Raw genomic sequence first — 55,557 nt, 5'->3', positions numbered from 1 at the left:
ACAAGACGCAGCGTCGCCTGCGCGAAATGGTGGAAATCGTGAACAAGGTCGAGCCGCGATTTGGCTCCGCGCTCATGGCCTATGCCTGGTATCGGTCCGAGCCGCTGCCGGGATTTTCGGGACAGACCGCGATGCAGCTCGTTCGAGAGGGCCGCGCCAGTGAGGTCCTCGACTTCATCGACGCGGTCGATGCGGGGATTTACGCCTGACGGTTGCCGCCATCACCTATTCGGGCCGGCTCTACCGCGCCCTCAATCCGGTGTATGCCCGCCAGCCTATGTCGGGACGGGGTGCGGAGCTCTATGGAGGGCGTTTCAGCCCGAAAGGCATGCCGGCGCTCTATGCGTCGACCTCTGTCCTGACGGCTTTGCGCGAAGCCAACCAAGTTGGCGACCTGCAGCCGACGACGCTGGTCGCTTATCGTGCCGAGATCGAGGCCGTCTTCGATGCGCGCGACGCCACTGCTCTTGCAGCAATGGGTCTCGACGCGATGGCCCTCGCTGATCCGACATGGCGCGATCAGATGAGAGACTATGGCGAGGCGCATACGCAACGATTTGCCCGCGCGCTGGTCGCGCAAGGCTACAGTGGCCTGCTCGTGCCGAGCTTCGCCAAAGGCGTCGCAATCGGCGACTTCAATCTCGTTCTGTGGCGATGGGGTGAGGTTACCCCATCCAGGCTCGAGCTGATCGACGACGAGCACCGGCTCGGTTGATCAAGCCGGCCGCTGCCCGCCTTGCCGCGTAGCTGAACAGATCCTCCGATCGCGATCCGCAAGCAAACGGTCCAGAAGCTCTTTCTCGATGGCCATGCCATGTTCTCCGTTTCATCATCACGGCCTCACGCACAAGATATCTGGCAGCCCCCCGCCCGCCCGCAGCCGCGCGGGGCCCGAAGCCGGGCGAGCTATGGATGACCAAAAACAGTCTGTCGCAGTTCGGGCTCGACACTCTGCGTCAGGTGTCGAAGCCTGGATGCTTGAGGACTTCGGACTTGTCGAAGGAGAGGCTGCTTGCCCGCGCTATTCCAGCCGAGGCGGTTAACGGCGCAAGGACGATGTCGCTGAGGACCTGGTGCCGTGAGCAGGGGACTGTGGCGGCACGGGCAGGCGTTTAGATCTCGGATAGGTTTTATGGGGTATTCATTTGAAAAAAGCAGCCGGAAGTCATGTCCGAGATATGGCACTCGCTCCTCGCTAACCTTGCCCTGGTCTCCATCCTGGTGGTCGCTTGGGATCTTGTGGCTGACTTTACCGGACGCCTTCCACGGCTGATACAGTCGCTGCTTCTCGGCCTGGTCATGTGCGCCGGCTCGGTCATCTCCATGGCGACGGCTTTGTCCGTCTCAGGTTTCGTCGTCGACCTGCGGGCCGCCTTCATCGGCGCAGCCGCCTTCTTCGGCGGATGGCCGGCTATGCTAATCGCTACCGGCGGCTCGATCGCCTACCGCGTCTATCTTGGCGGGCAGGGCGCCAGCGTAGGGATCATGAGCATCCTGATCACGGCCGTCGTGGGGCTTGCTTGGCACCATGTCGTCGCAGCCCGATCGCGCACCATGCTCGATATACTTGGCCTGGGCGTGACGGTGGCGCTCGCCGGGCTGATCACCCTTGCGGTCATCCCTCAGCAGGTCCTCGCGGGCTTCGTTCAGCAGAGCACGCTTCCATCCCTCCTGTTCCGGTTTCTCGGCACCTTCATTATCGGCGTGCTGCTCGACCGGCAGCAGCGGCGGCGCGATCTCGCAATGTCGAACATGATCTACCGCGCCATGGTCAGCGAGCTGCCGGATTGCCTTAACGTGAAGGATGCCGCCGGCCGCTTCGTGGTTGCAAACCCGGCCACTGCGGAAATGATGCGTGCCGCCTCGGCCGAGGACCTGATCGGCAAAACGGATTTCGATTTCTATCCGAAGGACGTGGCCGAACGCTTCAGGCAGGATGAAATGGGCACGCTGGAGACGGGGCAGACATCGCGCATCGATCAGCCCGCGCTCTTCCCGGACGGCAGCCAGGGCTGGCTCTATACATTGAAGGCTCCCTTCCGCGACGAGACCGGCAAGATCGTCGGCGTCATCACCTACAACCGCGACATCACCGAGCAGAAGAAAAACGCCCAGCTCAAGAACGACTTCATCTCAACCGTCAGCCACGAGCTGCGCACACCGTTGACGTCGATCCGCGGCTCGCTCGGGCTAATCGCGGCGGGCGTTGCGGGCGAATTGCCTCCCAAGGCGGCCAATCTGGTCAACATCGCTCACAACAACAGCGAGAGGCTCGTTCTTCTCATCAACGACATCCTGGACATGGAGAAGATCGAATCTGGCGTCATCAGCTTCAAGATCAAGCAGATGCCCGTGCGCCCGGTTCTGGAGCAGGCCATCGCCGCAAGCTCCAATTACATGGCCGAGAGCAGGATACGCATTGTCCTGGTTGACGACGCGCCGCGCGCCGAGGCCAATATCGACCCGGATCGCCTGCATCAGGTGATGGCGAACCTCCTGTCCAATGCGATAAAGTTTTCCGAGCACGGCGGCACCGTGATGGTGAAGCTGCAGCGCCGTGAGGGCGGCATGCTGCGCATCTCGGTGATCGATCAGGGCGCCGGCATTCCGGAGGAATTCCGCAGCCGCATATTCGGTAAGTTCGAGCAGGCCGACGCGTCCAGCACCCGCAGGAAGGGCGGCACGGGTCTCGGCTTGAGCATCGTCAAAACCATCGTGGAAAAGTTGGGTGGCGCCGTTTCCTTCGAAACGCAGGAAGGCAAGGGAACGTCGTTTCACGTCGACCTTGCCGAAGCGCAGAAGCAGGAGGCGAAACCGGTCATCGTCGAGCGCCGGTCACGCAAACGCGATGGCCGGCTGCGTGTCCTGATCTGCGAGGACGAGCCGGACGTCGCCGCGGTAATCGCCGCGCTTCTCGACGCGGAAGGCTTCTCCAGCGACGTTGCCCCCGACATCGACACCGCCAAGGCTCTCCTCGGCTCCCGCGATTACGTGGCGCTGACGCTCGACATCAAGCTGGCGGGGGAATCCGGCATCAAGCTCTTCCACGACATCAGGGCCTCGCAGGTCAATTCCGACATTTCCGTCATCGTCATCTCCGCTGTCGCCGACGAGGCCAGGCGTTCGCTGAACGGCAAAGCGGTCGGCATCATCGACTGGCTGGAGAAGCCGGTTGATCCGAAGCGCCTCCACGCCGCCATGGGCAAGATCGTCGGCCGCAGGGTGGAACCGAAGCCGACGATCCTGCATGTCGAGGACGACGAGGGTGTGCTTGCGGTGATGTCGGAAGGGCTGGGCTCGGGTGTCTCGATCACCTCGGCGAAAACGCTGAAGGATGCGCAGCAGGCGATCGCCAGCCATCGCTTCGATCTGGTCATCCTCGACATCGCGCTCCCGGACGGATCGGGACTGGATCTGCTTGCCACTCTGCCGCTCGAAACAGCGGTCATCGTGTTTTCGGCGGCGGAGCTGGACGACAAGCTGGGCGATCGGGTCCAGGCGATCATGACCAAGACCAAGGCGTCCGAGATCGACGTTGCAAGACTGGTCAGGAACATGCTGGTTTCGACCCTCAACGGTGCGGGAGCCATTACGCAAGTCAAGGAGTGACCCTCATGCCGGCAAAGATCCTTTATGTGGATGATGAGGACGACATCCGCGAAATAGCCCAGATGTCGCTTGAGCTGGAGCCCGAGTTCGAGGTGCGGTCCTGCGCTTCGGGCGCCGAGGCGCTGGTCGAGGCGGCAGCATGGCAGCCCGACCTCATCCTTCTCGACGTGATGATGCCGGACATGGACGGGCCGGAGACGCTGAAGCGCCTGGCTGCATCGCAGCCGACGGCACCGATACCTGTGGTGTTCATCACGGCGCGCACCCAATCGCATGAGGTCGAACGCTATCTCGCCATGGGAGCGGCGAGCGTCATCGCCAAGCCTTTCGACCCGCTGGCGCTTGCCGGTGACGTGAAGAAGCTGCTTGCGTTGCGCGCCGGGGGCCCGGCGGTCTAGCCGGGTGGGCGCCACCGAGGCGACAAGCCTGTCGGCAAGCCCCGGCCCGGTGTTTACGCCTCCTATACGCTGCGCCGATATTCATCTACTGATTGCATCGAAATGCGGCCGTCGCGAATCGGTCTTATCTATGATTTGCGACGGTTTTGTCTGCATGGAATGCATTGGCGGATGCAGGTCCATGGGTGATCACTCCGGGGGGCGACGGAACCGGAGCAGGACTGGTGGATGGAGCGAAGGCAAGAGTTCTGATCTGCGATGACGACCCCTTGCTGCTTGAGCTGATGGAGTTCAGGCTGAGGGCGAAGGGATACGAGGTCGTCAAGGCGGTCGATGGGGCGGAAGCGCTCGAGAAGGTGCGGCAGGACGCCCCCGACGTCGTCGTGCTCGACGCGATGATGCCCAAGGCCGACGGCCTTGAAGTGCTGGCGCGCATCAAGGGGGACCCGGCTTTGTCCGACACGCCAGTCGTCATGCTGACGGCCCGCAAGGGCCAAAAGGACATTGTCTCGGCCCTGGACAAGGGCGCCGACGACTATCTGGTGAAGCCATTCATTCCCGAAGAGCTTTTGGCCCGGCTGGCGCGTCTCATCGCGCGCAAGAGCGGGAAGCGCTGATGCGGCGCCGCCGGCGCTTGAGCTTCGCCGCATGCCTGGTATTGGCCGTTGCCGGCGCCCCGGCCGCGGTCCTGGCGCAGACGGTCGACGAGCTCTACGCCTCGGCGGTGAAGGCGAGGCAAGCGCAACATTTCGATGAGGCCGCTGACCTGCTCAAGCGCGCGCTGGCGCTCAAGCCAGACAATGCCGACGCGCTGGTCCAGCTTGGCTTCGCCGAGCTCGGCCGCAACGACCTTCCGGCGGCGCGCGATGCTTTTTCCAAGGCGCTTTCGCAGGCCCCGAACTACCGGGACGCCTCCTTCGGCATGGCTGAGGTCGAATTCCGCTCCGGCAACCTGGACGCCGCCCTGCCGCTGGCTGAAACCGTCGCCAAGGCCGATCCGGCCAATGCCGATGCCGCAAAGCTGGTCGAGAACATCCGTAAGGCGAAACAATCCGCTGCCGGCAAGCCGAAACCGGCCGCCTCTACCCAGGCGGCGGGGAAGATGTCGCATCGCCGGCCCAACCCCATCCCGGGCCTCATGGAAGAGGGCAGGCGCCTGCGCCAGGCGGGCAAGCTCCCTGAGGCGGAGAAAGTCTATCGCGGCGCCCTCAAGCTGGCGCCCAAGGACACCGACATCCTAGTCGCGCTTGGCCTCGTTCTGGGCTCCAGCCAGCGTTTCGACGAGGCGGACCATTTCTTCGACCGCGCGCTGGCCCTAAAGCCCGGCCTTCTCGATGCCAGGCTGGGCAAGGTGCGCCTGGCGATCTGGCAAGGCGACACGCCGCGCGCGCGAGCTCTGGTCGACGGCGTTCTGGCGACCACGCCGGCCAATGTGGAGGCGCTTGGCCTCGACGGCAGAATCGCCTTGCTTGAGGCCAACTACACGCGGGCCGGGCAGTCGTTCCGGCGTGTGCTGGCGCTAGAGCCGCAGAACGTCGAGGCGCTGGTCGGGATCGGCGATCTGCGCCGCGCCGAGGGCGACGACGACGCCGCGCGCCAGGCCTATCATCAGGCACTCGCCATCGACCCGGGCTCTGCCGATGTCGAGCAAAGGCTGGCCGTGCCGCCGCCGCGCAAATGGCGGCTCGATGTCGGCAGCGAGGTCAGCGATCTCACCAATGGTCTGGGCAATTGGACCGACAGCTCCGCCGGTCTTGCCTACCGGCTGTCGCCTCGCACAACGCTTTCCGGCCACACCCGGCTGGCGACGCGTTTCGGCCGCGCCGACGTCCAGATCGAGGGCCGCATCGACCAGGCTTTCACGCCGGCCTTCTCCGCTTATGTGCTCGCCGCAGTGACGCCGAATGCCGATTTCCTGGCACGCCATTCGGCCGGAGCCGGCGCGTCTTGGCAGGTCGTGGCGCCGGCAAAGGCATTCGGCCCGCTCTCGCTGAACATCGATGCCCGCTACGACAATTTCGCCGATGCGAGCGTCACCAGCATCCAGCCCTGGATCCAGGGCTACATTCTCGACGGCCGCCTGGGGCTCTCGGCCCGCTGGGTGCATGCCGAGGACGATATCGGCACGCGGGCGGACGGCTATGTGCTTCGCGCCGACTTTGCGGCGACGCCTCGCTTCAACGTCTTCGCCGGCTATGCCGACGCTCCCGAGATCGACGACGGCGCGCTGGTGCCGACGCGCACCGTCTTCGGCGGTATTTCCTTCGATGTCAGCGATCCGCTGACGCTGCGCGCCAGCATCGCGCATGAACAACGCCCGGCCTTCGACCGCAACCTATTCGGCCTCGGGCTGGCGGCGCGGTTTTGACCATGTGGTATGTCTGGGACCTGTCGATACTGCTCAGCGGGATGTCCCTGGTGATCATGCTGCTGCTGATCGCGCGCCGTGTGCTGCAGGAGCGCAGGGAGAGGGCGGCGGCCGATCAGCGGCGCCAAGTGCTGACGGCGCTGATCGCCTTCACCGAAAACCGCGATCGCGAGGCGTTGAAGGCAACGGTGCTTGGCGTGCCGGCCGGCGTGGCGATCGACGCCGGCTTCGAGTTCATTTCGCTGCTGCGCGGCGAGGAGAGGGATGATGTGCTGGTCGCCTTCAATGAATGTGGCCTGCCGGCCCGTGTTGGCAGGCTGCTCCAGAAAGGCAATGTCGCCGAACGCATACACGCGGCCGAGATGCTGGCAGCGCTGGGATCGCAGGATGCGTCGGCAAGGCTGCTTTCGGCGCTTGCGCAGGACCGTTCACGCGAAGTCAGGATAGCGGCGGCCATCGCGCTCTGCGATCTGGGCAGCCTGCCCCTGCTCGGCACCGCGCTGGATTTCATCGGCGTGGCGGGGCAGCGCTCGCGCCGCCTGATCGAGCTGTTCCGGCGCTTTCCGCGTTCGCGCTTCAATGAGCTTGCGGTCCACGCATCGCGCGCGGACGCCCTGCCCTTCATCAGGGCGGCCGCGATCGACGCGCTTGCCCAGGCGGGCGGCTTCGGCTTCGCCGACTTCTTCGCTGGGCTGACCGGCGACGCCGCGCCCGAAGTTGCCGCCGCCGCGCTGCGGGCGCTGGGCCTGACTGGTCATGCCCAGGCACCGGCCATCCTGAAGCGCGCCATGGCCAGCGACGACTGGGACGTGCGCGCAGCCGCCGCCGAATCCGCGGGGCGCCTCGGCCTGCCTGGCCTTGCCGCGCCGCTCTCCGGGCTCTTGGATGACGAGGTCTGGACCGTGCGTTATGCCGCCGCTAACGCGTTGCGCTCCTTCGGCCAGCCGGGAGAGCTGCTGCTGCGCGAGATTGCTTCCGCTGAGGTTTCGCGCAGCCAGCGCACCGCCTCGCTTATTCTTGCCGAGGGGCCGGTCCCATGATCGCCGACTGGAGCCATGACGTCGTTCTGGCCGCTACCGTCCTGTCCTGGTTCATCATCGGGGCGGGGCTGGCGCAGACGACGATCTATCTCCTGCAACTCGTCTTCGCCGCCTATGCGCTGTCGAAGCGCCCGCCGGTGGCGCGCTCGGCGTTGCTGTGGCAGCGCTATGGCGACGTCGCGCCGCCAATCGCGCTGCTGGTGCCGGCCTACAACGAGGCGCTGAACGTGGTCGAGAGCGTCCATTCGATGCTCGCGCTCGAATATCCCAATTTCGAGGTGGTCGTCATCAATGACGGCTCGAAGGACGACACGCTGCAGCGCCTGATCGATGCCTTCAAGCTGGTGAAGTTCCAAAGGCCTTACGAGGAGGCGCTCGCCCACCAGCCGATCCGCGGCCTCTATTCCTCGCCGATGACCGAACGGCTGTTCGTGGTCGACAAGGAAAATGGCGGCAAGGCGGACGCCCAGAACGCTGGCATCAATGTCTGCCGCGCGCCGCTTTTCTGCGTCATCGACGGCGACTCCATCCTGGAGCCCGACGCGCTAATGCGCGCTGCCCAGCCTTTCATCGACGACCCCGAGCGCACCATTGCCGTGGGCGGCACGATCCGCATCGCCAATGGTTCGAAGATCGAGGCGGGCAGGGTGCGCGAGGTCCACCTCCCGCGACGCCTGCTCCCTTTGTTTCAGGTGGTCGAATATCTGCGCGCCTTCCTTATGGCGCGACTGGCCTGGAGCAGCATCAACACGCTGATGCTGGTGTCCGGCGCCTTCGGTATGTTCCGCCGCGCGGAAGTGGTCGCGGTGGGCGGCTTCACCAAGGGCTCGATGGGCGAGGACCTCGACCTCGTCATCAAGCTTCACCGCTATATGCGTGACAAAAAAAGCAAATACCGCATCCAGTTCATTCCCGAGCCGGTGTGCTGGACCGAGGCCCCGGAAACGCTGAACGTGCTCGCCCGCCAGCGCTCGCGTTGGCAGCGCGGCGCGCTCGAATGCTTCTTCCGTTACCGCTCGATGCTCTTCAACCCGCGCTACGGCCGCGTTGGGTTCCTCGGCTTCGGCCACATCTTCGTCGTCGACGTACTGGGACCGGTAGCGGAGGTGCTGGGCTATGTCCTGATCCCGGCCTTCTGGCTGCTCGGCATCCTTTCGGCGGAATATCTTCTCGCCTTCACCGCGCTCATCTTCACCTATGGTGTCTGCGTCAGCGTCTGCTCGCTGATCCTCGAAGAGGCCGAACTACAACGCTTTCCCCGCGCCAGGGACCTCGCCGTGCTGACGGCCGCCGCCGTGGTCGAGAATTTCGGCTACCGGCAGCTCAACAATTTCTGGCGTGTGAAAGGCTGGTGGCAATATCTGCGCGGCAACCAGGGCTGGGGCGAGATGACCAGAACGGGTCTCGGCGCCGCCAAGAAATAGGTCCCGGCGGCTTCAGGCCAAAGCCGTGTCACGCCAGCGTCAGCTCGATCTCGGCGATCAAGCCATCCAGCGCCGCGCGTACGCTTGCTCCATCCGCCTGCTCGACGAGCAGCGTCTCCAGCGTGGAGGCGCGTGCGCTGATATGCGCAAAGCCGAAGGTGCCCGCGGCTCCGGCGAGCGAGTGGGCGAGCCGGATGAGCGCATCGTTGCCGGGGAGGGGAGCGGCCTGATGCGCAATGGCCTTCAGCTCGGCGAGCTGATCGGTACAGCGGGCGAGGAAACGTTGACGCAACGGGGCGAAGGGATCCATTGCGATGGGCGGCGCTCCGGCTAAAGATCAAGGTTTACGATCTAAACACACTTATCCCGAAAAACGACAGTTAGTTTTCGGCTCAAGCCGGTCGTTCGCGTCCTGGGAAAGGATGCGTTCATCGATTCTCTTGTTGAATAGAATGGGGACGCCGCTCGCATGGAAAACTAGTGCTTTCCGGTCGCTAGGTTTGCCAGGCCATACGAGAGAATACGAATGAAAGGGTGAGCGAAGCAGCAGCTAGCGTATCGATCTTGTATCGACAGCGATGCCCGCTACGACCAAGAAAACCGCTATCTACCGGATGGTTATTACGTAGTTTGCAGAAATTAATTCAAGAGGCGGATCCGAGACTCGGAGATCGCATTTCTCCTCTCCGGAAAGTCTTGTCCTTACTGGCTCAGGCGCGCGTTGAGGTTTGTTCATTGGCCCGCATGGGCCGTGCCTGGGTTTCGCTTTCGATCTCCTGCTTCGAGCCGCCGCGCAGCGCCACGTAGATTGCCGGGATGACCAGCACCGTCAGCAGCGTCGACGAGGCGAGACCGAACAGCAAGGAAATCGCCAGCCCCTGGAAGATCGGGTCGGTCAGGATCACCGCCGCGCCGATCATCGCCGCCAGCGCGGTAAGCAGGATTGGCTTGAATCGGATCGCTCCGGCCTTGAGGAGCACGCCGATCAGCGGTTGATCTGTTCCACCGGCGTGCCGGATGAAATCGACCAGCAGGATCGAGTTGCGCACGATGATGCCGGCTAGCGCAATGAAGCCGATCATCGAAGTGGCTGTAAAGGGCGCACTGAAGGCCCAGTGGCCGAGCATGATGCCGATCAGCGTCAACGGGATCGGGGTCAGGATCACCAAGGGCAGCTTGAAGGAACCGAACTGCGCAACGACCAGGATATAGATGCCGAGGATCGCCACCATGAAGGCGGCGCCCATGTCGCGAAATGTCACCCAGGTCACCTCCCACTCGCCGTCCCACAGGAGCGTCGGCTTCGATTCGTCGTCCGGCTGGCCATGCAACGCGATCACCGGCTTCGGCAGCATCCCCCAATCCGCTTTGGCGATGGCGTCGTCCACGGCCAGCATGCCATAGACGGGCGCCTCGAAAGCGCCGGCAAGCTCGCCCATCACCATCTCGGCGGGACGGCCGTTGTGCCGGAAGATCGGGTATGAGGCGGGTTCGCTCGTCAGGCGCACCACGTCGCCGAGCTCGACCACGTCGCTTGTACCCGGCAAGGCGTTGGCCGCCACCGGCGTCGCCAGCGCGCGCTGATCGACCACTCCATTGCCTTTCGACAGAGCGATGCGGATTGGGATCGGATAGCGCCCGCCGCCGCGGTGCGAATAGCCGACCGTGGTGCCGCCGAAGAGATAGTTCAGCGTGTCGTAAACGTCTGACTGCTCGACCTTGTAATATTCGAGATTGTCCTGGTCGATCGACAGCCTTTGCCTTTGCGGCTGGTTGTGGAAACTGTCGTCGACGTCGACGATGAACGGGACGCTCGAGAATGTCTCGCGCACCTTGGCCGCCACGGCGCGGCGGGTTTCGGCGTCCGGGCCGTAGATTTCAGCCAGCAGTGTGCCTAGCACCGGTGGCCCGGGCGGCGGCTCGACCACCTTGATGACCGTGCCCGCCGGAAGCGCCAGGCCCTTCAGGCGCTTGCGTATGTCGAGTGCGACGGCATGGCTGGCGCGGCTGCGCTCGCCCTTTCCGCTCAGGTTGACAGCCACGTCGCCTTGTTCCGGGCCGGAGCGGAGAGAGTAGTGGCGCACCAGGCCGTTGAAGTTGAAGGGCGCGCCGGTGCCGGCATAAGTCTGGAACGAGACGACCTCGGGCATCCCCGCCAGGCGGTCGACCACCGCCTGAAGAACGCGGTTGGTGTCCTCGACGGACGAGCCCTTGGGCAGGTCCGCGATGACCTGCAGCTCGGTCTTGTTGTCGAAGGGAAGCAATTTCACCGTCACCTGTCCGGTGTAGATCAGCGCCATGGACGACAGTGTCGCGACGCCGACGACCAACAGGAATAGCCAGGCGCGCAGACGCGACGCAAGGATCGGCCGCGCGACCGCCACATAGGCGCGGCCGAGCAACCCTATATGTCCGCCACCATGGCCGGTCTGCCCCTCCGCCGCCGCATGCCGGCGGCCAAGCTTCATCATCAGCCAGGGCGTCAGCATGACCGCGACGAAGAAGGAGAACAGCATCGCGGCCGAGGCATTGGCCGGTATCGGGCTCATATAGGGCCCCATCATGCCCGACACGAAAAGCATCGGCAAAAGGGCGGCGACGACGGTCAGCGTGGCGACGATGGTCGGGTTGCCAACCTCGGCGACAGCGTCAATCGCGGCGGAGCTGCGCGAGCGCCCGTCCTCCATGGCCCAATGGCGGGCAATGTTCTCGATCACGACAATGGCGTCGTCGACCAGGATGCCGATCGAGAAGATGAGCGCGAACAGGCTGACGCGGTTGAGCGTATAGCCCATGATGCGGGAGGCAAAGAGCGTGAGCAGGATCGTCGTCGGGATGACGACGGCGACCACCAGCGCCTCGCGGCAGCCGATGGCGACTGCGACCAGCACGACGATCGAGATCGTCGCCAGGCCGAGATGGAAGAGAAGTTCGTTCGCCTTTTCGTTCGCCGTCTCGCCATAGTCGCGGGTGACCGTCATCGCGACATCCTTGGGGAAGATCTGTCCGCGCGCCTGCTCGAGGCGCTTGACGATGGTGTCAGCGATGACGACGGCATTGGTGCCGGGTCGCTTGGCGATGGCAAGCGAGACGGCCGGTGCGCGCTCCAGGCCATTGCCGGTCTTGGCAATGTTCATGACGCGGTTTTCGGCGGGCGCCGTCGCCAGCAGGATGCTCGCCACGTCGCGCACATAAACCGGCCGCCCGTCACGGGCGCTCAGCAGCAGATTGCCGATTTCGGAGAGCCCCTGCAGCGTCTGGCCGGCGACCAGCACCTGCTGCTTGCCCTGTTCGCGCACCGCGCCGAGCTGGAAGGAGCGGTTGGCGCCAGCGATCTTGGCCATCAGCTGCTGCAGCGTGATCCCGTAAAGCGAGAGTTTTTCCGGATCGGGCTCGACCTGGATTTCCTCCGGCTGCTCGCCGACGATGTAGGTGAGGCCGATATCGGGGAGCTTTGCCACTTCGACCTGAAGCTCGCGCGCCAGCCGGGTCAGGTCGGCCGCGGAATAGCGGCTCGCGGCCTCCGTCGCCGGCGTCAGCGTCACCACCACGATGGCGACGTCGTCGATGCCCCGCCCGATGATCAGCGGCTCCGGAATCCCCACCGGGATGCGGTCCATGTTGGCCCGCACCTTGTCATGTACGCGCAACACCGCCGCGTCCGAACTTGTGCCCACATTGAAGCGGGCCGTGACCAGCGCGCCGTCATCCGCGGTCTGTGAATAGACATGCTCGACGCCATCGATGCTCTTGATGATGGTCTCCAAGGGTTCGGTGACCAGCTTGACGGCATCTTCGGCCTTGAGACCATTGGCCTGAACGTGAATGTCCACCATCGGCACGGAGATCTGCGGCTCCTCCTCGCGCGGCAGCGTCACCAGCGCCACCAGCCCGAGCGCCAGCGCTGCCAGCAGCAAGAGCGGCGTCAGCGGCGAGCCGATGAAGGAGCGGGTAAGCCCGCCGGCAATGCCAAGTTTCATGGCAGGACGACCTTGTCGCCGTCCGCGAGGCCGGTCAGCACCTCGATGCGCGCCTGGCCGGCGTCATCGAACCGTTCGCCGAGCACCACGGCCACGTCGAGCGGGCCGTTTGCCGTCTCGACCGTGACGTAGTCTACGCCATGAATGGTGTGCACCGCCTGGGGCGGAACGCCGAGCACGGCGCGCTTGCCGACCGGAATGGAAACCAGCGTGCGCTCGTTGACGAAATAGGTGCCGATACCGGCGACCTCGACATCGGCGATCACCCGCCCATTCTCGATCTGCGGGTAGACCTTGGCTATGCGGCCGGTACGGGCTTTGACGAAGCCGGCATTCGACGCCGTGCCGCGCTCGCCGATATCGACAGCGGCGCCTTCCACGATCTCGGCGGCGTGGCGTTCCGGCAGCGACAGGCGTAGATAATATTGGCCGGAAGCGACGCGTGCGACCGGTTCGCCGGCCATGATCACCGAGCCGGCGGTAACCGGAACAGTCAGCACCCGTCCGATGGCGGGCGCCAGCGTCTGTCCCTCCGAGGCGCTCTGTTCGATGACCGCCTTGTCCGCGACCGCCGCCGCGAGCTGGTTGGTCGTGACATCGAGCTGCAGCCGCGCAGCGTCGACCCGGCTCTGCGCGGCCACCCCCTTGGTCAGTAGGTCCTGCGCGCGCTGCATCTCGATGCGGGCATTGTCAAGCTGCGACGCGAGCGCCGCGATCTTGGCGTCGGCGGCGTGAAGCTGCAGCGAAATCTTGTCGTCGACCACCGTGGCGATCAGGTCGCCTTGGCTCACCTCTTGGCCTTCGGCGACGCGGATCTCGCTAATGGTGCCGGAAATGCGGGCGCGCGCGGGCACCACGGTACGGCTTTCGACCTGGCCATAGACGGCCTTCATCTCGGTGACGGTGGTGGCCTTCACCGTGAATTCGGCAGCCCTCGCATCCGGTATCGCAGGCCATGCGGTGCCGATTAGAAGAATGGTGGCGAGGACCGATCTCGTGGTTCGCATTGCGCTGGTCCCGGTCGGTTGAAATTGTCCAGGAGGCGTGGCAAACCTTCCCGGTTCTTGATGTTTTCTGGGAGCGTGCTGCTACTTGAACGCGACACCTGCTTTGCAGCCCAGTTTCTTGAACGCGATCGCCGCGGGGCAGAAGCCGGTGATGGAGGCCTGGACCATGTTCAGTCCGGCGAAGGCGGTCAGCAGGAACCAGTAGTGCGAATGGTAGATGCCGAGCGCCAACGAGATCAGCACGAGGAACCCCGCAAACATCAGCACGGCCTTGTCGATGGTCATTTTCATGTTCTCCTGAGGTGCGAGCCGCCTATTCGGCCGGCTCAATGTGGATTGCCTTGAGTTTCTTGATGCCCAGCATGTCGAGCGCCAGCCCTTCGTAGAAGGTCTCGCTCTTTCCCTGCCGGACCTTGTGGAGGAAGTATTTCTCGAAGCCGACCTTGGCCGCGTGGACCCATTTGCCCTGCGATGACCAGTTGACGTTGCGCGGCGGGATTTGGGGTTGCGCCACGAAGGCGATGCCCTCGTCACCGAAGTCGGCGAGACAGACGGCGTTCCATGTGGCGACGGCCCTGGGCTCCTCGCCGCGTAGCAATGCGGCAACGTTCTCGGCCGCCGCCGTCACCATGGATTCAATCATGAAGCCGGTCTTTGGAACGCCGACCGGCAGCGGAGTCTTGCCCACTGGCGGAATGGCGACGCAGACGCCGATCGCGAAGATGTTCGGATGGGACTGGTTGCGCTGGTGCTTGTCGATGGTCACGAAGCCGCGCGGATTGACAAGCCCCTCGACGCCCATCACCGCCGGAACGCCGCGGAAGGCCGGCAGCATCACGGAGAAGGCGAAAGGCAGGGCGTGTTCGGCTTTGGCCGTGCCGTCGTCATTGACTTCCTCGACATGCATCACATCGGCTTCGACCGAAGTCACCTTGGCGTTGGTTATCCACTTGATGTGGCGCTCGCGCATGGCGCTCTCGAGCAGGCCTTTGGTGTCGCCGACCCCGTCGAGTCCGAGATGGCCGATATAGGGCTCCGGCGTTACGAAGGTCATGGGCACCTGATCGCGCACCTTGGCCTTGCGCAGCGCGGTATCGAGAATGAAGGCGAATTCGTAGGCCGAGCCGTAGCAAGAGGCACCTTGTACGGCGCCTATGATGACCGGCCCGGGCGTTCGGACCAGTTCGTCAAACCGTGCCCGCGTGGCGACGGCATGGTCGATATGACAGACGGACTGTGTATGGCCGTCAGGCCCAAGCCCCCGCACCTCGTCGAAGGCAAGATCGGGGCCGGTCGCGATGATCAGATAGTCGTAGTCGACGAAGGAGCCGTCATTGAGCTCGATCCGGTTTTCCTTCGGATGCACCTTTTTCGCGCCTTCGGGACGCAGGGTGATACCGCGCCGCTTGAAGGTATCCGCCAGATCCACAGTGACGTCGTCACGCTCCCGCCACCCGACGGCCACCCACGGATTGGAAGGCACAAAGGAATATGACGTGCCCAGCGTGACGACCGTCAGCCGGTCGTAGGCAGACAGCTTGTCGCGCATCTCATAGGCCATGATCGTTCCGCCAAGGCCTGCTCCGAGAACAACGATATGGGACACGATACGTCCTCCAGTTTGCATACGATCATGCGCCCGGAGCACGCGGTCGCCTTGATCAGGCTCAAATTCCCAAACAGGGCGGCTCCGATGTAAGGTGGCGGCGCCACGGCCCGTGGCCTTGCAGATAACATTCAAAGATTTTAAATTCAAGAATATGAATGTAAGAGATATGATCCCGGCCTCGGACAAAGCAGCGGAACTGCTCCGGAGCCTGTCCCACCCGCAGCGTCTGCTCGTGCTGTGCGCGCTCGGCAACGAGGAGCGCTCCGTCGGCGAGTTGCGCGAATTGCTCGACATCGACCAGGTGCCGATGTCGCAACAACTCATGCGGCTAAGGGCTGATGGGTTGGTTGAAGCCCGTCGGGAAGGGACAACGGTCTACTATCGGATCACGCGGCCGGAGGTGCTCACGGTGATCGAGGCGCTGCATTCCGCCTTCTGCCCGAATTAGCTCAGCGGTTGAACGCCTTCTCTATGAAGGACCCAGTCAAAGCGCAGTCGATTTTGATTGCGGTCAATGCTGTGCACCTTGTTCCGGTGTTACCTGCTGACGATAGCAACATAGTCGTGGACGCCTGCCCGGCTGATCCGATGTCGGAGAGATTATATGATCCTGAACAACGACACCCTCGTCGCGATAACCGATGGCGAGAACCTGCGGCTGTTCCAGAGCAAGGGCCACCAACCGCATATCGATCTAGTTGAAATCGAGGATCCTATCCTTGAAATCGCTCACGCCGGATCCGGCGGCAGGCACCGCAGTTCAACCGCGAACCCGGACGAGTCGCGCTTGCGTGAAGATGATTTTGCGGGATCGGTCGCGGCCTATCTCAATGAAAAGGCGCATCAAAAAGACTGCGCGCATATCCTGGTCATCGCCGATCCGCGCACGCTTGGCGAACTGAGAAGACATTATCAGCCGCCGTTGAACGCCAAACTCGTGGGCGAAATTGCCAAGGACTTCATCAAGCATTCCATGATGTCGATCAAAAGCGCCATACAAACCGCCTGACCGGCCGACGGCCTCGATCGACTCGATTGCGTTGATGAGCCGTCGGTTTCGTTCGAGCGGTCGCGGCGGTGATCTGATCGCAACCTTTGGGCAGTGGCGGCGAGCGCCCGCAGTCTTCGAGGCGTGCACGCCGCGGCTTTGTCGCCGGGCGTGCTTTGTGCCGTCTTACTGGACTTTGATGGTGGCCCACATGCCGTTCATAAAATGATCTGGGATGTTGCAGAACACCGCGTAGAAGCCCGGCTTGAGGTCGAGAGAAAGTGAACCCGAATTGCCTGGATCGAGTTCTGAAACTTCGCCCAGATGGCCCGCCGCATCCTCATCGACACGATTCTCATTCGAAACATATGGAAGCGTCGTCTTTTTGGGATCCGCCACGGGCACAACGATCATTTCGTGGACCGTGGCCTTCGAGGTGTTGGTCACATTGAAGGTCACCTTGCCAGCCGGCACCACGTTCTTGTCGAGCTGAACCTTCATTGTCGCCATGCTCATATTGGCGGGCATGCCCATCCCCATCTTAGCATCCGGGTTCATATCGCCATTCTTGTCCCACAATTTGACGTTGACCGTTGAATCCGCGAATGCTGGCGCTGCAACTGCCAGCGCGGTCAATGCCAGTCCAATTCTCAAAAACTGCATAGGGTTCTCCTGACCGCCATCCGGCGACCTCGGTTGGCGGGCTGCTTGAAACAGGATCGGTCGCGAGCGGTGACTAGCAATCACAGCCTGACAGGACGCTGACGGTTGCGCCGCGTTTGAGCGCGGTGCTAGAAACTTGAACCTTAGGACAATTGATCTGACGCAAAACGTCCGACGCGGCCTCGGCCTAGCATTCAGCGAAATAGTTGGATGAGACGGCGATGCTGCAGACAAACACGCAGTTCAACCCCCGGGCAGTTGGACCAGGAGGGCGCAGCTTTCTACCCTTCTTATCGGCCAACAAATGGGTTGTCGCCGTGGTCTTGGCGGCGGCACTCGTCTCGGCAGGGCTCCTTGCCCGTTGGCTTATCGGCCCGGCGGTTGTCGTGTATCCGGTCGTGCACGGCGACCTGGTGAAAACCGTGGTCGCAAGCGGCCATGTGGAATCCCCGTATCGCGTGAACATTGGGAGTCAGATCACCGGCACGGTTCAGGACGTGCTCGTCGGCGAGGGCCAGTCGGTCAAGGAAGGCCAACCGCTTGTCGTGCTCGAGCCCAGTGAACTGAATGCGGCGGTGGTCTCAGCCGAAGGCACGGTGGCGGAGGCCGAAGCACGAATCCGCCAGATGCGCGAGCTGACGCTGCCGGCGGCCGAGCAGGGACAAAAACAGGCCGAAGCCAATCTCGTCGACGCTCGCGCTGCCTATCAGCGTGCGGAAGATCTGTTCAGGTCCGGTTTCGGCACGAAGCAGGCCCTCGATGAGGCCACCAAGAACTTCGAGATCGCGCAAACGCAAGTTCGCACGGCCGAACTACAGGTCTACACGTCGCAACCCGGCGGAAGTGACTATGTGATGGCGCAGACCGCCCTCAATCAGGCCAACGCCAGCCTCGCCACGGCCAAGGCGCGTCTCGACTACGCCACGATAAAATCCCCTCGCGATGGGATACTCATTACGCGCAACGTCGAACGCGGAGCTGTAGTCCAGCCAGGGGCGGCACTGCTCGTTCTGGCGCCAAGCGGGGATATACAACTGGTGCTGCAGATCGACGAGAAGAACCTCGGCCTGCTTCAACTGGGCCAAGCCGCGCGAGCCTCCGCCGATGCCTATCCGGACAAGCTCTTCGATGCCGAGCTGACATATATAAATCCGTCCGTGGACATTACCCGCGCATCCGTCGAGGTGAAGCTCACGGTGGCAAATCCGCCGCCCTATCTGCGCCAGGACATGACGGTCTCCGTCGACATTGCGGTCGCCCGCAGACAGTCGACCTTGATCGTTCCGGCCCGTGTCGTCCATGACTCGACTTCCGCTGCACCCTGGGTTTTGGCTTATCGGGATGGCAGGGTGCGCGAGCAGCGAGTGCGATTAGGATTACGCGCGGCCGACCAGGTCGAGATCCTCGATGGCCTGGCGCAGGGTGACCTTGTTGTTCCGGTCGCGGCGGGGGTCAGAGCGGGGCAGCGAATCCGGCCGGTAAACTCATGAGACGCTGGCTGACATTTGGCTGGATCGCGGCGCTCCGCTTTCTGGGCGAGGGACGCATGCAGACCGGCTTCATCCTGGTTGGAATAGCCATCGGCGTCGGCGTGATCGTCTTCATGTCGGCGATGCTGACCAGTGTGCAAACCAATTTCACCAACCGCGTCCTGAGCTCGCAGCCCCATATCCAGCTGCAGCCGCCCGACGAAATTGCCCGGCCGCTTCGACAGCGCGACGGCGTCGTCGAAGCACCCATCGTTCAGCGCCCGACCCAGCGTGTTTTGGCGCTCGATCAATGGCAGACGATACGCGCGAGGATGCAAGCGCGGCCGGACGTCGTCGTTGCGACACCTTCGATTTCAGGCTCGGCGCTGGCCGTGCGGGGCGACGTCAGCCGCAGCGTCGGCATAGTGGGAATAGAGGCTGACGATTACTTCCGCATCGTACGCCTGCCTGATTATATCATTGCCGGAGAGCCCCGGCTGGAGGCCGACGATATCCTTGTGGGCCTGGACCTTGCCAACGATCTCGGCGTCACGGTCGGCGACAAAGTCAACGTGGCCGGCGGCAAAGGCGGAAGCCGCGTGCTGACCATCCGCGGAATTTTCGATCTTGGCAATCGCGGCGTCAACGAACGCAACACCTATGTCCAGCTGCGGACTGCGCAAAGTCTTCTCAAGCTGATTGGGGGCGTCACTGACATCGACATGACCGTCACGGACGTCTACGCGGCTGAAGTTATCGCGCACGACATCAGCGCGACGCTTCCGGTGAAGGCGGAAAGCTGGATTGTTACCAATGCGCAGTTCTTTACAGCGCTGTGGGCCCAGACTCTTTCCAGTCTGCTGATACGCTCTTTCGTCGGTTTGTCCGTGGCCTTTGGAATAGCGGCCGTTCTTGTGGTTTCCGTTCTGCAGCGATCCAAGGATATCGGTATTCTGCGAGCAATGGGCAGCTCGCGCGGCAAGATATTGCGGGTCTTTCTTATTCAAGGCGGCGTGCTGGGTTTCCTGGGCTCGCTGCTCGGCTGCGTGCTGGGCGGTGCCGCACTGTTCGCCTGGTATCGCTTCGCCCGCCAACCGAATGGAGATGCCCTCTTTCCGCTGCTCATAGACCCAAGTCTCTTCGCGCTCTCGGCGCTGTTGGCCACCCTTACCGGAGTGCTTGCTGGGATGGTCCCCGCTCTTCGTGCCGCCAGGCTTGATCCCGTGGAGGCGATCCGTGGCTGATCTTTTGATCCTCGAAGGTATTCGCAAATCCTACAACGTCGGCACCCCGGTCGAGACCGAAGTGTTGCATGGCATCGACCTGACGATGAGGACAGGCGAATTCGTGGCGCTGATGGGCCCGTCCGGTTGCGGCAAGAGCACCCTCCTCAACATCGTTGGGCTGCTCGATCGCCCGACGTCGGGCCGATTGTCGATCGGCGGCGAGGATACGACGTCGCTTGAGGAAACAGCGCTGACCAGGCTGCGCGGGCATTCGATCGGCTTTGTGTTCCAGTACCACCACCTCATCTCGGCTTTCACGGCCCGCGAGAATGTGATTATGCCAATGCTCGTCGACCGCGGCCGGCCGGATGCTCAAATGGAGGAGCGTGCTGATCAATTGCTGGATCAGGTCGGCTTGGGCAACTGGCGTGATACCCGCGCGATGAACATGTCGGGTGGACAACAGCAGCGCATCGCGGTCGCCCGCGCATTGGCCATGAATCCGCTTCTGGTTCTGGCCGATGAGCCTACCGGGAACCTCGACACGGCCTCGGCCCAGAGCGTGTTCGAATTGATGCGGCGTTTTAACCGTGAACAAGGAACGACCTTCCTGGTTGTTACGCACAACCATGATCTTGCGGCCCAATGCGACCGCATTATCCAATTGGTGGATGGTCGGCTTACGGACGACCGGCGACAATCGACCATCGCCGGCGTCTCGCAACCGGGCTAACGCCCTTCTTCGCGCAATGCCTCGTCGGCGAGGACGGTTGTGCAACTCATCGAGCTTTACAGAAACGATCGACCAATGCGACGTCCTGATCGCTATAGTGGAATAGGCCTTCCCTAAGCTCCCTTCGATACGAGGGTTTGCACGTGCACGTTCACTTCTGGCGGATTTTCCAGTGCCTCGTCCTGCTGGCTCTTGCGAACGGCGTGCCGGTGATCGCCAAGAGGATACTCGGTAACTGGCTCGCATGGCCGATCGACGGCGGTTGGCGTTTCTGGGATGGGCAGCCACTGCTCGGCCAGTCAAAGACCCTTCGAGGATGCGCTCTGGCGATCCTGACGGCCGCCATCGGCGGAGCCGTCGTGGGGCTCGGTGTATCAACCGGGACGTTAATCGGGCTCGCCGCCATGGCGGGCGACATGCTGTCTAGCTTTCTCAAGCGTCGGCTCCGATTGGCTTCGAGCGCTGAAGCACCGGGTCTCGATCAGGTTCCCGAATCCCTTTTGCCCCTCGTCCTTGTCAGAGGCCTTGCCGACCTTTCGGCTTTGGACGTTCTGATCGGGGTTGCGGCCTTCTGGGTCGGCGAGCTACTGGTGTCTCGGCTTCTCTACATGCTTCGCATCAGAGACAAACCCTATTAGGTCCCAGAGCAATTCGATGGAGGCCGCAAGGCTCACGTCGGCGCGGGATTCGGTGAGCTGAGAACCCTTCGCCTGGCTTCGGCTCAACGTAGGCCTTGTCTCAGTTTCATTGCCACCTTCGCGAACCGGAAGCGACTGCCATGCTTCTCAGCCCTGAGGCCAGGGCAAACTGCACGACAGAGCGATGCTTGCGGTCGGCGCGCGGTGGATTATCCTTGCGATCGGACAAACACGCTTACCCTCCCGACCGATAGGGTGCGCGCGATTTCGGCAAAGAGTATTGAAACGCCGGCTTTTGCGGTGCGCTTCCTAGCTCGAAAGGGAGATCCATGCCAGCGCGAGATATTCCTGGGATGCAGGGCCGCTTGCTTCAGGCTGCATTCTCACGCCGCTTCGAAGGCACGAACGGATATTTGCTCGCGGTAGCGGCGGTAGCCGTTGCGTTCGCCGTTCGACTTGCATTGAGCAGCGTCCTGGGGGACCAGCCTTGCCTTCATAGTTTTCATCCCGGCCATCTTGATTACGGCGATCCTCGGCGGCATCGGTCCTGGCCTAGTTGCGCTCCTCCTTTCCTTTGTTTCGGCGGTCTATTTCACTGGAGTCGATCAAGTCAGTTGGCTCCAAGCCGCCGTATTTGGACTTGTTGGGCTAACGATCGCCTGGATGGGAGAAATGCTGCACCACGCGAGCCGTGCGCTTGACAGGACCGAAGCCCTGCTAAGGTCGCGCGAAGCACACCTGCGCTCGATCCTGGATACCGTTCCCGACGCAACGGTCGTAATCGACGAGAGCGGGCATATCAGCTCTTTCAGCGCAGCGGCCGTTCGTCAGTTCGGCTACACTGAGGCGGAGGTTTTGAACCACAATGTCCGCCTGCTGATGCCGGAGCCGTATCATAGCCAGCATGACGGTTACATGCAGCGATACCTGGCGACCGGAGAGAAGCGCATCATCGGCGTGGACCGCGTGGTGGTTGGGCGCAGGAAGGATGGATCAACATTTCCCATGAAGCTGTCGGTCGGCGAGGTCAGATCCGCCGCAGGAAGGTTTTTCACGGGCTTCATTCAAGACCTGACAGAACGCCAAGAATCCGAAGCGCGCCTGCAGGAACTCCAAAGCGAACTGGCCCGGCTTGCCCGTCTGAGCGAACTTGGCGAAATGGCCTCGACGCTGGCGCACGAGCTCAATCAGCCCCTGTCGGCCATCGCGAACTATTCGCAAGGCTGCGTGCGCTTGCTGAGGGATCTCGACGACACGACGGCCGAGCCGTTGAGGGGGGCGCTCGAGGAGATAGCAAAACAGTCTCTTCGAGCCGGGGGCATCATTCGCCATCTTCGCGAATTCGTGACGCGCGGCGAAACCGAAAAGTCGCCGGAAGACTTGCACAAGCTGATCGAGGAGGCTGGAGCTTTGGCGCTCGTGGGGTCTCGTGAGCAAGGCGTGCGGTCGGTGTTCGAATTCACTCAGAACACCGAGGAGGTCCTGGTCGATCGGGTGCAAATCCAGCAGGTTTTGATTAACTTGATACGCAATGCCATGGAGGCGATGCGTGAAAGCGCCAACCGCGAGTTGATCGTCCGCACCGCTCGAGACGACGGACATATGCTCATCGAAGTGGCCGACACGGGGCCGGGAATCTCGGACGACATTGCCGCCAACCTGTTCCAGCCTTTCGTCACCACCAAGGCCAGCGGTATGGGAATCGGGCTTTCAATCTCCAAGCGCATCGTCGAAGCGCACGGTGGTGAGATAGCAGCCCGCCGAAACGGGAATGGCGGGGCGACGTTCCGGCTGTCCCTGCCCATAGCAACGGAAGAGGCGCCGGATGCAAACTGACACCTATGTGGTCCACATCGTTGACGACGAGGAACCTGTACGCAGGTCTCTTGGCTTTCTGCTGACCGTGATGGGTTTCAACGTGCGGGCTCACGATTCAGCGACAAGCTTCCTTGCTGCAGCCGCCGACGACGGCAACGCATGCCTCGTTACCGATCTCGGCATGCCCGACATGAGCGGCGTCGAACTCCTCGAGCGTCTGGAGGAGATGGGGGCAATGATGCCCTCGATCGTCATTACAGGTCGCGGCGATGTACCCTTGGCAGTGGCCGCCATGAGAGCGGGTGCTTTCGATTTCATCGAAAAGCCATTCGAGGACGAGGTTCTGGTCGACGCAATCCGCCGAGCCGCAAGCAGTTTCGACGAAGCCGCCAAGAGTGATGATGACCTTTCGGCACTGCAAGCCCGGCTCGAGCAGTTGTCGGACCGGGAACGTGAAGTCCTCGTCGGGCATGGTCGCGGGACTGGCCAACAAGACGATCGCCTATGATCTCAACATCGACCCGCGAACTGTCGAGATTCATCGCGCCAACGTCATGGCGAAGATGCAGGCCAGGAGCCTTCCGGAACTGGTAAGGATGGCGATCGCCATGAATTTGCTCGATGAGCACGGCTGATTTTGGCGAATTCTCGGGCTCTTGATTGCCCGCTTCACCATAGGCTCTCTCTTGCTTTCTGGTCGATCTGCCGCAAAGCCGTGCCGGCAGAACATGCCGATCCGAGCCCAAATTGCCCCTTTCCCAAGCCGGACCGCTCAGTGCGAGACCAGCACTGGCAACGAGAACTGCCGAAGCAAGGACTTAGTCATGCCGCCGAAAAGGGCTTCGCGGAACCGAGAATGGCTGTAGGCCCCAGCCACAATAAGATCTGCCCCTTCCAGCGCAGGCGAGGCAAATAGCGCCTCGATCGGCGATAGGTCGCCAGCATCCTCCCACTTGTCGACGTCGACCTTGATGCTGTGAGCAAGCAGATGCTCGCGAAGCATCTCGAGGTCCGCGTCCTCGCTGTCGGCCGGAGGATCGAATGCGAACGCTGTCACTTTCCGCGCTCGGGCGAGGATCGGCATGGCGTCGTGCACCGCGCGCGTAGCTTGGGCGCTGGGCGACCACGCGATGACGACTTCGTTACCGACGGGCTGCGGTCTCCAGCCTTGCGGCAGAACGATCATCGGCGCTCCCGACGTCATCAAGACCCGCTCGGGTACGCCGGATAGGATTCTGCCCGAAGCCTCCGGGTTGGGCTGCGTTGCGATCACCAAGTCAGCGTAGTGCGCGTAGAAGTCCTTCCAATCCGCCGTGTCCCGGTCCGCTATTTTGAAGCGAACCTGCAAGCCTGCCCCGTTGGCGCCGGTATGGAACGCCTCAGCGAGCGATCTCGCACGCTCAGCCCAATCTCCTTCGAAGGCCGCAGCCGCATCCACGTCGACACCAGTCAATCTCGCGCCATGGGCTCGAGCCAGCGAAAAGGCGAGCTCCATTCGCGCGTTGTTGTCGAGAGAACCGTCAAGGAAGACCAGAATATCTTTATAGCCCATCGCTCGCTCCTATACGATCTTCAGCCATCTCAGCTTCACCGCAATGAACCGCCAGACACGCAGAAACGCTTTGAGTTGGATCAAACCGCTATATGAGCCCATGGTAGCGGGTAGCTGCGGCAGCGGGGATGACGCCGTCGAAAGCTCCGGGCCTGGAAGCGGACGTGTGCCGGAACCATCAGCGGCCCTGTAGCCTCAGCCTCGGTTCCGAGCGCCCTCCTTGTCGGACCGGGCCGACCGCCACGAGACCACACGAGCCCACGCCCCAACCACGTGGCGACGACGATCGCCACATCCCGGTGCTCGCCCTGAACAGACCAAACACCGTTAGATCGACAGATGTCTCCTGCGATCCTATTCAACCGCTGCAGCCAACCTGCGCCGCCCAAGAGCGCTGTTGTTGTGCGATATCTGCGCTCTGCATGGCAGTGGACATGGCTCGCGCCTTATGCTTCTCAGGATCGGCTGGATTGATCGCGGCAGGAATCCGCGGCCCTTGCCAGCTTTCACCCTGAGATCTCTCCTAGGCGCTCGTCCGCAAGGCCGCGGATCCTTGTTGCGCGTCAACGCACGACTGGTTCGCGCAATGGCATCCCGCCCGCCCATAGACGTTTCGATGCCGCAATTCGCTTATCTGCCTCAGCACAACTTGACCAGAATGCGGGATCAGACGCCGCGATTCCTTGATCCGGATCAATCGCGTCTTCGACAAGGCGGCTCTGTCGACGCGCCGCAAATCGGTTTTGATCTGTCGCAATGCGGAATAGGTGAGGTTGGTCGACTCTTGCGCGATGACGATGCACAGCGCCGACAATTCGGCGCCATGCAACCGAGATCGAGGACGCCAATTCTCGAAGGCGGGTGGCCCGTCGGCTTCTCAACACCGGCTCCCTGCGGGGTTGAGCGGCAGGAGAAACTTCGATGCAGGCGCGCGACATCATGACTACAGGGGCTTTGACGGTCACGCCGCAGAGCTCGATCGCGAAAGCCGCGCAGCTCATGCTTGCGCATCGTATCAGTGGTTTGCCGGTCGTTGACCAGGCTGGCGCTCTTGTCGGCATCGTTACCGAACGCGACCTCGCTTGTCGGCCCGAGATCAGCACCGCGCCCAGACACGAGAAATGGGTTCAGCTATGGCTGACACCGGACGAACTGGCGGAAGAATATGTGCACAGTCGCGGCCGTACGGTCGGAGAGGTCATGACGCGCAAGGTCGTCAGCATCACGCCAGAAACGCCACTCGACAAGGTTGTCGCGCTGATGATCCGAGACGGCGTGAAGCGGCTACCCGTGGTTCAAGACGCGATGGTGATCGGAATTGTGAGCCGAGCGGACTTGCTGCGCCGTCTCGCTGCACGCCTTGACAGCTTGCCGGAAGCCAAGATCGCGGACCTGTCCATGCGCAAGCACATCCTGAGGGAGATCACAGGCAAGAGATGGGCGCCGCGACCGATCATCAATGTTGCGGTCCTTGACGGCGTCGTTGAATTAACTGGCAGCGTGCAGAGCGAAATAGTTCGGAACGCCGTCCGCGTGGCCGCGGAGAACGCACCGGGCGCCGCTAAGGTGATCGATCACCTTAGCGTTGTTCCTCGCGCTTCCGGTTCGAAGGAACGGGCATAGCGCCTTGCGCTTTGGAAGGATTCGAAGTCTTCCGCTCAAGACGCCGTCATGGTGAGAAGGCAGTTGCGGCAACGAGACTATATGAAGCCGGCGGCAAGTCGTACGGGCGAGATCCCGCGAGTGGTTACCTTTCAACTACGCTGGGATAGGCCGAAAGATGGGACACGGTCCGCATCTCGTCGAGCAGGCGGTTGACAAGGCCGCGTTCGCCTAGCCGATGTGCAGGCCGCCGTTCTTTTCATGCGACCTCGGCCCGGGACCACGCATATAGTAAAGCTCAGGCCGATAGGGATCGAACAGATCTCTCACGAGCTTGCGCAGCGCGCCTTTAGCACCCACTGAACTGCGGGACATGCCCGCGCCGATTGTCGTCACAATGCCTCGCATCGAGGCGCGCAAGACAGCGACCATCTGGCCCTCCCTGAGGTTTACCGTTGAGACGGACGTTGCGGACACTCGATCCGGGCGTCGGCACGTCGTTTACGTCTCTAGTCTCCACGCTAACAGGGCTCTCAAACAATTCGGTTTCTTCCCTAGGTAATTTCCCTAAGGAATCGGCGCGAGAAAGGACCCCACCTCGTGAATGCAACGGCCGAGTTTTACGGGTGACGATGTCCCGGCGACTGTGGGGTTCGGTCCAAACGGTAATTTGGTCATCAAGAGTGGAAATCGCCGTTCTGAACGAAGGATGCATGCACCAGTGCGTTCCCTTGCAAACAACCGCGATAAGGATGGAAACTTACGCGACAGGGCGCGCTCGGACACTGTCCCACGCGGCAGCGCGATTAGCAGGACATGCAGGGACAGATCAACGGTGGGAGGCCGCTCGGCCAATGCGGGGCGAGCCACGCATCTCGACGGGATTCGGCATGAAGTGCTCGTGCGATGCGGGCTCAACCAAGTGAAGCGAATTGCCGTTGTCCTGCGCTGTCTCCAGTTCGGCAACATCGGCATACAGTGTCCAGTTGCAGATCTTCTTCGCGCGTTCGTATCGTCGCTCGGCGGCCTGGAACGCGCGGTCCACATTGCGCGCTCGTCGAATCTCAACTGTGCCTTGCGGGCACTTGAACTGGCGGCCACTTGAATTGACGAGGTTCTTGAAGAATGTCACGCGATAGCTGGTCATGGATAACTCCCCAATCGTTCACAGGCGGATCAAATGTTAGCGGGCCGTCCGCCCGTCGTTCTTGATGTGCAGCAAATTTTCTCTAGGAATTTCCTGCGACGAAGCCATCACTCGAAATCCCGCGCCCGGCATCGCCACGGCTACCACGGGGCTTCGGGCAACAACCGTCGCCACTTCCTGCCAGCTCGTCGCCACGACTTTGATCCCGGTCAATCCTCGCATGCTTGTTGCTGCCGAAGGCAACGAGAGGGGCTGCGGCACTATGTCAATGCGGACGAACGTGAGACGCCGGCATCTGACACCCACAGCGAGCTCATTGGATCGATTTCGTCATTCTTGACCCCGATCAATCAAGGCAGCGGCGAGCGCGGATATTCTTGGCAAACCTACTCCGCGAGAGGGAGGGCATGATGAAGTCGCCGATCGCCCGGGCTGTACTTGTGGCCGGTGTTGCTGGGATAATCCCGTCAGCGGCTCTCGCCGATCCGATCGTGCCTGACGCTGTCAGCTACGCCTACAATTTCGACGAAACAAACGACGCAAAGATCTGCGAAATCACACTCGACATGCAAAATCCAGCGACGCCGGAATTGGTCGAGTTCACCGCATTCGCCGGCTACGACAAGTCGAATGCGTCCGTCGCAATCGGCTTCATAACGATGATGGCCGCGCACCAACCGATGTCGGAAGAGCTCCAGCTCTTGGATCTCTCGGCTGCAACATTCACATCCCATACTTTCCGGTCCGCCGACGATATGGATTACGAAGTCCACAAGGACGGCGGGATCATGGCAGCGACGCTCGACCGGGTCGTAGCCCGTAACTTCCTGCAAGCCTTCGTCGGAGGCGACTTCGAATTGACCTTGGCCACCGCGGGGTCGGGAAGCACGTGGTCCTACAAAATCTCCGCAGCGCCACCGGCCGAGGTGCAAAACGGCTTTGCAAAATGTCTCGAGGGATTGCTTCGGCCATCCGTATCGCTCCTGGACGGAGCGGACGGTCTTCTCGCACTGGCGCAACCGCGGAACGGCACACCGATTAGCGAATACAAATGAGGAGCGTGGCATGGAATTGATGGATGCATTGCGGACGCGGCGTGCAGTGCGGGCGTTTACGGGCGAGCCCGTCGACGATGTCACCATTGAAGAGCTTGTTGGGGCAGCCATCCTCGCGCCGAGCGCCGTCAATCTTCAGCCTTGGGCCTTTGCCGTCGTGCGCGGAACGGAACGCCTGCATGCACTGTCGGCACAGGCAAGGCGCTACGCGCTGGCGCATCTTCCCTCAGATTCGCCGCTTGCCACGCATGTTGCCGATCCAGCCTTTGAAATATTTCACGGGCGGCCGTGCTCGTCATCATCTGCGCCATCAACGGTGAAAGCCAGTCGTCGGAAGACTGTTGCCTTGCCGCCGAAAATTTCATGCTGGCAGCGCACGCGAAGGGTCTGGGTACGTGTTGGATCGGCCTTGCACGCGCATGGCTGAGCGATCCGTCCGTCAAGACCGAGCTCGGCATTCCCGCTGACTGGCACCCGGCCGCGCCCGTCATCCTTGGCCATCCTCTGGCGCTCCCGGCGCCGACGCCCCGGGAGAAGGCCAGGATGGTCTGGTGCCGATGACGTCCTGTGCTTGTCCGCGCTACGATCAATGATAGGGAGCGGGACATCGATCTCCTGGCAGACTCCTCGCTGCTCGCCTTGCTCCGCGATAGCCTTGGACTGACAGGCGTGCTCTTTGGCTGCGGCCATGGCGCATGCGGCGCCTGCTAGGCTCGGGGCGGGCCAAGGACACGCCTGACTTTGCGCGAAGTCAAGGCATCACCCTTCCCGACAGCTACGAGATGCCCCGGATCATTTGTGGGGGCTGACTGTCCCGCAATGCAGCCACTAGCTCCGAAACATGAAAGTGTCAGCTGATGCCATACGGGTCGATTGAGGATCTTCCGCCGCCAATCAGTGAGCATCTTCCGCTGCATGCGCAAGAAATCTACCGCGCTGCCTTTAACAACGCCTGGAACGAATATGCAGACCGCGGCGCGAGGCGCGAGGAAATCGCCCACCGAGTCGCATGGGCGGCGGTGAAGCGGCGTTACCGCAAGGAAGGAAACATGTGGTCGCCGTTGTGAGCCGCTGCTTTCGATTCAGTCATGCTTTCTCTTCCCAGCCTCGGCGTCCGAGCGACCTCGGCTCGGTACCGCGGCCATGTCGGACTTGATGCGCATCAAGGTCCTTGCGCACGCATTCTGCCTTGATGCTGGGGAACAATGGGAGACGCTATCATGGTCGGCATCACCTTAAGCCCCGAGCAAATCAGAACTGCTCCGCCGGAAGTCCGGCAATGGCTGGAACATGAGATCGCGCATTCGCTGGGGCTTTCGCCATCGGCGGAACCAGGTCCGCCAGATGCGCCGGATCTGGCCGCCTGCAATCCGCAGGAATGGCAATCCTAGCGTCGATCCGGAGCATGCTCCCTGTCGTCAGCGTCTTCTTCGAACTGGGTCGGGAGGGTACCAGCATCCCCGAGCGTGGCCTCGAAGCCTTCCGGCTTTCCGACATGCTCCGTAACACGCGTCTGCCAAGCGTTGGCCAATTGGCCGCTTGCCTGGACGTAATCGACCGCGCCTTTCGCTTGGCGCGCAAAGACGATCACGCCGTGCTATCGATCCTCGACCCGAGAGGATACTGCCTTGTTGCCGAGGCGACACGCCAGAGCGTGCTCGCTATATGGGCACAGGAGATGGCGGCTCAGCAATTCCCGGATCGTGCTACCACTTGCGGCGAGGCTTCGGCAAGGGAGCCATTCTCAACCTCTGGGGCCGTGCCGCCTCAGTCCGTCCACCTCGGCCAACCCTCCACGGGACACGTTGAGCTCGGGAATGGCTAACGGAACTGGGCGATAGATGCGCCGCCAGAAGCAGCCTAAATGGGCCGGCTTGGGCGCCGCCCCGATGGAGGAACATCATGCAGTGGTCCTACCCGATCCTCCGTGTGGGTGACACCGAGATCCGCATCCACCTGACTTTCCTGCTGCTGCTCGCTTGGATCGGCATCGCCTATTTCCAGGAGGGTGGAACGTCAGCTGCGATCGAAGGGGTCGGCTTCACGGCCGCCGTATTCGCCTGCGTGGTATTGCACGAGCTTGGCCATGCCGCTGCCGCTAGGCGCTATGGCATCCGAACGCCAAAGATCAAGCTTTTGCCTATCGGCGGCGTCGCAGAGCTGGAGCGCCTGCCCGAGAAGCCGTTGGAAGAGGTCGTCGTGGCGCTCGCTGGGCCGATGGTCAATGTCGTCATCGCTGCCCTCCTGATCGTCGTGATCGGCGCCACAGCCGGCATCGACGCGCTGACCTCGATGGACAACCCGCGTGTCGCGTTGGTGGCCCGCGTCGCCGCCGTCAACATCTGGCTGGTCCTTTTCAACCTCATTCCGCCATTTCCGATGGATGGCGGGCGCGTGCTGCGCGCCTTACTCGCCACGCGCTACAATCGCTTGCGCGCGACGGAGATTGCAGGGATCGTCGGTCAGTTCGCCGCCTTCGCCTTCGGCTTCATCGGCCTTGTCGTCGGCAACGTCCTGCTCATATTCGTCGCGATCTTCGTCTATCTCGCCGCGACCGCGGAAACGCAGGCGGCGGGGCTCGAGGCAGCGGCGCGTGCCGTTAACGTGCGCGACGTCATGATCAGCCGTTTCGAAAGCCTGCCGGCGATCGCGACCCTCGACGAGGCGGCGCAGGCCCTGTTGCGCACGACGCAACACGAGTTCCCGATCGTCGACCGGGGCGGCAGGCTGCGCGGGGTGCTGACGCGCGAGGGGCTCGTCGCCGGACTGCAGCAGCGCGGCGGTGAGGCTCCTTTGGTCGAGGCAATGGCCGCAAATATCCCGGTGATCCGCGACCATGAGAAGCTCATCAAGGCGCTCAAGCCCTTGAAGAGTGGAGCTGTACCTGCCGTCGGCGTGGTGGATGCCAAGGGACGTTTGGTCGGCTATGTCATCACCGAAAACATCGGCGAGCTCATGCTGCTGCGAAGCGCCGCCGCAAGCTGACGGATCTCGATTGGCAGCATTCTGTGTGCTTAATGGGTAGCGTGTGAGTGGCAGTCGTAGGTGGGATTGCGAGAACCAGGCGCGCTTCGCGGCGCATCGCCAGTACCGCCTCGCGGAGCTGCCCTTTGTCCAACAGGCCGCCTTTGAAATAATGGAGCGCGCACCCCGGGACGAATGGGCAAGGCCGCGCAAATGCGGGAGCGGTTTGGCGTCTAGTTGTCCCGGAACGCCTGCTTGCCTTTGTACTCCATAGGCTTCGCGCGTACTCGCGATCTTCGCTTTTGAGCTTGTCGGCAAACCACAGTAGCGCCCAGTAAATGATGGCGCGATCATCAGCGGTGAGTTCGACGATGCCTGCCTGGCGACGAGGCCGCCGAGTTCGACAAGATGTCGTGTGCGCTTGCGGCGCTCGACCTGCCAGGTGCGCATGTCATTGCGAGCCTGTGCCGCTTGCCGGCGTGCTGCCCGGTTGTGCTGGAGTGCTGCGCACGTTGCGCTAAGGTACCGGAGCAGTTCTCCTGGACCCGCTCTCGAAAACCTCATCCGATACTTAGCCGATGCCGCGCGCTTTGCGGCGTCCCTTGTTTCGGCGATTGCGATCAGCGCACCGGCCAGTTCATCGGCGGTGAGCCGATCACCGCCGATGGCGATCACCAGTTAGCCAAGCTGCTGCACTTTTGCCTGCCATTTCGCTTCTCCCATCCATTGCTGTCGGCATCAAGACAGCCGGGCGCAAAGACATTGATCCTCATCAAGTCAAGGAATTGCCAGTGCTCGAGCTGTTTTGTGCCGTGCTCACAAGAGGGAGAAATGCGAACCGGTGAAGACGAGAAACTGGCCGGTGATCAAAGGTATCCTCAACAGCGGGCCGCTCTCTCCGCTGTCTTGAACCGGTTGCCCGCGCACGCATGGGTGCGCCTTCAGCACCTCTCTCCAGATGGTTGGAAAGTCAGATCCCTTGCTTCTTTCGGCGTTGCATGTGTCGACAAGCCTCGCTACGGCGTTTCTCATTGAGCGCGGTTACCTCAAATGCCCGATCGCCAGACATATGCAGGATTTGAGGCGAAGGATTTGACATCGATCAATCCCTCGAAAATCAGTCGGTCACAGCGGCTCCCATGCATCTCCTCCCTTGCGGTAGCGATGCTTCACCGCAGACCATGCGACCCGATGGGCGATTTCCTCCCGCTTCTCGCCGCGGTCGGCCTTGCGTGCAGGGGAAGGCGCACGCGGATCTGCGGGGGAAGGTCCTCGATTGATGCAAATGGCATAGCCACACTTCCGGGTCTCTCCGCCAAATCAACTCAGGCGCCGGCGAACTCGATCGTCGGGCGACGCCGAACCGATCCATGCGCGTGATCGGATCCTTCTAGGTGTTGATGAGGCCGATACCTTGATTTCGCGCAAAATCATGGTGTGTCGGCAAGCCGGCCCTAGCCGGGCAGGAGCATCATGACCGACGCTCCGGCCATCAGTGCCGTCGCCATGCAACCCAGCATGACGATCGGCCAACCGCAGGTGAAAGGTCCCATGACCGATCGGCTTGACGCCAGCAATATGACAACAATCATAAGCGGCACGGCGACGACCCCATTGATGACGGCGCTCCAGAACAGGGCTCTCATCGGGCTGATGGGCAGATATTGTATAGCCAGCGCTGCCAGGATGCTTACTGCGATGACACTGTAAAAGCCGCGGGCATCGCTGGCCTTGAGCTCCAGGCCCTCCTGCCATCCCATGGCCTCCGCAAGCGCATACGCCGCCGACCCCGCCAGGACAGGCGCGCCGATCAATCCGACGCCAAGTATGCCGGTGGCAAAGAGCACGAAGGCGAAATCGCCTGCCAGCGGCTGCAGGGCGCTAGCGGCCTGCGCCGCGGTCTCGATATTCGTGATGCCGGCAACGTTCAGCGTTACCGCTGTCGCCAGGATGATAAAGTAGGACGTCGCATCCGAATAGAACATCCCGCTCCAGGTGTCCCAGCGCAACCGGCGCAGTTCAATCCCCGACCGGGCGCCATCCTGGATGAGAGGAGGATCGCCTTTCATCTCTTCGACCTCCTCGGAGGCCTGCCAGAAAAAGAGATAGGGGCTGATGGTCGTGCCGAAGATCGCTACCGCCATGGTGGCGGTCTCCGAATTGAGCGCAAGCTTGGGCCACACGGTGCGAAGCGCCACCTCGCTCCACGGGACGTGCACCGTGAAGAGCACTGCGGCATAGGCAAGCAGCGACAGCGTCAGCCATTTGAGGAAATTGACATAGCGGTGATACGGAACGAGCACCTGCAGGACCAACGTGCAGGAGGTGAAGACCAGCGTGGCGAGATGCCTGTTGATGCCGGTGACAAGTTCCGCGACTTCCCCCATGGCCGCTATGTCCGCGGCGATGTTCAGCGTGTTCGCGATCAGGAGCAAAACAACCACGAATTTGAGCACGAAGGGCGGGAAGAACGCCTTTATGTTGGCGGCGAGCCCCTTGCCCGTAACGCGGCCGATGCGCCCGCACATGGACTGGACCGCCGCCATCAGCGGGAAGCAGAGCGGCATCGTCCAAAGCATGTTGAGGCCGAATTGGGCGCCCGCCTGCGAATACGTCGCAATTCCACTGGGATCGTCATCGGCCACGCCGGTGATCAAGCCGGGTCCGACACGAGCGAGAGGGTGTTCCTTCAGGCGGCTGAGCAAACTCCGCAACTTGCCGCGCACGGGCATTGCATTGATGTTGTCGTCGACGATACCCATGGGCTGCCCGGAAAAGAATTCGCGCAGTTCTAATCTCGACCGGTCCGACGATCTTTGACCTTGCTCAAAGCCAAGAGAGCGTGGGGCGCATAGGATGCGCTTGAATTTCGGCGGTGCGAGGCTTCCATGATTGCCCCTTCGGCATCCGATATGCTTGAGGTTCTGCCCCAATTGCGAGCATTTGCCGTTTGCCTCGCGGATGATCGGGAACTGGCCGATGCGCTGGTCGAGGTAGTGCTTGTCCGCGCCTGTAGAGGCGACCGCCATGCAGCGCATGACGATGTCAGGCTGCTGCTTTTCAATCTTATGCATCGGGAATTTCATGGTTATGAGACCGCCAGGAGGCTGGCTCGTCTTCCTGGGCGCCAGGCAGCGCTGCGAACCTGCGGCGTGGACGGCACCGCAAGATTTCTGCTGCGCGGACTTCATCCTGCCGAGCGTGAAGCCATTGTCCTTTTGGATGCCTGCGGTTTTTCGGTACCCGATGCCGCGGCAATTTGCGGATGCGATCTCCGGACCGTTCGGCAGAGGGCAAGCAACGCGTCGGCAAAACTCGGTCAGGCTTTGCACTCGAAGCGACCGGCCCGCAAGCCGGCGCTTTGGCTGCGCCAAGCCTGCTGAGGCCCCACGGCTCCGCGGAAGACAGCCATGGACAGGAAGCACAGTTTCAACATCGGCTACGCTCTTCTCGTGCTGGTCCTGTTCGGATTTCTCCAGCTTTGGCTAGGTTGGCGCGACGTCACGCAGCTCTCCTATAGTGACGTCATGCGGCTCGTCGGCGAAGGCAAGATCGCGTCGGTCACGCTGACTGAAACGACCATCCAGGGGCAGTTCAGGGAGCCGCAGGAGGGCAAGAGCCTCTTCATCGCCGCACGCGTTGACCCGGCTGCGGCAGAAGCCTTCGAGAAGGCCGGCGTGAAGGTGTCGGGTGGCACCGACAGCAACTGGCTCACCACCATCCTTTCGTGGATTTTACCAGCGCTGCTTTTCTTTGGACTCTGGATGTTTCTTTTCCGCGGCTTCGCCGAACGGCAAGGCATGGGAGGTCTGATCAACATCGGCAAGTCCAAGGCCAAGGTCTATGTGGAGAGACAAACGGGCGTGACCTTCGACGATGTCGCCGGCGTCGACGAAGCCAAGATCGAACTGCAGGAGATCGTCTCCTTCCTGAGGGACAAGGACAAATATGGACGCCTTGGGGCGCGCATCCCCAAGGGCACTCTTCTGGTCGGGCCGCCCGGAACCGGCAAGACGCTGATGGCGCGCGCGGTGGCCGGCGAGGCGGGCGTGCCCTTCTTCTCGATTTCGGGTTCCGAGTTCGTCGAGATGTTCGTCGGCGTGGGCGCCGCGCGTGTTCGGGATCTCTTCGAGCAGGCAAGACAGGCCGCGCCATGCATCATTTTCATCGACGAACTGGACGCGCTGGGGCGAGCGCGCAGCCCCTTTGCAGGCTTTGGCGGCACCGATGAAAAGGAGCAGACGCTCAACCAACTCTTGTCGGAACTGGACGGCTTCGACCCTCGCGTCGGCATTGTGCTTCTTGCAGCCACCAACCGGCCGGAAATCCTGGATCCGGCGCTGACCCGCGCCGGCCGCTTCGATCGCCAGGTGGTGATCGACAGGCCGGACCGGAAGGGACGCGAGGCCATCCTCAAGGTGCATGTCCGCAGTGTGGCGTTGGCGTCAGGCGTGGATATCGGTGACGTGGCGGCCATCACCCCGGGTTTCACCGGGGCCGACCTTGCCAATCTCGTGAACGAGGCCGCGATTTTCGCCACCCGGCGCAATGCAGACGAGGTGACGATGGATGATTTCACGAATGCAGTCGAGCGGATCGTGGCCGGTTCCGAACGCAAGAGCAGGCTGCTCAATGCGGGCGAGCGCGAGAGGGTCGCCTATCATGAGATGGGGCACGCGCTTGCGGCTGCGGCGCTTCCCAAGACAGACCCCGTGCACAAGGTGTCGATCATCCCGCGCTCGATCGGCGCGCTCGGCTATACCATGCAGCGTCCGACCGACGATCGCTTCCTGATTACCGAAAGCGAGCTGAAGGAGCGGATGGTCGCGCTGCTGGCTGGCCGGGCGGCGGAGGATATCGTCTATGGCGAGGTTTCGACCGGAGCAGCGGACGACCTTGCCAAGGCGACAGACGTGGCGCGCCAGAGCGTAACACGCTTCGGCATGAGCTCGGCCCTTGGCCAGGCCGTGCTTGAGGAACAGAAGCAGCAATGGCTTGGAGACGGGCTGATGCGCCAGCGAGACTATTCGGAAACCACTGCCCGGGAGGTCGATGTTGCCGTTCGCCAGATGCTGGACGAAGCCTTTTCGACCGCGCAGGAATTGCTTAGATCCCGAATGGCCGACCTCAAAGCAGGGGCCAGCCTGCTTCTCGAACGCGAGACGATTACGCCTGAGGATTTTCCGCCGTTGCGGCGCCAAGGTTCGTCGACCGTCCGGGCCGAACATATGGTCGCCGTGCCGGCATAAGCTCACGTGGCACAGACGCAGGAAATACTCAGCGTCAAAATCCTTCCTCTTTGACAGCGATCAACGTCATCGAGCCGGCCAAGAACCACACTTCCCGAGTCAGGAGCAACCGTGCTCCCCAAACAGTGAGGTACGAGATGAGCAACAGCACACTGAGACAAGACATTCTCGATGAGCTCGACTTCGATCCCGCCATCGATGCCGCGGATATCGGCGTAGCAGTCGACAACGGTGTTGTGACGCTGAGCGGCCACGTGCCGACCTACGCTCAGAAGGTCCGGGTCGAGGACGTCGTGCGCAGCGTCAAGGGCGTCCAGGCCATCGCACAGGAGATGGAAGTCCGTCCGTTCGGCACCAACAGGACGGCCGATGACGAGATCGCCAAGCGTGCCGTCAACACGATCGCCTGGAACGCGTCCATTCCAAGCGGCGCGGTGCAGATCCGCGTGCAGGACGGTTGGGTAAAGCTTACTGGCAAGGTCGAATGGCATTATCAGAAGACCGCGGCGGAAGATGCCGTGCGTCATCTCGCCGGCGTTGTCGGCGTGAGCAACCAGATCGAGATCAAGCCGCGGCCATCGACCTATGACATCAAGCAGCGCATCGAGAACGCGCTGAAACGCACCGCGGAACTCGAGGCGCAGGAGATCAAGGTCAACGTCCTCGACAATGGCGCGGTCAGGCTCGAAGGCCGGGTGCATGCCTGGTCGGAACGCCGGGCGGCCGAGCGCGCCGCCTGGGCGGCGGCTGGCGTGAAGACGGTCGAGGACCGGATCACGATCGGCTGATAGGCAGGTCGTCACCTTCGAGATGCCGGCGATCCAAGCGCCGGCATTTCCTTTTGTTACCCCGGCAGCGGAAATGGCCTCATTCGCTTGGATGGACTCCAGGACGGCAAGCAAGTGCTCCGCCTTTTCATAGGCAGCCTTCTAGCCCTTAATCTCTCGATGAGTTCGTACTGACGGCAGATATGGCCAAGCCCTTCTCGCAAATGCCACTCCGCCATCTTCAATGGTGTCTCGCCGGTTCCTGCGGACGCGAGCCCCGTCATCAGCGTCAATTCGACATCAGCCGGTTTAGCCACACCTCGTCGAGCAGTGAGCGGGTAACGCCACCGAATACCCACTCCCTCAGCCGGCTGTGGCCGTAGGCGCCCGACACGACAAGTTCGGCACTCACCGAGGCGAAGAAATCGACCAGGCGATTGTGTTCGTCATCGTCCGTCTTGATGATCTCGGTACGCGCCTTGATCCCGTGGCCGGCCAGGAAAGTCGACACGTCATGGACGCTGTCCCTGATCCAGTCGTCGGGATGGCGGTCGATCGCCACGATCGTGACCTCGCTGGCCATTGCCATGAGCGGCACAGCGTCAGCGACCGCACGTCTTGCTTCTCGGGTGTCTTTCCATGCCACCACGATCCGTCGGGCCGGCAAATCCGTCGCGCCATGGGCGGCGACCAGGACCGGCCGGCCGGCGCGCAGCACCAACGAGCCTGGATCGGCCATGCGGTAAGAGTCCCCCGTGGATGCGCCCCGGGAGGCGTCGGTGACGACAATGTCGCACATACGGGCTTTCCTGGCCAAGGCACGGTCCGGATTTTCGATCTCTCCGTGCCAGCCTGTCTCGACCGCGCCGGCGACCAGATTGCCGAACTCGCCACTCAGGTCGATGAGGCGGCGTCGGATTTCGTCCCTTGACTGCTCCCAAATCTCGGCGGCTATCGCCGCGCCCTCGGGCGCCATGGTCACCGGCAATGGAGCATCCGCCGCGCAGAACCCGATCAAGCGGGCGTCGAAGCGCTTGGCTAGGCTTACACCTATCCGTGCCAGCGGTTCGATCGGACCATCAATGTTGAGGTTCAGGAGGATTGATTTGTAGCTCATCGCACGCGCTTCCGGTTCGATTTTTTGGATGAGCTGATGCTATTGAGAGGAAGCCCTCGCGCCTTGATGCGGATCAAAATCCTCTCTGCTGTGGCGCGTCTTAGGGCACTCGTGATTCGAAGTGGATCACCTCACCATCGACGACGAAGCCGCCGTTCCCGACATGATGGAAAGTTTTCGGCTTTGGCTGGCCCGGATCGATCCAGGCTTCGAGGACTTCCAACACGAACAGATTGTACTTGTTGACCAGCCGCGTATCGACCACGCGGCATTCGAGGTTGGCGAAGCACTCGGCCACAAGCGGCGCCGACACCCGTTCGGCGGGAAGCGGCGTCAACCATGCGGTTGCAAACTTGTCCGTATCGCGTCCGGAGCAATTGCCGACCTTCACGACCTTCTCGGCGAGCCCGACGGCAGGGATTGCAATGACGCACTCCTTGGTCTGACGCAAGGCGAAGAACGAGAGGTCATTGCTTGACACGACGCAGGCAATCGTCGGCGGTGCGACCGCCACCATCATGTGCCACGACATGGTCATGACATTCGCGCGGCCCTGCCCGGATCGCGTCGAGAGCAGAACGACCGGGCCGGGTTCGATGAGCCGATAGACTTCGGCAATCGGCAATTTCTTCATATCCTTCCCTCGCTTGGCATCGAGCGGCTGGTTTTCCTGGTCTTGTCGCCGCCATCGCCGGTCCCCGCCTTGATCAGCGTCAAAGCGAGATGCCGGATGATGAACCCTGTTGATTACAATCAATGTGGCTTGCGCCGGCCCTGCGATGATTGGATGGGCAAACAAGGAATTCGTCCATGTCCGCTGAAGATATCTTGCTCTGGGGCGCTGTGCTCGTCCTCGGATTTATCGCCGGAGCAGCGATCTATTTCGAATCCGCGTCCTTCCGGGAGAGTGAACGCTTGTCGGCAAGCCATAGCGCCAGCCGCCGCTCTCCGGCCGAGTCGGCCGAAAACAAATCTCTGCAGCGCGGAGCGAAGGGAAAGCCATCATGATCAGAAATCCGGAAGAGTTTCGTGCGCCCGAGCTGGCGCCTTTCGTCCAGACCAGCCAAAAATTCCTGAGCGCCGTCGCCACCATGCAAGCACACTCGATCCGCGCACTGTTGCGCTATCAGATCGAAAGCGTGTCCTTCCTCAAACGGCGATTCGAGGATGAACTCAGGCTTGTCGAGAAACTGACGGGCGGCGACGAATTCGCGGATGCCTTCGACGTGTTCGTGAACTTCATCCAGAATGCCACTTGCGACTACGCGAACGAGGCCGCCAACTTCGCATCTGTCGGTGCCAGGCTGGCCGCGGACACAGCCGGACAAGTCCGCAAGGAAGCGGAAACAACAGTGGATGACATGGCCACGGCGACGCTTGCGACCTGAAAATGCTGCGATCAGGGAAAGGGGGCGGCGATCGTTGGGGGAGCGAATCCCCGTCTCGAGTTGTCAACACAAGGCGCCGGACCGGAGAGATCCGGGGAGATCCGGGCGCGGCTTGGCCGTAGCAAAGCTCGCAACCGCAGCCGCTACCGGACGAACTCTTCCGCTGCGGGCTGGTGGGCCCGGCTTCTCGGGCCGCCTGAAGGCGACTTGCACGGCCCCCGGGCACGTACGTCATCCAGCGGCAGTGAGCTTATGGCAGTTTGACTCAAATCAAGGCCCGGCGTTCATTTGCCCCGTAATCGGTGGCTATGAAACGCAGAACAGCATTCACGCTCGTGCCGTTTGCAGTTGCTTTCGCATTGCCCGCCTGGGCGGGCGACGGTTCACTGATCGCCTATGGCAAGAGATTGGTCGAAGCCAACTGCGCGCGCTGTCACGCGGTCAGCCGGACAGGGGCAAGCATTCACCCGGACGCTCCGCCTTTCCGCACATTGCGCCTGCGCTACCCGATCGAAGACTTGCAAGAGGCGTTGGCCGAGGGCATTTCCACCGGTCACCCGGACATGCCGGAGTTCGTGGCCACTCCTGATCAGGCCGAAGCCATTATTGGCTACATCAAGAGCCTCGGTCGATGATGCCGGTCCAATCGTTGGCGGGCACAGTCTGGAACGCGTTGCGCGCGGTTCTGCTCGCAGCAGCCGTCGCCGTTTTCTCCACATTCTCCGCGGTCTGGGCCGCCGGGCTGCCCGTCCTTGGCAATGATCCTCCATCGCTGGCGCCAATGCTCGAACGGGTCGTTCCGGCTGTCGTCAGCATCAGCGTCAAGGGAAGGCTGAACGGCAATGCGGATGCGAGCCTGTCGGACCCCTTCTTGCGCAAGTTCTTCGGACTTCCGGAGCAACCGTCACCCGCGGAGCGTTCGTTTCAGACAGCGGGGTCAGGGGTGATCGTGGATTCCAAGGATGGCTACGTGCTGACCAACAATCACCTGCTGGAGAATGCCGATGAGATCGTCGTAACCTTGTTGGATCGCCGATCGTTCCCGGCCAAGGTCGTCGGCACGGATCAGCCGACCGACATCGCGGTCCTGCAAATACCAGCAGGCAATTTGATGGCGGTGCCTTTGGGAGAGTCCAGCAGATTGAGGGTAGGCGATTACGTCGCGGCCGTCGGCAACCCGTTCGGCCTCAGTCAAACCGTCACTTTGGGCATCGTCAGCGCCTTGGGACGTTCAGGGCTGGGATCCGAAGGACTGGAGGACTTCATCCAGACGGATGCCTCCATCAACCCAGGCAATTCGGGTGGCGCGCTGGTCAACCTCCAGGGCGAGCTGGTGGGCATCAACAGCGCGCTTGTCGGTCCAGCGGGCGGCAATGTCGGCATTGGTTTCGCCATACCCATCAACATGGCTAAGCAGGTCATGGGAGAATTGATCGCCCACGGGACGATCCGGCGCGGGGAATTGGGTATCCTGATCCAGGATCTCACCCCATTGCTGGCACAAGCGCTGAATTCGAAGGTCACGGCCGGCGCGCTCGTGAGCGGGGTCGTAGAAGGATCCTCCGCGGGCAATGCCGGTGTTCTTGCTGGTGACGTCGTGGTGGCGATCGACGGACAACCGATTCAAAGTGACACGGGTCTTCGAACCGCGATTGGCGCGCTCAGGGTCGGCGCAAAGACGCGGCTCTCAATTCTTAGAAAGAACAAGCCGCTGGAATTGACCGTGCAGCTTACGGACACAAACACGATCAGCCCGTTGCTCGTCAAAGGGACGGGGTTGCTGTCGGGCATGGTGTTGGCCGATATCTCGCCGGAATCCGCAGCCTACGGGCAGACGGACGGAGCCGAGATTGTTGCCGTCGATCCGGAAAGCAGCGCCGCGGCCGCAGGGTTGATAGCAGGCGACTTTATCGTCAGCGTCGGACAGCAATCGGTCCACTCGGCAATGCAAGTGGTGCAAACGGCGGGTAACTTTGACAGGCTCTTGCTGCTGGGGGTTTTTCACGCTGGCGGAACGCAGTACGTCGTCATTCCATGAGCCAACATGGCGAACTTCAGTAGTCGCAGCTCACCTGTCATTGGGAGATTACGGCCTCTTGTGCGGCTACCTCGCCGTCAGCCATGACCTCGAGTGGGTCGACGCTTTCGCTGGCCGCGGCTACGCCATCACTTTGATGCACATCAAAGCAGGGCAGTTTCAATCGTGTTGATCTAGCCGCCTCTTATGGAGTCCGGATATGATCTACACGACGATACTTGTCCAGCTTGATATCGATGCTCCGGCTACACCGCGCCTGCTTTTCGCGCAGCAGATCGCGAAGAGGTTCGAGGCGGATCTCATAGCGTTGGTTGCGGCCGAGCCCTCCGCTCTGGTCTCGCCCAGCGAATCCTCCCCGTTGGTCGCGGAGGTTCTGCGCTACCGAACCCACGACATCGAGGAGCGCATCAGGAAGCTCAAGGAGGAGTTCCTCAACGTGGCCGGCAACGACGAGCGCGCGTCATGGCGGTCGGAACTCGATGATCCGACGCGCGCCGTTGCCCTGCACGCTCGTGCGGCCGATCTGGTGATCACCGGAGCGCCGACCGCGGCTGCGGCCGGCGACTACCAACGAACCGCGGATCCGGGCGCGTTGGTGTTGTCCCTGGGCAGGCCTGTTCTGTTTGCGGCCGACGGCCTTGCGCCCTTCAAGGGCGAGAGGGCGATGGTCGCCTGGAAGGATTGCCGCGAAGCGCGGCGGGCGGTCGTCGATGCGATGCCCTTCCTGCGCAATGCCAAGGAAGTGACCGTTTTCAACGCGGCTGAGGACGGAACGGTCGTCGCGCCGGATGGCACGGCGGACGTGGTGCGCTTCCTGATGAAGCATGGCGTCAAGGCGAGATCCCAGCGGTTCGAGGGCGAAGGGGTCTCGGTCGGGAACTCCATCATCGCCGAAGCCGACCGTATCGGCGCCGATCTCATCGTTGCCGGCGGTTATGGCCATAGCCGTTTCCGCGAGTGGGCGTTCGGCGGCGCGACGAGGTCCCTGCTCAGCTCGGGCTCGTTCCACAGGCTGCTTTCGTACTGAATGGCCGCGGCGGCCTAGGCTCCACCCTTTCGAAGGAGATAACTCCCATGCAACTCTTAACAGCCCTGCTCCTGCCGACTTATCCGGATCCGCCGGGCCCCAAGGTTGCTGCGAATGCGGTGGCGGTTGCAAACCAACTCGGCGCCACCCTTGATGCGACCGTCATCAACGTCGATATTCCCGACGTCTCGAACGCGTTGTCCAGCCTCTTGCTAGACCTCCCCGCAAAGATCCGCGAGGCCAATGCGGCGAGCAGGAACCGTGGCAAGGCTTTCCTGGACGCCATCGCGGCGGAAGCCGCTCGATGCAACCTCGCTCTGACCAGCCAGGCGCTGAAAGCCCAACCGGCCTTCATCGGGGAAACCGCTGCCAGGGAAGGGCGCTACTTTGATCTTTGCATGGTGAGTTGGGCGCACAACGTCCAGTCAATCCGTGCGATCGCCGAGGAAGTCGTGTTCAACTCCGGCCGGCCGACCTTGGTTCTCCCGGGGGATGAAGATGTCGGCGCGCTCGATCACGTGGTGATCGCCTGGGACGGCAGCCGCGTCGCCGCAAGAGCCGTGGCCGACGCCCGGCCGTTTTTGGAACGGGCATCAACGATATCGATCGTCACCGTGACGGACGAAAAAGTTCTGCCTCACGAAGATGCAGGCGATCGTTTGGCGGATGGCCTGGCGGCGAGGGGCCTGCCTGCCAAGGTCGAGCAGATCCTCGCCGGCGACAATGAGATCGGCGCCGCGCTCGAGGACCATGCCTTGAGGATCAACGGCAAGCTCCTTGTCATGGGCGGGTGGGGCCATTCTCGTATCCGTGACTTTGTGCTCGGCGGCGCGACCGATGGGATATTGTCGGATCTGCGCTTGCCGGTACTGATGTCGCACTAGGCCCGGGGTTCATCTCCGATCATTGGACGCTAAGGAATGTCGGCGAGCGCCCTCAAGCATCAGGCCCATGAGATGGAACTGCATGCCGAGACGTCTTGCGGCCTGAGCGAAGCCGAAGCTCAGATGAGATTATTGGCCGAGGGGCCGAACGAGCTACCCAGATCTGGGCGACGCACACCGCTCAGAATTGCCATCGAGGTCATACGCGAGCCGATGCTTGCGCTCCTGTTGGCTGGCGGCGCTATCTATCTCCTGCTTGGTGATTTGCAGGAGGCGGTGGTCCTGCTGTGTTTCGCCACTCTGTCGGTGGCGATTACCATTATCCAGGAAGCGCGCACGGAGCGCGTCCTGGAAGCCCTTCGCGATCTCACAAGCCCGCGCGCCCTGGTTGTTCGCGATGGCCAACGCCGGCGGATTCCCGGTCGCGAGGTGGTGCGCGGCGATATCGTCATGCTTGCCGAGGGAGACCGTGTCCCTGCCGATCTGCTGCTGGTCCAGGGCCGTGATCTTCAAATCGACGAATCCTTGCTCACCGGCGAATCCGTTCCGGTAAGGAAGATGGCCGCCATGCCACCAGATCGGACCGTCAAACACCGACCCGGCGGCGATGACGTCCCCGCCGTATTTTCAGGATCGCTCGTCGTTCGCGGCTCAGGCATCGGTGAAGCCATCGCGACTGGGGCGCGAACGGAAATCGGGAAAATCGGGCAGGCGCTGAGCAGCTTGGAAAGCGAGGCTCCTCGTCTGCAAATGCAGACAAGGCGCCTTGTACGACTGTTTGCCCTGGGGGGATCTGCCGTGAGCCTGCTGGCGGTGCTGCTCTATGGCTGGCTGCGAGGCGGATGGCTTGACGGGATACTGGCAGGTATTGCGCTGGGCATGTCGATGCTGCCGGAAGAATTTCCGATGGTGCTGACGATTTTCATGGCTATGGGCGCCTGGCGCATATCTCAGGTGCGCGTGCTAACCCGTCGAGCCTCGGCAATTGAGACGCTTGGATCCGCAACTGTGCTCTGCACGGACAAGACTGGAACGCTGACCAGGAACCAGATGGCCGTCGCGGAGCTGAGGACGCCTGGTGGTGCCTTCTCGCTTCTGAACACCTCGGATCTCATCCCAGAGGCATTCCGCGAGTTGGTCGAGCTTGGTGTCCTTGCCAGCGCTGAGGTTCCTTTCGATCCGATGGAGAAAGCGTTTTACGAACTGGCGGCTGAAAGACTGCCGAGACGTCCGGGCGCGAGCGACCGGCAACTGGTCCGCTCATACGGGCTTCGGCCAGAGCTGCTGGCGATGTCGAACGTCTGGCGAAAGAGCGCAGGCGATCCGGATTGTCTCGTCGCTGCCAAAGGTTCGCCCGAGGCAATCCTGAAGCTCTGTGGCTTGGGCGCGGACCAGACTGTCTCAATGCGCAAAGACGCCGATGCTATGGCGGCCCAGGGGCTAAGGGTCTTGGGGGTGGCGCGCGCGAGCCATGCCGAGAGCGGATTGACCGATGAGCAGACCGGCTTTGCTTTCCAATTCGCGGGGCTGGTTGGGTTGGCCGATCCGCTGCGGGCGGGGGTCCCGGATGCCGTGGCCACTTGCCGGTCGGCCGGGATCCGCGTGCTTATGATCACCGGGGACTATCCCACCACGGCGAAGGCCATAGCGCGGGAGGCCGGATTGGATGTCGTGGATGTTCTCACCGGCGAAGGGCTGATGGCGCTGGAACAGGAGGGCCTTTCCAATGCGGTGAAGACGACGACCGTCTTCGCGCGCATTATGCCGGAGCAGAAGCTGGCGATCGTTAACGCCCTCAAAGCGAACGGCGATGTTGTCGCGATGACCGGCGACGGGGTCAACGATGCTCCCTCGCTGAAGGCTGCGGATATCGGCATCGCCATGGGCGGACGCGGCACAGACGTTGCGCGTGAAGCCTCCTCCATCGTTCTTCTGGACGACGACTTCGGCTCGATCGTCAAGACAATCAGGCTCGGACGGCGTATTTACGACAACTTGCGAAAGGCGATGAGCTTCATCGTGGCCGTGCACGTGGTGATCGCGGGGCTGGCTCTGATGCCATTGGTGTTCGGCCTGCCCATTCTATTCGGGCCGCTTCACATCGCCTTTCTGGAAATGGTCATAGACCCGGTCTGCTCGCTCGTCTTCGAGGCGGAGAGCGAGGAAGAAGATATAATGGAACGGCCGCCGCGAGATCCGCAAGAGGCGCTATTCACGCGCCGACTGGTGGCATGGAGCCTGACTCAGGGCTTGCTCACATTGGCAGTTGTCGCCGCCATCTTTCTGGCCGGCCTTCACTCGGGCATGCCGGAACATGAGGTCCGCGCGCTGACTTTCTTTGCCCTGGTGGCAAGCATAGTCGGCCTGGTTCTGGTCAATCGTGCTTTCAGCGCGTCCTTGATCGCAGCGCTTCGACGACCAAATCGCGCTTTGCTAATTGTCGTCACCGTGGATGCGCTTATGCTTGCGCTGGTGCTTTCATGGCCGAGCGCGAGCAGGCTGTTCCAATTTGGGCAACCGCATCTGGTAGAGCTTGTCGTCGTCTTAACGGCCGGATGCGGACTGGTCGGAGCACTGGAGCTTTTGAAATCTCGCTACCATGCGGCCTGATTGGGTGGATGAGCAGGCGCTGCTTTTGTGTGGCCGTCAATCGGGGTGTTTACGCCCTGTGACCATTGCTTTTGCCAGGTTCTCGTGGTGCACCAAGCTCGCTAGCAGCACTCCGACAATATGAAAAACAACGAGAGCAAGCGTGATGCTGGCGATCACCTCGTGAGCCTCGCCAAGGGAGCTGCGAACACGGCCTTCGCCGCCTTCGTTTTCGTCCTGCTCCGGGGCCTGCGAGACCATGGTGGACAATGTCTGCGCATAGAGAGGCGCCAACGGCCCGGCACCTTTTTCTTCGGCGTAGCGGACGAGACCCGTCGCGACCGTCGCTGCTAGAAACGCCAGCAGTGCCAGAACCATCGCGCCACCGGCGGGGCTATGCCCGACATAGCGCTTCGCGCGCCCGCGCATGAGCTCCCAGAGGTAACTGATGGCCACCAACGGACCGGTCACGAAGTCGGAAAACCGGGCATGCCGCGGCCCGACAAAGCCCCACGCGACGCGGGCGACGAGCAGCCCGCCGACAACATACCCCGCCCAGATGTGAACCGTCGTTGCGTCCTCAATCAGATAGGCAACGAAGAATGCCAGCATGATCGTCCAATGCGCTATTCGGACAAAGGGATCCCAAACCTGTATCTCGGAAGGTTGAGCCTGCATGTGGACCACTCCTTTGCTGGAATATCTTAGCCCAAGCCAGCTCAGCTTCCCCTGCATTGACTTGAATCAATCGAGCGAGACGCTATCGGTGCGGTGTCGCTATCCATAAAGTCCTCAACAGCGAGACACGCCAGTTCGCTAAGAGCACCAGCCAATCGGTCGCTGGCGCATGCAGGGGCTCGACCAGTTTGCGTTGACCTGCGTCAAGGTTTTCCGGCCGCAGCGTGCCTTAATGGCTATTGTACGATTGTTGGGGAAGGCAAATGTTCTCGCGCTTGGCTTTCATTCGCATTCTTGGCCTGTTGCTGGCGCCAGCACCGGCGGTTTTCCTGCCCGCTGCTCCGAGGGCTTTCGCCGAGCAAACCGTGTTCGATGCCGGGATCAAACAGTCGATCATATCCGCGACTGGCCATGGCGAGAACTCGATTGAGGTCGCGACCAACGCGATCCAGATCATGGTGACTGTCGTGAATAGCGACCTCAACAATTCACTGGTTACGCACGCTGACCGGGAGGCGGATGCGGTGAGGATCGTCGATGCCATCATCGCCGCTCTTAAAGGCAAGCCAGCTTATGACAGTCTATTGGCAATCCATATCGACTACGTATCCCGTGAGACGAACACAGCACATTCTCGTGTAGTCGATGCAATTGACTACCGTCGAGACGCAAAAGGCGGTTTCGAGCTGCACAAGACGTAAAAGAAGTTTTTGAGATATTTTTTCGATCCGCCAAAGGCGGCGCGAGCCGAATCCCGTCATCGCTCCATCCTGAGCGGACTTTTTTGAGCTGTGGGTTGGAGTTACTGGGTCCTGATCTTGCTGCGATCGGCAAGGACAGCCGGCGGATAGACGACCACAGTTTCGCCGGGGCGTACACCCTGAGCTATTGCAGCGGCGCGCGACGAAAGACGTGATACTTGTACTTCCCGGAGTCGTGCCCGATCTCCATCCACAACGAAGACGTTCCAGGCATTGCCTCGCCGGAACAGTGCCCCCGTCGGCATGACGGTGGCCTGTTTTGTCTCGTCAACCACGATCTTGACCTCGACGCGATAGCTGTCTCCCAGACTGGTCCAGCTCTGGGCTGGCGAAATTATATCGATGATCACCCAGACGCGCTGTTCTTCGACGCCGAGCGCCGAGATCTTGGTGAACCCGGAAGGCTCTACACGTCGCACCACCCCCTGCAAATCCGACGGCCCGCCCCAGCGTGCGATAGTCACCTTGTCGCCCTGTCTTATGCGAGCGGCATCGGTCGTCAGAACGTCAACTGCGATTTCGAGGTCGTGCGGGTCGCCTAGCTCGACCAAGGGGGCTGCTTGCGAGACAGCGCTCTCGCTTTCCTGCTCGATTTTGAGAACGCAACCATCGATGGGCGACAACACCGCAAAACTGTCTCCCAGATCTATATTGCCGACGGATTGCAATGCCGCGCGGGCCTGCTCCAAAACATGAGTCGCGGCATGCGAGCGGCGCTCGGCGGCTGCGGCCTGCCGGTCGGCCGACCGAAACAGAGCCTCCTCTCGTTCAAGTTGCGCCGTCGCCGCGACGTTGTGCAAGGCAAGCTGCTTGGTGCGCTCGAGGTCCGCGCTTGCTTGAGCGAGAAGGACCTTCGCCTGCTCGTGGAGTGCCTCGGCCTCGTCGAGTCCCGCTTCTGCGGCACCGACCTGCGCCTCGAGCTCTCGTCGCACACGTGTGTCCAGCAAGGGAGAAACAGGCGGCATGATGGTCGCCAGTCTCTGCCCGGTCCGCACCACATCGCCGGCTTTAAGCGTCAGGCGTTGGAGTCGGCCCGACACAGGCGCCGATACGAGATAGCGATCCCGCACCCGGGTGCGACCGTCCTGTTCGATCGCGTCCTGAAACGTCGTCGCCACCACCTCTGCCGTCTCGACAAGAACTGGCTGAGGCGTGAGAAGCCAATACAGACCCGCGGCCGCGATGGACGCTAGCAACATTCCTGCGGCGATCGATGTTGTCCGAGGCTTCATGATCAGTCTCGGGTCTTGAGGACGGCTACCAGATCGAGCCTGTCGATCCTTCGGCGGATCATGATGAAACTGGCGAAAGCCGCAGCGATCACCAGGAGCGAGGCAAGGACGTAACTGCTCGGATCGATCACGACAGGGATTTGAAAGGACTGGCTCGCCCGCGCTGAGGCGATCAGCTCGATCAGGGAGCGTCCGATCAGTAGTCCCAATGGAATGGCCACGACAAGCTCCGCGACAAGTTCGCTGATAACCACCGCCGACACTTCGTGCCGGCTCAGCCCGATAATGCGCAGACCCGCCAGTTCCCAGGCGCGCTCCTGCAGCGCAATGCGTGCGCTGTTATAGACCACACCTGTCGCGATCAGCATTCCGAACCCCGCTAAGATCAGCGCGCCGATCATCACCATTCCGCCGATCGTGTCGTTGAAAAGCGCCAACCACAGAAGCTTGACCGAACCTGCCTCGATCCTCGGCATCAACTTTATACTGGACCAGACCCGTTCGGATTGAGCCGGGTCAATCCTGAGTGCCGCGACGTTTGCAACAGGACCTTCCCGCACCAGGTGATTGAGCGCGCTGCGCTCCATGGTCACCGACGACCCCAGGATGTCGTCGCAGATCCTGCGGACAATGACTTCTCTTACCACCCTGGGGCCTTCCAGCATCTCGATCGACACTGTATCGCCCACATCAAGATCGAGCCGGCTCGCGATCTGCCGGCCCAGCATGATGCCGTCTGCCGGAATGGCGATCGGCTGCAGCGCCTTGTCCCTGGCAACTCTGAGCTCGGAGCCGGGATCCAGGCCAACGGCTGACGTGCTATAGGTCCGGTACCCGGCTCGCAATCTGACAGGAACCACTCTCTGGAGTTCAGCCTTCAGCACTCCGGGAAGCGCCATCAACTCGTAGAGTGCATCCGTGGAAACAGGCTCGGTGAAAGTGAGAAAGGCGTCGCCGCGCTCGACGCGGCTGAAGCTGACATCGATCATGTAGTCGATGGCATCGAACCAGTAGAGCCCAAACAGGACAAGCGGAACGGCAAGGGCGATGCCGATGGTCGAAAACAGCGTCCTGAAAGGCCTGCCCAGCGTTGTGCGGGCCGCAATTGTATACTGCATCGGAATGAGGCGACCCCCTATTGTCTGAATCCACGCGAAGGTCCGCAGAGCCGGTGGCGTTGCGGGTCGCATAGCTTCGGCGGGTGTCAGCATAGCTATTCGATACACCGATGTCGCAGCCGCAAGGTTCGCGGCGCCGACGCTGACCAGCGTCGCGGCAACGAGAAGCCACGGCTCGAACTGCGCCTCCAGCGAAGGAAACCGGAAGAAGGCACGATAGCTTCCTACGACGCCAATGGCGAACCAGAACCCCAAGGCCAGGCCGACAGCCGCCCCCAGCAGCGCAATGGCCGTGACCAACTTGAAGTAGTGAAGCGCGATGGTGCCGTTGTCGAACCCCAGCGCCTTAAGCGAAGCGATCTGTCCGCGTTGCGCCTCAACCATTCTGCCGATGACGACGTTGAGGAGGAAGGCCGCGATGCCAAAAAACGCGGACGGCATGAAGATGCTCAATGTTTCCTGCTCCGCCAGCTCGTCTTCAAGAAAACGGTGCGAGGGCTGATTGCCGCGATCGTAGGCTCCCGTGCCACCGTACGGAGCTAGCAAGCGGTCCACCTCATCCAGCACGGGCTCGATGCTTGCCTTCGGGGCCAAGGTCATCGCCACGTCGTTGAAGGCGCCCTTCATATCAAACGCACTGTCCACCGCGTCCTCGGCGGCCCACAAGACAACGAAGTTCCGGTCGTCGGGAAGCGGCACCGCACTGCGGGTGGCAAAAACGAACTCAGGCGACAAGGCGGAACCGACGACGCGAAAATCCTGCAGCCGCCCGTTAAGAACGACCTCAATGGACGTTCCCATTTGCACGGCCCGCGCCTGGGCGTAGGCTGCGTTTATGATTACCTCTTCCGGATGCAACGGGTCGGGCCAGTGACCTTGCACCAGATGGATGCGATTGAGCAGAGGCTGTCCCTCGGCCGGCAGCGAGATGATGCGGCCCGAGATCGGCAGGTTGGTGTCCTCGCGTATCACCCGCACTGGCTTCACAACCCGCGGTTCGACGATGCCGATCCCGTCGATCTCGCGCAGTCGGTCAGCGATGACCAAAGGCGCGCGCGTCATGCCGGCAAAAAGGTCGGCGAAGCGCTCGTTGCGGTAGTGGCTCTCCATGGCCGCAACGAGCGCTCGGTAATTGGACAGCGACATCACGAAGACGGCCACGCCTGCGGCGACGAGCATCGCGATGCTGAGAACCTGAAGCCGCATCGACCAGAGATCGCGCAGCACCTTGATGTCCAGCACGCTCACCATTGGACGTCTTCAGCGGCGATACGGTTCTGATTCGGCTCTTCCTTGACGATGCGCCCACCACTCAGCCGCAAGACGCGGTCGGCCATCCCAGCGATTGCTGAATTGTGCGTGATGACGATAGTCGTCGTGCCGAGTTCCGCGTTCACCTTGGCGATCGCTGCAAGAACCAGCCGGCCAGTGTCCACGTCGAGGGCGCCGGTCGGCTCGTCGCAAAGCAGGATGTCGGGTCGTTTCACGATCGCGCGAGCGACGGCGACGCGCTGCTGTTCGCCGCCCGACAGCTGCGATGGGAAATGACGCGCGCGATGCAGCAATCCGACAAGGCTGAGCGCTTCGTCCGGATCCATCGGATTGCCGGCGATCTCGGCGACAAGCCGCACGTTCTCTTCGACACTGAGGCTCGGTATCAGATTGTAGAACTGGAAGACGAAGCCGACATGCTCGCGCCTGTATGTCGTTAGCTCATCGTCGCCGGCGCCCGTCAGCTGGTGATCGCGCCACTTCGCCGAGCCAGAGGTTGGGGCGTCCAATCCGCCAAGGATATTGAGAAGCGTCGACTTGCCCGAACCAGATGGCCCAAGAAGAACGATGAACTCGCCCTTTCGAATATCCAGATCCACGTTGTTCAGGGCCGTCACTTGCGAGTCGCCCGAGCCATAGACCTTGCCCAATCCACGGGCGGTAAAGACCGGAGCGGTCGGTTGTGCTGGACTATTTGCCTCTCGCATGTCGGCCTCCAGTCCTGCCGCAGCAAATTCGCTTCCGGGCAGGCGTGCCGGGCTCTTTCGCTCACTACATCGACATTTCCGGTTCAAGCGTGCGCTCCTTCGCCGGCTCCGGAATATCGGTCATGGTCGCTTCCGTAAGCAGGAGAACGCTTGCCACCGAGACTGCGTTTTCCAGAGCGATGCGGACCACTTTGGTCGGGTCGATGATGCCCGCCTCGACCAGGTCGACATATTCCTTACGGCCAGCGTCGAAGCCGAAGTTCCCCTTGCCTTCGATCATCCTTGCGATGACCACGCCGCCATCGACGGCCGAGTTCTCGGCGATCTGGCGCACGGGCATTTCGAGCGCGCGTCTGAGAATCTGGACGCCGGTCCGTTCATCGCCTTCGCAACGCGCTTCTTCCTCAGTCACCGCGCCAATGCAGCGCAGCAAGGCGAGCCCGCCACCAGGCACCACCCCTTCGGCGACCGCCGCTTTGGTGGCACTGATGGCATCATCGAGCGCTTCCTTTCTGGATTTCATTTCCGCTTCGGTCGGTGCGCCGACCTTGATGACGGCCACGCCCCCGGCAAGCTTGGCGAGCCGCTCTTGAAGCTTCTCTCGGTCATAGTCGCTGGTCGTATCGCCGATCTCACGGCGGATTTGCTCGACGCGCCCCTGGATGGCCTTCCGGTCGCCGCTGCCCCCGATGATCGTGGTGTTGTCCTTGTCGACGACCACGCGCTTGGCGCGCCCCAGCTGAGCCATGGTCACGTTCTCGAGCTTCAGGCCGATGTCCTCTGAAATGACCTGTGCGCCCGTCAAGACGGCAATGTCCTGCAGCATGGCTTTGCGGCGGTCGCCGAAGCCCGGCGCCTTCACGGCACAGTTCTTGAGCGTGCCTCGGATCTGGTTGACGATAAGCGTTGCAAGCGCCTCGCCCTCGACATCCTCCGCGATCACAAGCAAAGGCGAGCCAGATTTGGCCACGGCCTCGAGCAGCTTGATCAGGTCATTGAGGGAGGAAATCTTCTTCTCGACGATAAGCACGAGCGCGTCTTCCAGCACCGCCTCCATCTTCTCGGTGTCGGTCACGAAATAGGGGGAAAGGAAGCCGCGGTCGAATTGCATGCCTTCGACCACATCAAGGACCGTTTCGGTCGTCTTCGATTCCTCGACCGTGATGACGCCTTCGCCGCCGACCTTCTCCATAGCCTCGCCGATCAGTTCGCCGATCAGCGGATCGTTATGGGCGGAGATCGTGGCCACCTGTTCCTTTTCGCGCCTGGTCGAGACCGGCCGCGATGTCTGCTTGAGCGTTTCGATTGCCTGCTTCGTCGCGCGGTCGAGGCCGCGCTTGATGTCGATTGCGCTCGCGCCGGCGACCACGTTGCGCACGCCGTCGGCCAGCATCGCGTGGGCAAGTATGGTCGACGTGCTCGTTCCGTCGCCGACCATGTCGCCGGTCTTCTCGGCCGCCTGTCTGAGCATGCGCGCGCCAAGGTTCTCTTCCGGATCCTTCAAGTCGAACTCCTTGGCGATCGTCACCCCGTCGTTGCACACGATAGGCGCGCCCCATTTCCTCTCGATGAGAACCGACTTCGAGCGCGGACCGAGCGTCACCCGCACGGCATCGGCAAGTTGGGTCGCGCCGCGCAGGATCTTTTCGCGCGCCGCCGAACGGAACAATACCTGTTTGTGGGCCATGGTCCTCTCCCAGACTGCCAGCCCCACCGACATAGACGCGTTGCCGCCGGCCGGCTTTGATAAGCGTCAATTGCTATTCCAAGCCGCGTTGACCGGGATCAATGATGACTGGTCGTCGACTGGTCTGATGTGCTCTCGTTTCAAGAGACGGACGAACGAGACGCTGCCTACCCCTTCGAGGAGGTTCGCAATGATTCGAATTGGTGGTTTCCTGCTGATCACGCTCATCGCTATAATGATGGCGACTGGCGTGGCTTCCCTGCTTTACAGCAACGAGCTTAGCCGTCTGCGCGCTACCGTCAGCCATGGCAGTCTAGTGGCCGAGCTTGACGTCGGCCCCGTCGAATACGCCGACAGCGGCGCGGGCATTCCACTGCTGTCGATCCACGGCGCGGGCGGCGGTTTCGACCAAGGCCTTGCCCTGGCTGCCGATCTCGTCGGTGGAGGCTTTCGGGTCATCGCGCCGTCGCGCTTCGGCTATCTGCGCACACCCGTTCCGCAAGACCCTTCAGCAATCGCTCAGGCCGACGCGCACTCGGCCTTGCTTTCCAAGCTGAACGTGCCAAAGGCTGTGGTTGTCGGTGTTTCGGCTGGAGCCCGTTCTGCGGTGGAGCTGGCACTCCGGCACCCGGACAAGGTTGCGGCTCTCATTTTGGTTGTCCCGGCCCTTTACTCTCCGACCAGTCCCGTGTCGACCGATATAGGCCGCGGCAACAAATTCGCATTCTGGGCCGTCAATGCTGGTGGCGATTTCGCCTGGTGGGCGGCCGAGACTATCGCACCGTCAATACTCATTCGCTTCGTTGGCGTTCGGCCGGCGCTGGTTGCGGCGGCGCCTCAGGCCGAAAAAGACCGCATTGCGAGCTTCGTCAAGAGCGTCGAGCCGCTGTCGCTGCGTGTGGCAGGCCTCAAGATCGACAGCGCCCCCCAATCCTACGAGCTGCCGTTGCAAGAGATCACCGCACCAACAATCATCATCTCCGCGCGCGACGACCTGTTCAACACCTTGCCGTCAGCCGAATTCGCGGCAAGCAGGATCCATGGCGCAAGGCTGGTCGTGTTCGACACAGGTGGGCATCTCTTGGTTGGAAGGGTGCAGGCGGTCCGCAAAGCGATCCGCGCGTTCTTGGCCGGCGCGGGCCTGACCCCGTCAGGATAACGAACAATATTGCGCTCGGGGAAGGCGGACGATCGGTTCGCTTGCTCTCTTCGTCGGGGCGATGCCGCGAAGACGTTGATCTCGCGCAAAGTGGAGCCGCTCCAAGGCCGGTAGGATGTTGGTCATCAAAGATGGAGCAGAGCCAATGCAGAAGGCATTGATGAAATGGGTCGCGGCAGCGGCTGCTGCCATGACCTTTGTCTCCGGTGCGGCGTGGGCCGAGGCGCCGACCGACATCGGAAGGTACGGTTGGGGACCTCAGATGATGTGGGGCGAAGGTTGGTATGGAATGATTTTCGGTCCGCTGTTCATGATCCTCGTTCTCGCGGTTCTCTTAGCAGGCGCGGTCCTTCTCATGCGCGGACGGGGTATACCGAATTCGAGGCCGCCGCATCACCCGCTCGCGGGTCGCAGACCGCTTGATATTCTTCGGGAGCGATTTGCGCGCGGCGAGATCGACAAGGAAGAGTTCGAGGAAAGGCGCCGTGCGCTCGGCGAATAACCGCGTCAGCTCCCGATGCCATCGCCGCTCTCTTGAGGGAGGCGCCGGGTAAGGCTTCGAACACGGCTAAGGCTCGAACCGGGTGCCTCGCC

General features: G+C 61.9%; 55 protein-coding genes and 3 pseudogenes (2 of these 58 only partly in view). 37 read left to right on the top strand and 21 right to left on the bottom strand.

The window, feature by feature from the left end; all coding sequences use genetic code 11:
* The 8 genes from MJ8_RS23715 to MJ8_RS23680 form a co-directional block, all read left to right on the top strand.
* A protein-coding gene (locus MJ8_RS23715) for an antitoxin Xre/MbcA/ParS toxin-binding domain-containing protein (protein ID WP_201411118.1) crosses the window boundary here: on the top strand, positions 1 to 209 show its 3' portion. 142 nt of this gene lie to the left of the window's left edge; 209 of the gene's 351 nt are visible here — the last part of the coding sequence; its start codon lies beyond the left edge, outside the window; the stop codon is at positions 207 to 209.
* Between the two features lie 11 nt (positions 210 to 220).
* Positions 221 to 715, top strand: a complete 495-nt coding sequence (locus MJ8_RS23710) for an RES family NAD+ phosphorylase (protein WP_201415564.1) — start codon at positions 221 to 223, stop codon at positions 713 to 715.
* A 452-nt stretch (positions 716 to 1,167) separates the two neighbouring features.
* Positions 1,168 to 3,609, top strand: a complete 2,442-nt coding sequence (locus tag MJ8_RS23705) for an ATP-binding protein (protein ID WP_201411117.1) — start codon at positions 1,168 to 1,170, stop codon at positions 3,607 to 3,609.
* A gap of 5 nt (positions 3,610 to 3,614) precedes the next feature.
* Complete coding sequence (locus MJ8_RS23700) at positions 3,615 to 4,007, top strand: response regulator (protein ID WP_201411116.1); 393 nt, start codon at positions 3,615 to 3,617, stop codon at positions 4,005 to 4,007.
* 224 nt (positions 4,008 to 4,231) lie between these two features.
* Positions 4,232 to 4,624 carry a response regulator transcription factor gene (locus MJ8_RS23695; RefSeq protein ID WP_140748624.1) on the top strand — a complete coding sequence of 131 codons (393 nt, stop codon included), beginning with the start codon at positions 4,232 to 4,234 and terminating at the stop codon, positions 4,622 to 4,624.
* Positions 4,624 to 6,375, top strand: a complete 1,752-nt coding sequence (locus tag MJ8_RS23690; protein WP_201411115.1) for a YaiO family outer membrane beta-barrel protein — start codon at positions 4,624 to 4,626, stop codon at positions 6,373 to 6,375. Before MJ8_RS23695 ends, MJ8_RS23690 begins: the two co-directional genes overlap by 1 nt.
* A gap of 2 nt (positions 6,376 to 6,377) precedes the next feature.
* Positions 6,378 to 7,415, top strand: coding sequence for a HEAT repeat domain-containing protein (locus tag MJ8_RS23685; protein WP_201415563.1), 1,038 nt, complete (start codon positions 6,378 to 6,380; stop codon positions 7,413 to 7,415).
* Positions 7,412 to 8,839, top strand: coding sequence for a glycosyltransferase family 2 protein (locus tag MJ8_RS23680; RefSeq protein WP_201411114.1), 1,428 nt, complete (start codon positions 7,412 to 7,414; stop codon positions 8,837 to 8,839). Before MJ8_RS23685 ends, MJ8_RS23680 begins: the two co-directional genes overlap by 4 nt.
* A 28-nt stretch (positions 8,840 to 8,867) precedes the next feature.
* On the opposite strand, the gene MJ8_RS23675 is transcribed toward MJ8_RS23680, so the two are convergent.
* The 5 genes from MJ8_RS23675 to MJ8_RS23655 form a co-directional block, all read right to left on the bottom strand.
* A complete protein-coding gene (locus MJ8_RS23675; protein ID WP_201411113.1) occupies positions 8,868 to 9,149 on the bottom strand; it encodes an Hpt domain-containing protein in 282 nt (93 codons plus the stop codon).
* A 400-nt stretch (positions 9,150 to 9,549) separates the two neighbouring features.
* A complete protein-coding gene (locus MJ8_RS23670) occupies positions 9,550 to 12,819 on the bottom strand; it encodes an efflux RND transporter permease subunit (protein WP_201411112.1) in 3,270 nt (1,089 codons plus the stop codon).
* Positions 12,816 to 13,826, bottom strand: coding sequence for an efflux RND transporter periplasmic adaptor subunit (locus MJ8_RS23665; protein ID WP_201411111.1), 1,011 nt, complete (start codon positions 13,824 to 13,826; stop codon positions 12,816 to 12,818). Before MJ8_RS23665 ends, MJ8_RS23670 begins: the two co-directional genes overlap by 4 nt.
* Positions 13,827 to 13,907: 81 nt before the next feature.
* A complete protein-coding gene (locus MJ8_RS23660) occupies positions 13,908 to 14,111 on the bottom strand; it encodes a DUF2892 domain-containing protein (protein WP_201411110.1) in 204 nt (67 codons plus the stop codon).
* A gap of 28 nt (positions 14,112 to 14,139) precedes the next feature.
* Entirely contained in the window at positions 14,140 to 15,432 is a 1,293-nt protein-coding gene (locus MJ8_RS23655; protein ID WP_201411109.1) for an NAD(P)/FAD-dependent oxidoreductase, read from the bottom strand.
* A 112-nt stretch (positions 15,433 to 15,544) separates the two neighbouring features.
* On the opposite strand from MJ8_RS23655, the gene MJ8_RS23650 reads away from it, so the two are divergent.
* Together MJ8_RS23650 and MJ8_RS23645 are read left to right on the top strand one after the other, a co-directional pair.
* Positions 15,545 to 15,883: a metalloregulator ArsR/SmtB family transcription factor gene (locus tag MJ8_RS23650; protein ID WP_318528191.1), complete on the top strand. Its 339-nt coding sequence runs from the start codon at positions 15,545 to 15,547 to the stop codon at positions 15,881 to 15,883.
* A 156-nt stretch (positions 15,884 to 16,039) separates the two neighbouring features.
* Positions 16,040 to 16,444 carry a host attachment protein gene (locus MJ8_RS23645; protein WP_201411108.1) on the top strand — a complete coding sequence of 135 codons (405 nt, stop codon included), beginning with the start codon at positions 16,040 to 16,042 and terminating at the stop codon, positions 16,442 to 16,444.
* Positions 16,445 to 16,609: 165 nt separating this feature from the next.
* Here the strand turns inward: MJ8_RS23645 and MJ8_RS23640 are convergent, their stop codons facing one another.
* A complete protein-coding gene (locus MJ8_RS23640) occupies positions 16,610 to 17,086 on the bottom strand; it encodes a plastocyanin/azurin family copper-binding protein (protein ID WP_082047057.1) in 477 nt (158 codons plus the stop codon).
* Between the two features lie 221 nt (positions 17,087 to 17,307).
* On the opposite strand from MJ8_RS23640, the gene MJ8_RS23635 reads away from it, so the two are divergent.
* From MJ8_RS23635 to fixJ, 6 genes and pseudogenes are all read left to right on the top strand, one after another.
* Positions 17,308 to 18,576, top strand: coding sequence for an efflux RND transporter periplasmic adaptor subunit (locus MJ8_RS23635; RefSeq protein WP_201411107.1), 1,269 nt, complete (start codon positions 17,308 to 17,310; stop codon positions 18,574 to 18,576).
* The gene (locus MJ8_RS23630; RefSeq protein WP_201411106.1) at positions 18,573 to 19,799 is read left to right on the top strand and encodes an ABC transporter permease; all 1,227 of its coding nucleotides are present in this window, start codon (positions 18,573 to 18,575) and stop codon (positions 19,797 to 19,799) included. The genes MJ8_RS23635 and MJ8_RS23630 overlap by 4 nt, the downstream gene beginning before the upstream one ends.
* Complete coding sequence (locus tag MJ8_RS23625; protein WP_201411105.1) at positions 19,792 to 20,514, top strand: ABC transporter ATP-binding protein; 723 nt, start codon at positions 19,792 to 19,794, stop codon at positions 20,512 to 20,514. Before MJ8_RS23630 ends, MJ8_RS23625 begins: the two co-directional genes overlap by 8 nt.
* 143 nt (positions 20,515 to 20,657) lie before the next feature.
* A complete protein-coding gene (locus MJ8_RS23620; RefSeq protein ID WP_225248009.1) occupies positions 20,658 to 21,152 on the top strand; it encodes a CDP-archaeol synthase in 495 nt (164 codons plus the stop codon).
* A gap of 353 nt (positions 21,153 to 21,505) precedes the next feature.
* A pseudogene (locus tag MJ8_RS23615) lies at positions 21,506 to 22,988 on the top strand (PAS domain S-box protein).
* A pseudogene (fixJ, locus tag MJ8_RS23610) lies at positions 22,978 to 23,605 on the top strand (response regulator FixJ). Before MJ8_RS23615 ends, fixJ begins: the two co-directional pseudogenes overlap by 11 nt.
* Positions 23,606 to 23,742: 137 nt before the next feature.
* On the opposite strand, the gene MJ8_RS23605 reads toward fixJ, so the two are convergent.
* Positions 23,743 to 24,522: a universal stress protein gene (locus MJ8_RS23605; protein WP_201411104.1), complete on the bottom strand. Its 780-nt coding sequence runs from the start codon at positions 24,520 to 24,522 to the stop codon at positions 23,743 to 23,745.
* A 921-nt stretch (positions 24,523 to 25,443) separates the two neighbouring features.
* On the opposite strand from MJ8_RS23605, the gene MJ8_RS23600 reads away from it, so the two are divergent.
* Positions 25,444 to 26,145, top strand: coding sequence for a CBS domain-containing protein (locus MJ8_RS23600; RefSeq protein ID WP_201411103.1), 702 nt, complete (start codon positions 25,444 to 25,446; stop codon positions 26,143 to 26,145).
* 210 nt (positions 26,146 to 26,355) lie between these two features.
* Here the strand turns inward: MJ8_RS23600 and MJ8_RS23595 are convergent, their stop codons facing one another.
* From MJ8_RS23595 to MJ8_RS23585, 3 genes are all read right to left on the bottom strand, one after another.
* Positions 26,356 to 26,556 carry a hypothetical protein gene (locus tag MJ8_RS23595; RefSeq protein ID WP_201411102.1) on the bottom strand — a complete coding sequence of 67 codons (201 nt, stop codon included), beginning with the start codon at positions 26,554 to 26,556 and terminating at the stop codon, positions 26,356 to 26,358.
* A 397-nt stretch (positions 26,557 to 26,953) separates the two neighbouring features.
* Positions 26,954 to 27,271 carry a hypothetical protein gene (locus MJ8_RS23590; protein ID WP_201411101.1) on the bottom strand — a complete coding sequence of 106 codons (318 nt, stop codon included), beginning with the start codon at positions 27,269 to 27,271 and terminating at the stop codon, positions 26,954 to 26,956.
* Between the two features lie 36 nt (positions 27,272 to 27,307).
* Positions 27,308 to 27,484, bottom strand: coding sequence for a hypothetical protein (locus tag MJ8_RS23585; protein ID WP_201411100.1), 177 nt, complete (start codon positions 27,482 to 27,484; stop codon positions 27,308 to 27,310).
* Positions 27,485 to 27,681: 197 nt separating this feature from the next.
* On the opposite strand from MJ8_RS23585, the gene MJ8_RS23580 reads away from it, so the two are divergent.
* From MJ8_RS23580 to MJ8_RS23555, 7 genes are all read left to right on the top strand, one after another.
* Positions 27,682 to 28,326 carry a hypothetical protein gene (locus MJ8_RS23580; RefSeq protein WP_201411099.1) on the top strand — a complete coding sequence of 215 codons (645 nt, stop codon included), beginning with the start codon at positions 27,682 to 27,684 and terminating at the stop codon, positions 28,324 to 28,326.
* A 10-nt stretch (positions 28,327 to 28,336) separates the two neighbouring features.
* Positions 28,337 to 28,753 carry a nitroreductase family protein gene (locus tag MJ8_RS23575; RefSeq protein WP_201411098.1) on the top strand — a complete coding sequence of 139 codons (417 nt, stop codon included), beginning with the start codon at positions 28,337 to 28,339 and terminating at the stop codon, positions 28,751 to 28,753.
* Complete coding sequence (locus MJ8_RS32825; RefSeq protein WP_412177073.1) at positions 28,690 to 28,887, top strand: nitroreductase family protein; 198 nt, start codon at positions 28,690 to 28,692, stop codon at positions 28,885 to 28,887. The genes MJ8_RS23575 and MJ8_RS32825 overlap by 64 nt, the downstream gene beginning before the upstream one ends.
* A 6-nt stretch (positions 28,888 to 28,893) precedes the next feature.
* Entirely contained in the window at positions 28,894 to 29,037 is a 144-nt protein-coding gene (locus tag MJ8_RS32820; RefSeq protein WP_201411097.1) for a 2Fe-2S iron-sulfur cluster-binding protein, read from the top strand.
* 146 nt (positions 29,038 to 29,183) lie between these two features.
* Entirely contained in the window at positions 29,184 to 29,393 is a 210-nt protein-coding gene (locus MJ8_RS23565) for a ChaB family protein (RefSeq protein ID WP_201411096.1), read from the top strand.
* A 153-nt stretch (positions 29,394 to 29,546) separates the two neighbouring features.
* Positions 29,547 to 29,717 (top strand): hypothetical protein, encoded by a 171-nt coding sequence (locus MJ8_RS23560; protein ID WP_201411095.1) that lies wholly within the window; start codon positions 29,547 to 29,549, stop codon positions 29,715 to 29,717.
* Between the two features lie 511 nt (positions 29,718 to 30,228).
* Positions 30,229 to 31,311: a site-2 protease family protein gene (locus tag MJ8_RS23555; protein ID WP_201411094.1), complete on the top strand. Its 1,083-nt coding sequence runs from the start codon at positions 30,229 to 30,231 to the stop codon at positions 31,309 to 31,311.
* Positions 31,312 to 31,540: 229 nt separating this feature from the next.
* Here the strand turns inward: MJ8_RS23555 and MJ8_RS32395 are convergent.
* The 3 genes and pseudogenes from MJ8_RS32395 to MJ8_RS32815 all read right to left on the bottom strand — a co-directional run.
* Positions 31,541 to 31,740 (bottom strand): annotated as a pseudogene (locus MJ8_RS32395) (conjugal transfer protein TraD); the annotation flags it as partial.
* 675 nt (positions 31,741 to 32,415) lie between these two features.
* Entirely contained in the window at positions 32,416 to 32,490 is a 75-nt protein-coding gene (locus MJ8_RS32685; RefSeq protein ID WP_318528220.1) for a ChaB family protein, read from the bottom strand.
* Positions 32,491 to 32,744: 254 nt separating this feature from the next.
* Positions 32,745 to 33,857 (bottom strand): NRAMP family divalent metal transporter, encoded by a 1,113-nt coding sequence (locus MJ8_RS32815; protein WP_412177127.1) that lies wholly within the window; start codon positions 33,855 to 33,857, stop codon positions 32,745 to 32,747.
* Positions 33,858 to 34,178: 321 nt separating this feature from the next.
* Here MJ8_RS32815 and MJ8_RS32810 point away from each other — a divergent pair, with 321 nt between their 5' ends.
* The 3 genes from MJ8_RS32810 to MJ8_RS23530 all read left to right on the top strand — a co-directional run bounded on the left by MJ8_RS32810 (position 34,179) and on the right by MJ8_RS23530 (position 37,327).
* Complete coding sequence (locus MJ8_RS32810) at positions 34,179 to 34,673, top strand: sigma factor-like helix-turn-helix DNA-binding protein (protein WP_412177072.1); 495 nt, start codon at positions 34,179 to 34,181, stop codon at positions 34,671 to 34,673.
* A 27-nt stretch (positions 34,674 to 34,700) separates the two neighbouring features.
* Complete coding sequence (ftsH, locus tag MJ8_RS23535; RefSeq protein WP_201411092.1) at positions 34,701 to 36,539, top strand: ATP-dependent zinc metalloprotease FtsH; 1,839 nt, start codon at positions 34,701 to 34,703, stop codon at positions 36,537 to 36,539.
* 137 nt (positions 36,540 to 36,676) lie between these two features.
* Positions 36,677 to 37,327, top strand: coding sequence for a BON domain-containing protein (locus tag MJ8_RS23530; RefSeq protein ID WP_201411091.1), 651 nt, complete (start codon positions 36,677 to 36,679; stop codon positions 37,325 to 37,327).
* A 268-nt stretch (positions 37,328 to 37,595) separates the two neighbouring features.
* On the opposite strand, the gene MJ8_RS23525 is transcribed toward MJ8_RS23530, so the two are convergent.
* On the bottom strand, positions 37,596 to 38,423 hold the full coding sequence (locus tag MJ8_RS23525; RefSeq protein WP_201411090.1) for a universal stress protein: 828 nt from the start codon (positions 38,421 to 38,423) through the stop codon (positions 37,596 to 37,598).
* A gap of 100 nt (positions 38,424 to 38,523) precedes the next feature.
* Positions 38,524 to 39,057 carry a flavin reductase family protein gene (locus tag MJ8_RS23520; RefSeq protein WP_201415559.1) on the bottom strand — a complete coding sequence of 178 codons (534 nt, stop codon included), beginning with the start codon at positions 39,055 to 39,057 and terminating at the stop codon, positions 38,524 to 38,526.
* Between the two features lie 176 nt (positions 39,058 to 39,233).
* Here MJ8_RS23520 and MJ8_RS23515 point away from each other — a divergent pair, with 176 nt between their 5' ends.
* From MJ8_RS23515 to MJ8_RS23485, 7 genes are all read left to right on the top strand, one after another.
* On the top strand, positions 39,234 to 39,431 hold the full coding sequence (locus tag MJ8_RS23515) for a hypothetical protein (protein ID WP_201411089.1): 198 nt from the start codon (positions 39,234 to 39,236) through the stop codon (positions 39,429 to 39,431).
* A complete protein-coding gene (locus MJ8_RS23510; RefSeq protein WP_201411088.1) occupies positions 39,428 to 39,811 on the top strand; it encodes a phasin family protein in 384 nt (127 codons plus the stop codon). Before MJ8_RS23515 ends, MJ8_RS23510 begins: the two co-directional genes overlap by 4 nt.
* 308 nt (positions 39,812 to 40,119) lie before the next feature.
* Positions 40,120 to 40,446, top strand: a complete 327-nt coding sequence (locus MJ8_RS23505) for a c-type cytochrome (protein WP_201411087.1) — start codon at positions 40,120 to 40,122, stop codon at positions 40,444 to 40,446.
* Complete coding sequence (locus MJ8_RS23500; protein WP_201411086.1) at positions 40,443 to 41,849, top strand: Do family serine endopeptidase; 1,407 nt, start codon at positions 40,443 to 40,445, stop codon at positions 41,847 to 41,849. Before MJ8_RS23505 ends, MJ8_RS23500 begins: the two co-directional genes overlap by 4 nt.
* A 199-nt stretch (positions 41,850 to 42,048) precedes the next feature.
* The gene (locus MJ8_RS23495) at positions 42,049 to 42,876 is read left to right on the top strand and encodes a universal stress protein (protein ID WP_201411085.1); all 828 of its coding nucleotides are present in this window, start codon (positions 42,049 to 42,051) and stop codon (positions 42,874 to 42,876) included.
* Between the two features lie 47 nt (positions 42,877 to 42,923).
* Positions 42,924 to 43,760: a universal stress protein gene (locus MJ8_RS23490; RefSeq protein WP_201411084.1), complete on the top strand. Its 837-nt coding sequence runs from the start codon at positions 42,924 to 42,926 to the stop codon at positions 43,758 to 43,760.
* Between the two features lie 123 nt (positions 43,761 to 43,883).
* Positions 43,884 to 46,370, top strand: a complete 2,487-nt coding sequence (locus MJ8_RS23485) for a cation-translocating P-type ATPase (protein ID WP_263649710.1) — start codon at positions 43,884 to 43,886, stop codon at positions 46,368 to 46,370.
* Between the two features lie 36 nt (positions 46,371 to 46,406).
* On the opposite strand, the gene MJ8_RS23480 is transcribed toward MJ8_RS23485, so the two are convergent.
* Positions 46,407 to 47,027 carry a cytochrome b/b6 domain-containing protein gene (locus MJ8_RS23480; protein ID WP_201411083.1) on the bottom strand — a complete coding sequence of 207 codons (621 nt, stop codon included), beginning with the start codon at positions 47,025 to 47,027 and terminating at the stop codon, positions 46,407 to 46,409.
* A 263-nt stretch (positions 47,028 to 47,290) separates the two neighbouring features.
* Here MJ8_RS23480 and MJ8_RS23475 point away from each other — a divergent pair, with 263 nt between their 5' ends.
* A complete protein-coding gene (locus tag MJ8_RS23475) occupies positions 47,291 to 47,728 on the top strand; it encodes a hypothetical protein (protein WP_201411082.1) in 438 nt (145 codons plus the stop codon).
* 101 nt (positions 47,729 to 47,829) lie between these two features.
* On the opposite strand, the gene MJ8_RS23470 is transcribed toward MJ8_RS23475, so the two are convergent.
* From MJ8_RS23470 to groL, 4 genes are all read right to left on the bottom strand, one after another.
* Complete coding sequence (locus MJ8_RS23470) at positions 47,830 to 49,020, bottom strand: efflux RND transporter periplasmic adaptor subunit (protein ID WP_201411081.1); 1,191 nt, start codon at positions 49,018 to 49,020, stop codon at positions 47,830 to 47,832.
* 2 nt (positions 49,021 to 49,022) lie between these two features.
* On the bottom strand, positions 49,023 to 51,389 hold the full coding sequence (locus MJ8_RS23465) for an ABC transporter permease (RefSeq protein WP_201411080.1): 2,367 nt from the start codon (positions 51,387 to 51,389) through the stop codon (positions 49,023 to 49,025).
* Positions 51,383 to 52,117 (bottom strand): ABC transporter ATP-binding protein, encoded by a 735-nt coding sequence (locus tag MJ8_RS23460; RefSeq protein ID WP_201415557.1) that lies wholly within the window; start codon positions 52,115 to 52,117, stop codon positions 51,383 to 51,385. The genes MJ8_RS23465 and MJ8_RS23460 overlap by 7 nt, the downstream gene beginning before the upstream one ends.
* Before the next feature lie 64 nt (positions 52,118 to 52,181).
* Entirely contained in the window at positions 52,182 to 53,804 is a 1,623-nt protein-coding gene (gene groL, locus MJ8_RS23455; protein WP_201411079.1) for a chaperonin GroEL, read from the bottom strand.
* Between the two features lie 190 nt (positions 53,805 to 53,994).
* On the opposite strand from groL, the gene MJ8_RS23450 reads away from it, so the two are divergent.
* The gene (locus MJ8_RS23450) at positions 53,995 to 54,963 is read left to right on the top strand and encodes an alpha/beta fold hydrolase (protein ID WP_201411078.1); all 969 of its coding nucleotides are present in this window, start codon (positions 53,995 to 53,997) and stop codon (positions 54,961 to 54,963) included.
* 145 nt (positions 54,964 to 55,108) lie between these two features.
* The gene (locus MJ8_RS23445) at positions 55,109 to 55,465 is read left to right on the top strand and encodes an SHOCT domain-containing protein (protein WP_201411077.1); all 357 of its coding nucleotides are present in this window, start codon (positions 55,109 to 55,111) and stop codon (positions 55,463 to 55,465) included.
* Between the two features lie 66 nt (positions 55,466 to 55,531).
* On the opposite strand, the gene arcC is transcribed toward MJ8_RS23445, so the two are convergent.
* Positions 55,532 to 55,557: the end of a carbamate kinase gene (gene arcC, locus MJ8_RS23440; protein WP_201411076.1), read on the bottom strand. The gene runs 877 nt beyond the window's last position; 26 of the gene's 903 nt are visible here — the last part of the coding sequence; its start codon lies beyond the right edge, outside the window — the gene reads right to left on this strand; it ends in the stop codon at positions 55,532 to 55,534.

The sequence above is a fragment of the Mesorhizobium sp. J8 genome (assembly GCF_016591715.1).
Lineage (GTDB): Bacteria > Pseudomonadota > Alphaproteobacteria > Rhizobiales > Rhizobiaceae > Mesorhizobium.
This window is presented reverse-complemented; position numbering and strand designations above follow the sequence as displayed.

What these genes read in the sequence shown, in the direction of transcription:
- MJ8_RS23630 (WP_201411106.1), top strand. Translation starts at nt 18,573, where the DNA reads ATGAGACGCTGGCTGACATTTGGCTGGATCGCGGCGCTCCGCTTTCTG.
- groL (WP_201411079.1), bottom strand. Translation starts at nt 53,804, where the DNA reads ATGGCCCACAAACAGGTATTGTTCCGTTCGGCGGCGCGCGAAAAGATC.
- MJ8_RS23470 (WP_201411081.1), bottom strand. Translation starts at nt 49,020, where the DNA reads ATGAAGCCTCGGACAACATCGATCGCCGCAGGAATGTTGCTAGCGTCC.
- MJ8_RS32825 (WP_412177073.1), top strand. Translation starts at nt 28,690, where the DNA reads ATGCTGGCAGCGCACGCGAAGGGTCTGGGTACGTGTTGGATCGGCCTT.
- MJ8_RS23665 (WP_201411111.1), bottom strand. Translation starts at nt 13,826, where the DNA reads ATGCGAACCACGAGATCGGTCCTCGCCACCATTCTTCTAATCGGCACC.
- MJ8_RS23505 (WP_201411087.1), top strand. Translation starts at nt 40,120, where the DNA reads ATGAAACGCAGAACAGCATTCACGCTCGTGCCGTTTGCAGTTGCTTTC.
- MJ8_RS32815 (WP_412177127.1), bottom strand. Translation starts at nt 33,857, where the DNA reads ATGCCGCTCTGCTTCCCGCTGATGGCGGCGGTCCAGTCCATGTGCGGG.
- MJ8_RS23600 (WP_201411103.1), top strand. Translation starts at nt 25,444, where the DNA reads ATGCAGGCGCGCGACATCATGACTACAGGGGCTTTGACGGTCACGCCG.
- MJ8_RS23690 (WP_201411115.1), top strand. Translation starts at nt 4,624, where the DNA reads ATGCGGCGCCGCCGGCGCTTGAGCTTCGCCGCATGCCTGGTATTGGCC.
- MJ8_RS23530 (WP_201411091.1), top strand. Translation starts at nt 36,677, where the DNA reads ATGAGCAACAGCACACTGAGACAAGACATTCTCGATGAGCTCGACTTC.
- MJ8_RS23520 (WP_201415559.1), bottom strand. Translation starts at nt 39,057, where the DNA reads ATGAAGAAATTGCCGATTGCCGAAGTCTATCGGCTCATCGAACCCGGC.
- MJ8_RS23495 (WP_201411085.1), top strand. Translation starts at nt 42,049, where the DNA reads ATGATCTACACGACGATACTTGTCCAGCTTGATATCGATGCTCCGGCT.
- MJ8_RS23680 (WP_201411114.1), top strand. Translation starts at nt 7,412, where the DNA reads ATGATCGCCGACTGGAGCCATGACGTCGTTCTGGCCGCTACCGTCCTG.
- MJ8_RS23635 (WP_201411107.1), top strand. Translation starts at nt 17,308, where the DNA reads ATGCTGCAGACAAACACGCAGTTCAACCCCCGGGCAGTTGGACCAGGA.
- MJ8_RS23450 (WP_201411078.1), top strand. Translation starts at nt 53,995, where the DNA reads ATGATTCGAATTGGTGGTTTCCTGCTGATCACGCTCATCGCTATAATG.
- MJ8_RS23555 (WP_201411094.1), top strand. Translation starts at nt 30,229, where the DNA reads ATGCAGTGGTCCTACCCGATCCTCCGTGTGGGTGACACCGAGATCCGC.
- MJ8_RS23675 (WP_201411113.1), bottom strand. Translation starts at nt 9,149, where the DNA reads ATGGATCCCTTCGCCCCGTTGCGTCAACGTTTCCTCGCCCGCTGTACC.
- MJ8_RS23605 (WP_201411104.1), bottom strand. Translation starts at nt 24,522, where the DNA reads ATGGGCTATAAAGATATTCTGGTCTTCCTTGACGGTTCTCTCGACAAC.
- MJ8_RS23465 (WP_201411080.1), bottom strand. Translation starts at nt 51,389, where the DNA reads ATGGTGAGCGTGCTGGACATCAAGGTGCTGCGCGATCTCTGGTCGATG.
- MJ8_RS23500 (WP_201411086.1), top strand. Translation starts at nt 40,443, where the DNA reads ATGATGCCGGTCCAATCGTTGGCGGGCACAGTCTGGAACGCGTTGCGC.
- MJ8_RS23705 (WP_201411117.1), top strand. Translation starts at nt 1,168, where the DNA reads ATGTCCGAGATATGGCACTCGCTCCTCGCTAACCTTGCCCTGGTCTCC.
- MJ8_RS23460 (WP_201415557.1), bottom strand. Translation starts at nt 52,117, where the DNA reads ATGCGAGAGGCAAATAGTCCAGCACAACCGACCGCTCCGGTCTTTACC.
- MJ8_RS23575 (WP_201411098.1), top strand. Translation starts at nt 28,337, where the DNA reads ATGGAATTGATGGATGCATTGCGGACGCGGCGTGCAGTGCGGGCGTTT.
- MJ8_RS23595 (WP_201411102.1), bottom strand. Translation starts at nt 26,556, where the DNA reads ATGGTCGCTGTCTTGCGCGCCTCGATGCGAGGCATTGTGACGACAATC.
- MJ8_RS23475 (WP_201411082.1), top strand. Translation starts at nt 47,291, where the DNA reads ATGTTCTCGCGCTTGGCTTTCATTCGCATTCTTGGCCTGTTGCTGGCG.
- MJ8_RS23445 (WP_201411077.1), top strand. Translation starts at nt 55,109, where the DNA reads ATGCAGAAGGCATTGATGAAATGGGTCGCGGCAGCGGCTGCTGCCATG.
- ftsH (WP_201411092.1), top strand. Translation starts at nt 34,701, where the DNA reads ATGGACAGGAAGCACAGTTTCAACATCGGCTACGCTCTTCTCGTGCTG.
- MJ8_RS23700 (WP_201411116.1), top strand. Translation starts at nt 3,615, where the DNA reads ATGCCGGCAAAGATCCTTTATGTGGATGATGAGGACGACATCCGCGAA.
- MJ8_RS23565 (WP_201411096.1), top strand. Translation starts at nt 29,184, where the DNA reads ATGCCATACGGGTCGATTGAGGATCTTCCGCCGCCAATCAGTGAGCAT.
- MJ8_RS23660 (WP_201411110.1), bottom strand. Translation starts at nt 14,111, where the DNA reads ATGACCATCGACAAGGCCGTGCTGATGTTTGCGGGGTTCCTCGTGCTG.
- MJ8_RS23685 (WP_201415563.1), top strand. Translation starts at nt 6,378, where the DNA reads ATGTGGTATGTCTGGGACCTGTCGATACTGCTCAGCGGGATGTCCCTG.
- MJ8_RS23590 (WP_201411101.1), bottom strand. Translation starts at nt 27,271, where the DNA reads ATGACCAGCTATCGCGTGACATTCTTCAAGAACCTCGTCAATTCAAGT.
- MJ8_RS23580 (WP_201411099.1), top strand. Translation starts at nt 27,682, where the DNA reads ATGAAGTCGCCGATCGCCCGGGCTGTACTTGTGGCCGGTGTTGCTGGG.
- MJ8_RS23510 (WP_201411088.1), top strand. Translation starts at nt 39,428, where the DNA reads ATGATCAGAAATCCGGAAGAGTTTCGTGCGCCCGAGCTGGCGCCTTTC.
- MJ8_RS23490 (WP_201411084.1), top strand. Translation starts at nt 42,924, where the DNA reads ATGCAACTCTTAACAGCCCTGCTCCTGCCGACTTATCCGGATCCGCCG.
- MJ8_RS23645 (WP_201411108.1), top strand. Translation starts at nt 16,040, where the DNA reads ATGATCCTGAACAACGACACCCTCGTCGCGATAACCGATGGCGAGAAC.
- MJ8_RS23485 (WP_263649710.1), top strand. Translation starts at nt 43,884, where the DNA reads ATGAGATTATTGGCCGAGGGGCCGAACGAGCTACCCAGATCTGGGCGA.
- MJ8_RS23670 (WP_201411112.1), bottom strand. Translation starts at nt 12,819, where the DNA reads ATGAAACTTGGCATTGCCGGCGGGCTTACCCGCTCCTTCATCGGCTCG.
- MJ8_RS23515 (WP_201411089.1), top strand. Translation starts at nt 39,234, where the DNA reads ATGTCCGCTGAAGATATCTTGCTCTGGGGCGCTGTGCTCGTCCTCGGA.
- MJ8_RS32810 (WP_412177072.1), top strand. Translation starts at nt 34,179, where the DNA reads ATGATTGCCCCTTCGGCATCCGATATGCTTGAGGTTCTGCCCCAATTG.
- MJ8_RS23525 (WP_201411090.1), bottom strand. Translation starts at nt 38,423, where the DNA reads ATGAGCTACAAATCAATCCTCCTGAACCTCAACATTGATGGTCCGATC.
- MJ8_RS23480 (WP_201411083.1), bottom strand. Translation starts at nt 47,027, where the DNA reads ATGCAGGCTCAACCTTCCGAGATACAGGTTTGGGATCCCTTTGTCCGA.
- MJ8_RS23640 (WP_082047057.1), bottom strand. Translation starts at nt 17,086, where the DNA reads ATGCAGTTTTTGAGAATTGGACTGGCATTGACCGCGCTGGCAGTTGCA.
- MJ8_RS23560 (WP_201411095.1), top strand. Translation starts at nt 29,547, where the DNA reads ATGGTCGGCATCACCTTAAGCCCCGAGCAAATCAGAACTGCTCCGCCG.